General features: G+C 40.3%; 52 protein-coding genes and 1 tRNA gene. 27 read left to right on the plus strand and 26 right to left on the minus strand.

Annotated elements, in window-relative coordinates:
* Positions 1-227: 227 nt before the first annotated feature.
* The 7 genes from IQ31_RS16650 to trhO all read left to right on the plus strand — a co-directional run bounded on the left by IQ31_RS16650 (position 228) and on the right by trhO (position 6,304).
* The gene (locus tag IQ31_RS16650; RefSeq protein WP_046673148.1) at positions 228-971 is read left to right on the plus strand and encodes a DeoR/GlpR family DNA-binding transcription regulator; all 744 of its coding nucleotides are present in this window, start codon (positions 228-230) and stop codon (positions 969-971) included.
* Between the two features lie 23 nt (positions 972-994).
* Positions 995-2,455: a lipopolysaccharide biosynthesis protein gene (locus tag IQ31_RS16655; RefSeq protein ID WP_075990238.1), complete on the plus strand. Its 1,461-nt coding sequence runs from the start codon at positions 995-997 to the stop codon at positions 2,453-2,455.
* Positions 2,456-3,328 (plus strand): glycosyltransferase family 2 protein, encoded by an 873-nt coding sequence (locus tag IQ31_RS16660; protein ID WP_145328744.1) that lies wholly within the window; start codon positions 2,456-2,458, stop codon positions 3,326-3,328.
* A 3-nt stretch (positions 3,329-3,331) separates the two neighbouring features.
* The gene (locus IQ31_RS16665) at positions 3,332-4,246 is read left to right on the plus strand and encodes a glycosyltransferase (protein ID WP_145328746.1); all 915 of its coding nucleotides are present in this window, start codon (positions 3,332-3,334) and stop codon (positions 4,244-4,246) included.
* 5 nt (positions 4,247-4,251) lie between these two features.
* Positions 4,252-5,007, plus strand: coding sequence for a glycosyltransferase family 2 protein (locus tag IQ31_RS16670; RefSeq protein WP_075990241.1), 756 nt, complete (start codon positions 4,252-4,254; stop codon positions 5,005-5,007).
* On the plus strand, positions 5,007-5,222 hold the full coding sequence (locus IQ31_RS16675; RefSeq protein ID WP_046673143.1) for a DUF3820 family protein: 216 nt from the start codon (positions 5,007-5,009) through the stop codon (positions 5,220-5,222). The genes IQ31_RS16670 and IQ31_RS16675 overlap by 1 nt, the downstream gene beginning before the upstream one ends.
* 95 nt (positions 5,223-5,317) lie before the next feature.
* Positions 5,318-6,304 (plus strand): oxygen-dependent tRNA uridine(34) hydroxylase TrhO, encoded by a 987-nt coding sequence (gene trhO / locus IQ31_RS16680; protein WP_145328748.1) that lies wholly within the window; start codon positions 5,318-5,320, stop codon positions 6,302-6,304.
* Between the two features lie 117 nt (positions 6,305-6,421).
* On the opposite strand, the gene IQ31_RS16685 is transcribed toward trhO, so the two are convergent.
* The 5 genes from IQ31_RS16685 to trmB all read right to left on the minus strand — a co-directional run bounded on the left by IQ31_RS16685 (position 6,422) and on the right by trmB (position 14,340).
* Positions 6,422-7,117, minus strand: coding sequence for a DUF937 domain-containing protein (locus tag IQ31_RS16685; RefSeq protein ID WP_145328750.1), 696 nt, complete (start codon positions 7,115-7,117; stop codon positions 6,422-6,424).
* Between the two features lie 129 nt (positions 7,118-7,246).
* Entirely contained in the window at positions 7,247-8,509 is a 1,263-nt protein-coding gene (locus IQ31_RS16690; RefSeq protein WP_145328752.1) for a DUF5689 domain-containing protein, read from the minus strand.
* A gap of 3 nt (positions 8,510-8,512) precedes the next feature.
* Positions 8,513-9,982 (minus strand): SusD/RagB family nutrient-binding outer membrane lipoprotein, encoded by a 1,470-nt coding sequence (locus IQ31_RS16695; RefSeq protein ID WP_145328753.1) that lies wholly within the window; start codon positions 9,980-9,982, stop codon positions 8,513-8,515.
* Positions 9,983-9,994: 12 nt separating this feature from the next.
* Positions 9,995-13,246 carry a SusC/RagA family TonB-linked outer membrane protein gene (locus tag IQ31_RS16700; RefSeq protein WP_145328755.1) on the minus strand — a complete coding sequence of 1,084 codons (3,252 nt, stop codon included), beginning with the start codon at positions 13,244-13,246 and terminating at the stop codon, positions 9,995-9,997.
* Between the two features lie 437 nt (positions 13,247-13,683).
* Positions 13,684-14,340: a tRNA (guanosine(46)-N7)-methyltransferase TrmB gene (gene trmB, locus IQ31_RS16705; protein WP_145328756.1), complete on the minus strand. Its 657-nt coding sequence runs from the start codon at positions 14,338-14,340 to the stop codon at positions 13,684-13,686.
* 201 nt (positions 14,341-14,541) lie between these two features.
* On the opposite strand from trmB, the gene fcl reads away from it, so the two are divergent.
* Positions 14,542-15,483: a GDP-L-fucose synthase gene (gene fcl / locus IQ31_RS16710; RefSeq protein WP_088163269.1), complete on the plus strand. Its 942-nt coding sequence runs from the start codon at positions 14,542-14,544 to the stop codon at positions 15,481-15,483.
* Positions 15,484-15,499: 16 nt separating this feature from the next.
* Here the strand turns inward: fcl and IQ31_RS16715 are convergent, their stop codons facing one another.
* The 3 genes from IQ31_RS16715 to IQ31_RS16725 form a co-directional block, all read right to left on the minus strand.
* On the minus strand, positions 15,500-16,000 hold the full coding sequence (locus tag IQ31_RS16715; protein WP_075990247.1) for a hypothetical protein: 501 nt from the start codon (positions 15,998-16,000) through the stop codon (positions 15,500-15,502).
* Positions 15,990-16,409 (minus strand): hypothetical protein, encoded by a 420-nt coding sequence (locus tag IQ31_RS16720; RefSeq protein WP_088163270.1) that lies wholly within the window; start codon positions 16,407-16,409, stop codon positions 15,990-15,992. Before IQ31_RS16720 ends, IQ31_RS16715 begins: the two co-directional genes overlap by 11 nt.
* A 179-nt stretch (positions 16,410-16,588) precedes the next feature.
* Positions 16,589-16,858, minus strand: a complete 270-nt coding sequence (locus tag IQ31_RS16725; protein ID WP_075990249.1) for a YtxH domain-containing protein — start codon at positions 16,856-16,858, stop codon at positions 16,589-16,591.
* A gap of 235 nt (positions 16,859-17,093) precedes the next feature.
* Here IQ31_RS16725 and IQ31_RS16730 point away from each other — a divergent pair, with 235 nt between their 5' ends.
* A complete protein-coding gene (locus IQ31_RS16730; protein WP_145328758.1) occupies positions 17,094-18,638 on the plus strand; it encodes a YifB family Mg chelatase-like AAA ATPase in 1,545 nt (514 codons plus the stop codon).
* Here IQ31_RS16730 and IQ31_RS16735 read toward each other — a convergent pair.
* Genes IQ31_RS16735 through rsfS form a run of 4 tightly spaced genes read right to left on the minus strand, consistent with a single transcriptional unit; the run spans position 18,635 to position 22,472 of the window.
* Positions 18,635-19,258, minus strand: coding sequence for a rhomboid family intramembrane serine protease (locus IQ31_RS16735; RefSeq protein ID WP_145328760.1), 624 nt, complete (start codon positions 19,256-19,258; stop codon positions 18,635-18,637). The genes IQ31_RS16730 and IQ31_RS16735 overlap by 4 nt on opposite strands.
* A gap of 8 nt (positions 19,259-19,266) precedes the next feature.
* The gene (locus IQ31_RS16740) at positions 19,267-19,914 is read right to left on the minus strand and encodes a LutC/YkgG family protein (RefSeq protein WP_145328762.1); all 648 of its coding nucleotides are present in this window, start codon (positions 19,912-19,914) and stop codon (positions 19,267-19,269) included.
* Positions 19,915-19,969: 55 nt separating this feature from the next.
* Positions 19,970-22,051 (minus strand): ATP-dependent zinc metalloprotease FtsH, encoded by a 2,082-nt coding sequence (gene ftsH, locus IQ31_RS16745; protein WP_145328764.1) that lies wholly within the window; start codon positions 22,049-22,051, stop codon positions 19,970-19,972.
* A 46-nt stretch (positions 22,052-22,097) separates the two neighbouring features.
* Positions 22,098-22,472 (minus strand): ribosome silencing factor, encoded by a 375-nt coding sequence (gene rsfS, locus IQ31_RS16750; RefSeq protein WP_046673130.1) that lies wholly within the window; start codon positions 22,470-22,472, stop codon positions 22,098-22,100.
* A gap of 47 nt (positions 22,473-22,519) precedes the next feature.
* Here rsfS and IQ31_RS16755 point away from each other — a divergent pair, with 47 nt between their 5' ends.
* From IQ31_RS16755 to pfkA, 4 genes are all read left to right on the plus strand, one after another.
* Positions 22,520-23,290 (plus strand): biotin--[acetyl-CoA-carboxylase] ligase, encoded by a 771-nt coding sequence (locus IQ31_RS16755; protein ID WP_145328766.1) that lies wholly within the window; start codon positions 22,520-22,522, stop codon positions 23,288-23,290.
* Positions 23,291-23,446: 156 nt separating this feature from the next.
* Complete coding sequence (locus tag IQ31_RS16760; RefSeq protein ID WP_075990253.1) at positions 23,447-23,896, plus strand: protein-disulfide reductase DsbD domain-containing protein; 450 nt, start codon at positions 23,447-23,449, stop codon at positions 23,894-23,896.
* 86 nt (positions 23,897-23,982) lie between these two features.
* On the plus strand, positions 23,983-25,689 hold the full coding sequence (locus tag IQ31_RS16765) for a protein-disulfide reductase DsbD family protein (RefSeq protein ID WP_145328768.1): 1,707 nt from the start codon (positions 23,983-23,985) through the stop codon (positions 25,687-25,689).
* A 196-nt stretch (positions 25,690-25,885) separates the two neighbouring features.
* Positions 25,886-26,860 (plus strand): 6-phosphofructokinase, encoded by a 975-nt coding sequence (gene pfkA, locus IQ31_RS16770; RefSeq protein WP_075990255.1) that lies wholly within the window; start codon positions 25,886-25,888, stop codon positions 26,858-26,860.
* Between the two features lie 167 nt (positions 26,861-27,027).
* Here pfkA and IQ31_RS16775 read toward each other — a convergent pair whose 3' ends face one another.
* From IQ31_RS16775 to IQ31_RS16795, 5 genes are all read right to left on the minus strand, one after another.
* On the minus strand, positions 27,028-27,474 hold the full coding sequence (locus IQ31_RS16775; RefSeq protein WP_145328770.1) for a hypothetical protein: 447 nt from the start codon (positions 27,472-27,474) through the stop codon (positions 27,028-27,030).
* Positions 27,475-27,782: 308 nt separating this feature from the next.
* On the minus strand, positions 27,783-28,922 hold the full coding sequence (locus tag IQ31_RS16780) for a TlpA disulfide reductase family protein (protein ID WP_145328772.1): 1,140 nt from the start codon (positions 28,920-28,922) through the stop codon (positions 27,783-27,785).
* Positions 28,923-28,996: 74 nt separating this feature from the next.
* Complete coding sequence (locus IQ31_RS16785; RefSeq protein ID WP_088163278.1) at positions 28,997-29,758, minus strand: TPM domain-containing protein; 762 nt, start codon at positions 29,756-29,758, stop codon at positions 28,997-28,999.
* Positions 29,759-29,960: 202 nt separating this feature from the next.
* Complete coding sequence (locus IQ31_RS16790; protein ID WP_075990259.1) at positions 29,961-30,389, minus strand: TPM domain-containing protein; 429 nt, start codon at positions 30,387-30,389, stop codon at positions 29,961-29,963.
* A gap of 155 nt (positions 30,390-30,544) precedes the next feature.
* On the minus strand, positions 30,545-31,123 hold the full coding sequence (locus tag IQ31_RS16795; RefSeq protein WP_046673163.1) for a LemA family protein: 579 nt from the start codon (positions 31,121-31,123) through the stop codon (positions 30,545-30,547).
* A 165-nt stretch (positions 31,124-31,288) separates the two neighbouring features.
* Between IQ31_RS16795 and IQ31_RS16800 the strand changes: the two genes are divergently transcribed.
* Both IQ31_RS16800 and IQ31_RS16805 read left to right on the plus strand, forming a co-directional pair.
* A complete protein-coding gene (locus IQ31_RS16800; RefSeq protein WP_088163279.1) occupies positions 31,289-32,833 on the plus strand; it encodes an NAD(P)/FAD-dependent oxidoreductase in 1,545 nt (514 codons plus the stop codon).
* 59 nt (positions 32,834-32,892) lie between these two features.
* Positions 32,893-32,965: transfer RNA gene (locus tag IQ31_RS16805), tRNA-Gly, on the plus strand.
* A 446-nt stretch (positions 32,966-33,411) separates the two neighbouring features.
* Here the strand turns inward: IQ31_RS16805 and sufD are convergent.
* The 3 genes from sufD to sufB all read right to left on the minus strand — a co-directional run bounded on the left by sufD (position 33,412) and on the right by sufB (position 37,051).
* The gene (sufD, locus tag IQ31_RS16810; protein ID WP_088163280.1) at positions 33,412-34,719 is read right to left on the minus strand and encodes a Fe-S cluster assembly protein SufD; all 1,308 of its coding nucleotides are present in this window, start codon (positions 34,717-34,719) and stop codon (positions 33,412-33,414) included.
* Positions 34,720-34,778: 59 nt separating this feature from the next.
* Positions 34,779-35,537 (minus strand): Fe-S cluster assembly ATPase SufC, encoded by a 759-nt coding sequence (gene sufC, locus IQ31_RS16815; RefSeq protein WP_046673119.1) that lies wholly within the window; start codon positions 35,535-35,537, stop codon positions 34,779-34,781.
* A 62-nt stretch (positions 35,538-35,599) separates the two neighbouring features.
* Entirely contained in the window at positions 35,600-37,051 is a 1,452-nt protein-coding gene (gene sufB / locus IQ31_RS16820) for a Fe-S cluster assembly protein SufB (RefSeq protein WP_145328774.1), read from the minus strand.
* 332 nt (positions 37,052-37,383) lie between these two features.
* Between sufB and IQ31_RS16825 the strand changes: the two genes are divergently transcribed.
* A complete protein-coding gene (locus IQ31_RS16825) occupies positions 37,384-37,854 on the plus strand; it encodes an Lrp/AsnC family transcriptional regulator (protein ID WP_046673117.1) in 471 nt (156 codons plus the stop codon).
* A gap of 111 nt (positions 37,855-37,965) precedes the next feature.
* Here IQ31_RS16825 and ung read toward each other — a convergent pair whose 3' ends face one another.
* Positions 37,966-38,640 (minus strand): uracil-DNA glycosylase, encoded by a 675-nt coding sequence (gene ung / locus IQ31_RS16830; protein WP_088163281.1) that lies wholly within the window; start codon positions 38,638-38,640, stop codon positions 37,966-37,968.
* A gap of 222 nt (positions 38,641-38,862) precedes the next feature.
* Here ung and IQ31_RS16835 point away from each other — a divergent pair, with 222 nt between their 5' ends.
* Positions 38,863-39,402, plus strand: a complete 540-nt coding sequence (locus IQ31_RS16835) for a tetratricopeptide repeat protein (protein WP_075990263.1) — start codon at positions 38,863-38,865, stop codon at positions 39,400-39,402.
* Between the two features lie 63 nt (positions 39,403-39,465).
* Here IQ31_RS16835 and IQ31_RS16840 read toward each other — a convergent pair whose 3' ends face one another.
* Entirely contained in the window at positions 39,466-39,930 is a 465-nt protein-coding gene (locus IQ31_RS16840) for a hypothetical protein (protein WP_088163282.1), read from the minus strand.
* A gap of 67 nt (positions 39,931-39,997) precedes the next feature.
* Positions 39,998-40,480: a DUF4293 domain-containing protein gene (locus IQ31_RS16845; RefSeq protein WP_075990265.1), complete on the minus strand. Its 483-nt coding sequence runs from the start codon at positions 40,478-40,480 to the stop codon at positions 39,998-40,000.
* A 193-nt stretch (positions 40,481-40,673) separates the two neighbouring features.
* Here IQ31_RS16845 and IQ31_RS16850 point away from each other — a divergent pair, with 193 nt between their 5' ends.
* Positions 40,674-41,195 carry a PglD-related sugar-binding protein gene (locus tag IQ31_RS16850; RefSeq protein WP_075990266.1) on the plus strand — a complete coding sequence of 174 codons (522 nt, stop codon included), beginning with the start codon at positions 40,674-40,676 and terminating at the stop codon, positions 41,193-41,195.
* On the opposite strand, the gene IQ31_RS16855 is transcribed toward IQ31_RS16850, so the two are convergent.
* From IQ31_RS16855 to IQ31_RS16865, 3 genes are all read right to left on the minus strand, one after another.
* Positions 41,196-42,959: an ABC transporter ATP-binding protein gene (locus tag IQ31_RS16855; protein WP_145328776.1), complete on the minus strand. Its 1,764-nt coding sequence runs from the start codon at positions 42,957-42,959 to the stop codon at positions 41,196-41,198.
* Between the two features lie 24 nt (positions 42,960-42,983).
* A complete protein-coding gene (gene truA / locus IQ31_RS16860; RefSeq protein WP_088163283.1) occupies positions 42,984-43,739 on the minus strand; it encodes a tRNA pseudouridine(38-40) synthase TruA in 756 nt (251 codons plus the stop codon).
* A 330-nt stretch (positions 43,740-44,069) separates the two neighbouring features.
* A complete protein-coding gene (locus IQ31_RS16865) occupies positions 44,070-45,371 on the minus strand; it encodes a UDP-N-acetylmuramoyl-tripeptide--D-alanyl-D-alanine ligase (RefSeq protein WP_088163284.1) in 1,302 nt (433 codons plus the stop codon).
* Positions 45,372-45,685: 314 nt separating this feature from the next.
* Here IQ31_RS16865 and IQ31_RS16870 point away from each other — a divergent pair, with 314 nt between their 5' ends.
* From IQ31_RS16870 to IQ31_RS16910, 9 genes are all read left to right on the plus strand, one after another.
* Positions 45,686-46,651, plus strand: coding sequence for a pectinesterase family protein (locus IQ31_RS16870; protein ID WP_075990270.1), 966 nt, complete (start codon positions 45,686-45,688; stop codon positions 46,649-46,651).
* A gap of 101 nt (positions 46,652-46,752) precedes the next feature.
* Positions 46,753-48,423: a glycoside hydrolase family 28 protein gene (locus IQ31_RS16875; protein ID WP_145328778.1), complete on the plus strand. Its 1,671-nt coding sequence runs from the start codon at positions 46,753-46,755 to the stop codon at positions 48,421-48,423.
* Between the two features lie 7 nt (positions 48,424-48,430).
* Positions 48,431-50,347 carry a glycoside hydrolase family 88 protein gene (locus IQ31_RS16880; RefSeq protein ID WP_145328780.1) on the plus strand — a complete coding sequence of 639 codons (1,917 nt, stop codon included), beginning with the start codon at positions 48,431-48,433 and terminating at the stop codon, positions 50,345-50,347.
* A 5-nt stretch (positions 50,348-50,352) separates the two neighbouring features.
* Positions 50,353-51,390, plus strand: coding sequence for a pectate lyase (pelA, locus tag IQ31_RS16885; protein ID WP_088163817.1), 1,038 nt, complete (start codon positions 50,353-50,355; stop codon positions 51,388-51,390).
* Positions 51,391-51,402: 12 nt separating this feature from the next.
* Positions 51,403-52,920, plus strand: coding sequence for a tagaturonate reductase (locus IQ31_RS16890; RefSeq protein WP_088163287.1), 1,518 nt, complete (start codon positions 51,403-51,405; stop codon positions 52,918-52,920).
* 12 nt (positions 52,921-52,932) lie between these two features.
* Positions 52,933-54,579 carry a UxaA family hydrolase gene (locus IQ31_RS16895; RefSeq protein ID WP_145328781.1) on the plus strand — a complete coding sequence of 549 codons (1,647 nt, stop codon included), beginning with the start codon at positions 52,933-52,935 and terminating at the stop codon, positions 54,577-54,579.
* A gap of 14 nt (positions 54,580-54,593) precedes the next feature.
* Positions 54,594-55,994: a glucuronate isomerase gene (gene uxaC / locus IQ31_RS16900; RefSeq protein ID WP_088163289.1), complete on the plus strand. Its 1,401-nt coding sequence runs from the start codon at positions 54,594-54,596 to the stop codon at positions 55,992-55,994.
* Positions 55,995-55,999: 5 nt separating this feature from the next.
* Entirely contained in the window at positions 56,000-57,025 is a 1,026-nt protein-coding gene (locus IQ31_RS16905; protein ID WP_244294515.1) for a sugar kinase, read from the plus strand.
* A complete protein-coding gene (locus IQ31_RS16910; RefSeq protein ID WP_145328785.1) occupies positions 57,022-57,666 on the plus strand; it encodes a bifunctional 4-hydroxy-2-oxoglutarate aldolase/2-dehydro-3-deoxy-phosphogluconate aldolase in 645 nt (214 codons plus the stop codon). Before IQ31_RS16905 ends, IQ31_RS16910 begins: the two co-directional genes overlap by 4 nt.
* Positions 57,667-57,671 lie beyond the last annotated feature (5 nt).

The raw sequence follows: 57,671 nt of genomic DNA on the forward strand, positions 1-57,671 counted from the left end.
ACAGCTGCCCGATACGAAAGACGAAATTAAGCTAGATAACAGCGTAAAGGCTGAACCTGAAAACAACAGCACAGAAACACAGGAACCCGCTGCCAGTAAACCCACGGGCTTCAAACCGAGATTCAAAGCTGGCATAACAAAAATTGACAAAAAGGAAGAATAATTTTCACTACATTTAGACTGATTTTTTTAATTATTTTTAAATTCCGATTAAAAACCAAAGACCAATGTTAAAGGAAGAAAGACAAGCATTCATTATACATCAGATTAACCTACATAACAAAGTTTTATCGTCAGATCTAAGTGTTCAACTGAATGTGTCTGAAGATACAATTAGACGTGACTTAAACGAACTCGCGGAGAATGGAAAAGTTCTAAAAGTCTATGGTGGGGCATTATCAAAATCTTTTCAATTCCCATTTCAGGATGGAAACGTATATGCCAAGGAGGCAAAAAAAGAAATTGCCAAGAAAGCAAGCACTTTAATCTCCAATGGAATGACTGTTTTAGTCGGAGGCGGGACAACCTTAATTGAATTAGCGAGAACAATACCCGATCATCTTCAGTGTACGTTTTTTACTATAAGTCCATTAGTTGCACTAGAATTGGCCGAAAAGCCAAACCTTGAAGTCATTTTAGTTGGCGGAAAACTTTCACGCAATACAAACATCGTTTCCGGAGCCCAAGTCGCTAATGAATTGGCAGATCTTAAGGTCGATCTTTGTTTGTTGGGAACAAATTCTCTTTCAGTAGAAGATGGGGTGACCGATTCAGACTGGGAGGTGGTACAAATCAAACGTGCGATGATTAAATGCTCAAAAAAAGTGGCTATTTTAAGTATTGCTGAGAAACTAAATTCAGTTCAAAAAATGAAAGTTGTGCCGTTACGTGATATTTCTTATTTGATTACCGATGTCAATCCAACTGATGTTTCCCTAAAAGAATTTGCGAATACAATTGCAATACTTTAATATTGCCGCTCATTTAATTTAGCATGTCATCGCAAACGAAAAATGACTCTTTAAAATCAAAAACAACAAAAGGACTGCTATGGGGTGGTATGGCCAGTATCATCCAGCAGTTTTTGGGCTTCGGCTTCGGCATCCTACTAAACCGTAAGCTAACAGCAGAAGATTATGGTTTAGTAGCTATGATCACCATCTTTTCTGTTCTCGCCTCCGCTTTTCAAGAAAGTGGATTTGTGTATGGAATTGTCAATAAAAAAGAAGTTGAACATAAAGATTATAACGCGGTATTCTGGACAAGTGTAGGAATTGGAACATTTATTTATATTGTTTTATTTTTTGCGGCTCCTCTTATCGCCTTATACTATAATCAACCAGTACTTGTAGAACTTAGCAGATTTACTTTTTTATCCTTTTGGCTAGGTAGCTTTGGTATTGCGCACAATGCTTACCTCTTCCGGAATTTAAAAATCAAAGAAAGAGTCATCACAGGCACCTTTGCGCTTATTGCATCAAATATAGTCGGGGTTTATTTAGCCTATAAGGACTACGCCTATTGGGCATACGCGATCCAAATTGTCTCCTATAGTGGTTTCAATATGCTTGGATTCTGGTATTTTTCCAAATTCAGACCTACTTTCCAGTTCGATTTCCGACCTATTCGCGACATTTTAGGATTTAGCAGTAAAATACTAGTCACCAATATTTTCATCAACATCAACAAGAATATATACGCAGCGATCTTAGGCCGGCATTATACCGCTGAAGAACTGGGATATACCGTGAATCCTAATCGTTGGAGCATCATGGCACAGAATATATTGACCAATATGGTCAATAATGTGACACAGCCCATTTTAAAGGAAATAGAAGATGATAAGGATAGACAAATTCGGGTTTTTCGAAAACTAATTTCCTTTACGGCCTTTTTAGCCTTTCCGATGTTATTTGGTTTAACAACTGTAGCACAAGATTTCATTACTATTGCGATCACCGATAAATGGGCACAAAGTGCCATATTTCTTCAAATATTTTGTATTGGCGCTGCATTTGATTCTGTAAGCAATGTTTTTTCCAACCTCATCATTAGCAAGGGAAAACCCGAAGTTTATATGCGGAATATCATCGTGTTTGGTCTGCTCCAAATCGCTATTCTATTCTTCGGCAAATCATTAGGTCTTGAACTACTCATTGGATTAACCTCAGCATTAAATGCCCTCTGGATATTCGTTTGGTATGCTTCCGCTAAACCTTATATGAATTATTCATTTCGTTATCTTCTGGCAGATATTTTTGCTTATGCATTATTGGCAGCTGCCAGTTGTATTGCAGCTCACTATGCCACCGCAGCTATCGCCAACCTCTATCTACGGTTTGCAAGTACAATTGGAGTGGCTGTATGTGCATATATCATTGTCAATAGAATCTTTAAACCCAGCATTTTGTTGGAATTATTCCACTATTTCCTAACAGTTATCCGAAAAAAATAGATGGCCAAGATTCTCACCATAATCGTCTCTTATAATTTTGAGCCTTGGATCCACAAGTGCTTACCCAGTCTATTGGATTCGAGCTACCCCACAGATATTTTAGTTGTCGACAACAATTCGGGAGACAATACCACACAGATCATAAAAGAAACGTATCCGACAATAAGACTAATAGAAAGTTCCGAAAATCTGGGTTTTGGAAAGGCCAACAACATCGGACTTGACATTGTTTTGAAGGAAGAATATGATTATGCATTTTTAGTCAACCAGGATGCCTGGCTGGATCGGGACTGCATCGCCAACTTAGTGAAAGTAAACGCAGACAATATCGGAATTATCTCGCCTATTCACTACGATGGAACCGAAACAACACTGGACCATGGTTTTGCTTTATATACAAAAAATGCTACTAGCGAAAATTCGCATCGCATTTGCTCTTTCGTCAACGCAGCATTTTGGTTTATCCCCAACCCAGTGATCAGAAAAGTCGGTGGTTTCGCGCCGATCTTTTTCCATTATGGAGAAGATAAGGATTATGCCAATCGCATCAAGTACTACGGGTTAAATATCATTCTCGCAGACAAGGCCAAGGCCTATCACGATAGACAACAGCGTAAAACAGACCGAAAAACCTTTCTGAAAAGCGAATTTGTATATCATTTGACAGAGTATTGCAATATCAATTATACCTTTGTAAGATCTTTTTCGATGGCCGTATTGGCGAGTCTGAAAAAAATGGGAGCTTCAATTTTTAAAGGTCATATTTTTGAAGCAAAAAGCTACTTAAACATTGCTTTTAGATTGCTGGGCAAATCGGGAGCAGTTTATCGTACTCGTCTAAGCAACAAAAAAGCATACAACAAAATCTATTGATAAATGAACAATATTGCTCCAGTCATACTTTTTGTGTACAATCGTCCTGATCATACAATAAGAACACTCTCAGCTTTAGAACAGAACAAGCTTGCAGACCAGACTACGCTTTACATTTATTCGGATGCTGCAAAAAACGAAAAATCTGTTCAAGCTGTTATTGAAGTCCGAAAGATTATCAACCAGTCCCGGAACTTTAAAGAAGTTATTATTGTCGAACGAGCAGAAAATTGGGGTTTGGCGGCCAATGTGATCGACGGAGTTACAAAAGTGGTTAATGCACATGGAAAGATTATTGTTTTGGAGGACGATCTGGAAACTGCTGTATTTGCCCTAGATTATTTCAATCAAGCACTGGAGCGCTATAAAGATCAAGATCAGGTGATGGAGATCAGCGGTTATGGTTATCCACTAAAAGATTTAAATAAACTGCCTGAGACCTTCTTTTTTCGGGTCGCCAATAGTTGGGGCTGGGCAACCTGGGACCGCGCCTGGCAACATTTCAATCCGAATATTGATGAACTTGTATCGGATTTTACGGCCGAGCAGATACATCAATTCAGTATAGAGGGAAAAGAAAACTTCTGGAAACAAGTGCAGGAATTTAAGGCCGGAAAGATCAACTCTTGGGCGATACGCTGGTATGCTTCTGTATTCAAAAAAAATGGGTTAGTTTTGTATCCAAGGAATTCGATGACACAGAATATTGGCAACGATGGTTCGGGTACACATACAGCTGCGGAAGCAACTTATCAGGTTACACTAGCAGAAAGCCCTGTACGGTATTTTCCGACGGAAATTTCAGAAAACAAGCAAGCTTATGAGGCCATCAAGTATTTCTATGCACATCGGAAAGGATCTTTATTCAACCGTGGCATCCGATTCCTGAAGAAGAAAATGAATAAATTCAATATATAAACAACATGTCTGCTCATCCCAAATTTTCGATTATAACTGTCGTTTACAACAATGTGCGTGACATAGAACACACCCTGAAATCTGTTGTCAATCAGAGCTATGATCATATAGAGTATATTGTCATTGATGGACAATCAACTGATGGAACATTAGAGATCATCCAAAAATACAGGGATAAAATCACCGTTCTACTCTCCGAAAAGGATAAGGGGATCTATGATGCAATGAATAAGGGATTAGCCTTAGCAACAGGTGATTATGTTCTTTTTCTAAATTCAGGAGATGAGATCTATGATCTCAACAGCATTGAGAATCTTGCCAAACTGAGCGATGACGCGGATATTCTTTACGGCGAAACTATCCTCGTAGATGACAATCGAAATATTATTGGTGAACGGAGGCACAAAGTTCCGGTTCATTTCGACTGGAAAAGCTTTCGATATGGTATGAATATATGCCATCAGGCCATCTATATCAAGCGGGAAATTGCCGAGCCATACGATCTCAATTATAAATTATGTGCTGATATTGACTGGGTTATTCGTTGTGCCAAAAAGGCAAAAAAAACAGTCAATGCACAGCAATATGTAGCCCGGTATCTTGTGGGTGGGATGTCAAAACAAAGACATAAGGAATCCTTGAAAGAGCGCTTCGCTATTTTCAAACACTACTATGGGACCATTCCCAATTTATTCAATCATGGCATCATCGCACTAAAAGCTATTTGGTACCGTCTTAATTATGGAAAACCCCAAGACTAATGTTAAATCCTGAAATCTTAACCGAGCTTGTTACAGTAAAGATGCCCTTTGGTAAATATCAGGGCTACACGTTATGTAACCTTCCTGAACCCTATCTAGTCTGGTATAACCAAAAAGGCTTTCCAAAGGGAAAGCTAGGCCAGCAATTAGCGACACTCTATGAAATAAAGCTTAATGGCTTGGAATACCTGCTCGAACCTTTAAAGAAAAGGTGACGACGGTCATTTTATTCCACTTATTATTTTTTGTAGCTTTGCACTAAATTTATTTTTAGCATTAAACGCCGTTTGCAGCGGTATCAATGAATATCATGACACAATATCAAACTTTGCTGTACTATTGTTACAGCCCTATCGAGGATGCCGAAAAATTTGCATCAGATCACTTAGAATTTTGTAAATCTCTGGACTTGGTTGGCCGTATCATTGTCGCTGATGAGGGTCTTAATGGAACTGTTTCAGGTACTGTAGAGGCCTGTAAAAGCTATATGGATGCCATCTATGCCGACGGTCGTTTCAACAAAACAGAGTTCAAAATTGACGCTGTAGATGAACCGTCATTCATTAAAATGCATTGTCGCTATAAAGCCGAAATCGTTCACTCTGGCTTGAGAGATCCAAAAGAAATTGACCCTAACCGTCAAACCGGTGTGCACCTTGAACCGAAAGATTTCTTAGCTATGAAGGACCAAGAGGATGTGGTTGTATTGGATGTACGTTCAAATTACGAGCACAATGTTGGTCATTTTAAAAATGCTGTTACCTTAGATATTGACAATTTCCGCGAGTTCCCTGAGAAAATCAAAGAGCTTGAACAATATAAAGGAAAAAAAATATTGACATACTGCACAGGGGGTATCAAATGTGAGAAGGCATCTGCTCTTTTGTTAAAAGAAGGCTTCGAGGACGTTTATCAATTACATGGCGGAATTATCAAATACGGGAAGGAAGCTGGTGGCGAAGATTTCGAAGGCCAATGCTACGTCTTTGACAATCGTGTTACAGTTGATGTAAACTCTGTCAACCCTTCCGTGGTATCGACCTGTTTTAATTGCGGTAAGCAAACCACTAAAATGATCAACTGTGCCAACCCGACTTGTAATGAACATTTCACACAATGTGATGAGTGCGGCTGGGAGATGGACGGATGCTGCTCGACAGCATGTAAAGAAAACCCCAATAAACGTGAATATGACGGAACAGGATATTATGTCAAGGTACCTCAACCCGTCAATATTGACAAAATCAGCAAAAGAAAACATAAAAATTTCCCGCCGAAAGTATCGGTCGAAGATTAATACGAATTGGACAAAAGTGATGAGGTCGGAAGCTACATACTTCCGACCTCATCACTTTTAAGATCTGCGTCATCTTAACTTAATCCCGTACTAGCTTTTATCAGGACAAATAATAGCTTACTTTCCAAACATACCGGCTATCGAATCAAGAATATTTCCCTTCGCCTGTCCATCGTTATTTTTATCAAAAAAACTACCTGCCAGCCCGCCCAACATGTCCGTAATATTACTCCCTGCTGCTGGCTGCTCTGTTGTTTGGGGCTGTTCTTCTTGGCCACCGCCTAAAAAAGAACCCAAAATACCGCCCAACATACCACCACCTGCATTTTGTGATGTTCCGCCACCTAGTACAGAACCAATTAAATCACCAATCCCTCCGCCACTCGAAGCCTGCTTTTGTTGCCCTAAATACCCCATTACGATTGGAGCAAGTGTGGCCAGTACGCCTGTCACTTGAGAAGAGCTCAAGCCTGCTTTATCCGCAATATTCTGTGTCACGACTTCAGTATTTTGGCCAAACATATGGTTGACAATTTTATTGCCATCTTCAGATCCATTCTGCTCCGTTCCTCCCTGTCCGAATAGATCACCAATTTTATCGAGTATTCCGCTATTGCTATGCTGATCAATAGCATTGTCAATATTTTCTGCCTGGCCTTTGTTTTTCGCATTGTAGTTCAATGCAGCAATCATCAAAGGAACTGCCGCCGCTACTATCCATTTTGCTTTAGATTCACTGACACCAGTAATTTTTGAGATAGTCTCTATCGCTTTAGAGCCTACTCCGCCTGTAACTAAATCTGTTAAGTTCATAAGTCTTCGTTTATAGTTATATCATGAAGATAACGATTTTTTTTGACGAGTTGAGATAATACCTGATTATAAGAAAGCCTCATTGGATTGTGTAATCCGATGAGGCTTTCTTATAATCAACTTTTTAAATTAATAACTTTTATAAATAGCGATATCATCCAATCCCAACCTTCCGTTATTAATCACATTGTTACTTGTTCCTAATCCAAGCTTGGTAACTCTAAAGCGTACTGCCCCCTGAATATTCATTAAGAATACAGCCTGTTTTGAATTCATGCTCTCTGTCGTTGTATGGGCATCTGAAATAGACTCACCTGTTTGTGTCCAAGTTTTCCCATTGTCCGTCGAATATTCCAACTTAAATGTGCTCGAGCGATCTGTCCAGTAGGAGCCATACCAAATAGTAACTTTTGACGCGCCATTTGGCACATCGAAATTCATTTGTACATAACCGTCCACATTTAAATTCTGCTGCATTCGGATAGCATTTTTTCCAGAAACAATACGGTCCCGTCCAGCTGTATTCCCTAAAATAGCTTGATACAGATACCATTGTCCTGTCGGAAAAGAGACCGCGTTTTTATCCTTCATGTCGTAGCTACCTTTCACGCTTGCATCGACAGCATCAAAAGTTTCGGGCCAACCTACATACAATTTACCACTTGCATAAGCCATATCAGCATAACTCTGCATCCTAACTTGTAGCTTTTCGCCCTCCTTAAATGCAATCCCTCTGAAAGAAGCACTTGGAGCAATAGATTGTCCAGCAAATGTCGCATTATCTTGTGTATGTAATGTAATCTCATTTTTATCACCATCCATCAAGATTTTATCTCCTTTCAATGCTGTCCCGGCAGCGGGTTCAGGTTCAACATCAGCTGTAATATCGATATAGGTTGATTCAAACTCATCAAACTTCGACTTTAGACTTGAAACCGCAACAGGCAATGGAGCAATGTTATTACCAGATGAGTAGACTTTAAGCTGCTGATTATTGTCGACTGAAAGAACTAATAAGCCATCTTTTTTAATCAGCTTTGAACCACTAATATTGATCTGAACCGAATCTCCAAATTTAAATTCAGACGCATTCGGAACCTCTACCAGTATGCCGCGGCGTTGATTTCGCCAAATATTCTGTACAGCAAGTGTATTTTCCGGAAGATTCTTATTTTCCACGCGCGAAACGACCACTGCTTTGATATATTGCGCCCCTTGCAGCGAAGACTCATTAAGCTGTAAATCGGAATTTTTATACAGACTGCGTAGCGTATACAATGATATTTCAGGATTTAGTGTCCCTATAGATTCATTGACGTTGTCTTTGATACAACCGGACAGTAATACTGACATTGCCAGCACACTGCATAGTATTGATTTTAACTTTTTCATTGATTAGTTGATTGAAGGTTGCCACCACATTTTTTCATTTATCCCATCTCCCCCCATACGACTCACAGCATCCTGATAATTTACTTTGTTTAAAGATTGTACAATTGTTGGATAATTTAAACGTACCGGCATTTTCCCTTGATTCAACAAGCCCGGACCTTTGTATAAATCCAACAATTGGGTCCTGCGGTACTCGTACCACTGTTGGAAATCCGTAAACAACATTGCGTAATATTTTTGCAAATGTATCTTTTTCAATTTCGCATGATCACTGTCTGTAGCCAGCAATTGAACCTTGTCACTAGCTAGGTAAGTTGTTGGCGCTGTTAATCCCCAATATTCCATGGCTGCATTCACTCCTTTTAAATAGGCTCCAGACGCATCGACCTGAGCATATCCTCTCAGACCACATTCAGCAATAATAAATTGCAACTCTGCATAATTCATAATATTTCCCATATGTGAGTCTGCTTTTAAGCTTGTTAAAAGAGTTGATTGTTGTTCCGGAACATTACCTCGTTTGTATCCGGACTGCATACCACCATACACTCCTAATGTAGCCTCAGTCGCCCAAATTTTTAATCGTGGGTCTGAAAGGTCCAACAGATTATTAATAAAAAATTCTGAATAGCCTTTACTTCCATTAAAATCTATGTCACGGCTATTAAAATAAGGGTTCATGTAAGGCTGTACATTGGTGTAATATAAAGCTGCTGTCTCTGCATTGCTTTGCATCACCGGATATTCGGCGGTATTCGTTTCTAATATTTCTTTGATCTTTGCAACGGTATTGGTCTCCGATTTATGTGCTATACGCAGCAATAATCGCAGATATAAGGAGTTGCCGAATTTCTGCCATTTTGCAGGATCAGAATTAAATATAGGATCCATCGCCAAATTGGTCGATTCAACAGCAACCTTACCTTTTAAAAGCGTATTGGCCTCTTCTAATTTTCTGAAGATATCCGCATAAATATCGGCCTGTTTATCAAATACAGGAGTTAAATTACTATCACTATACCCTTTATTGCTGTCCGTATAAGGTACATCACCATACATATCGGTTATTAACGAACTCACCCAAGCATCCAATATAAGCGAAATACCCTGGTATGTCTGATAACCCTTCTGCTGCCCTTCCCCCGCCTTCTGATAAATATCGCGTATATTCGTCAACTGCACGTACCAACCGGACCAGGTAGATTCAGCTTCTGACGGCCTGATTTCATACCGTTGAATCTCCAAAGCATCATTTACCGTTACCGTCACTTGCATAAGCTCATTATTGATGCGCATATTACGAGACAAATTTGTGTTTAGCACATTAAGTAACGCTGGTGCTATGAGACTTTGTGGTGCAGCCGCAGAAATTGCATTTGGATTTGTATTTATCGCAACAAAGTCTTTAGTGCAGCCCTGTAACATCCCGCAGGCTGCCAACAAAATAAAACCTTTTCTTATATTCTTTTTCATAATGCTCTGGAATTAAAATGAGAATGATAAATTGACACCCATTGTGCGGGTTGAAGGGAACTGGGCAATCTCTGCGCCTTTCTCAATACCGCTTGAATTTAGCGATCCAAACTCTGGGTCAAATGAAGGCCATTTGGTCATGACAAACAGATCTCTTCCGTACACCCCAATTGACACGCGCTCAATTTTCAAACGTTCAACAAAAGACTTAGGTAATGTATAGTCAAACCTGACCTCACGAAGCTTTATAAAATCGGTGGAAAACGTATTTGATTCTATATTATCCCGGTTAAAATGTTTCGCATAATAATCTCCAGCAGACGCAACAACTGTATTCTTGCTGTAGCTTCCATCACTATTCTTCACAACACCATCACCGATAATACCGTTATATCGTCCCGGAATTGTCTTTTTTAATTTTCCCTCTTCCATCAATACGGCATGTGTTAAAGAATAGCCTACCCCCCCAAACTGGCCATCAAACAAGAAATTAAATCTAAATCCTTTGTATTTAAATTCATTCCCCCAACCGAATTTGGTCGTTGCATTTGGATTACCTATATACATGTTCTTTTGTGACAATACAGGAAGTCCATTTTCATAAATAATTTGACCATCCTGATTCCGCTCATATCCGAGTCCGTAGATATCACCAAATCGTTTACCGGGTATGGCCACAATTGTTCCTCTACTCCCAAACAAAGTGGAAAGCACTAACTCGCCTTGCAGATCCGCAGGTATGGAAATAACTTTCGAATCATAGCTCGTAAAATTTCCATACATATTCCAATTTAAACCATCTTTCTTCTTGATGATATCGCCAGAAAGCGCAATCTCTATCCCCTTATTACGTACCTCTCCAGCATTCGTAATTTGATTTCTGAAACCACTTGAAGGATCCAGCGGAGACTCAATAATCTGATCAAATGTCGAGTTGGAGTACAAAGTAAGATCTAATTTGAGTCGATCTCTGAACATTCTAAAATCTGTCCCTATCTCATAGGACCGTGTACTTTCAAACGTCAGGTTTTCATCTGGAACCGTAGTTGGATTCCCAAGGCCCCCCGTGGTTCCTTCCACACTGCGGTAGCCATAAGAGTTTAGATAAGGACGTATCCCCCCACTCCCGACTTGAGCAATCGATGCTCTTATTTTCCAAAAATTTATCGCTTTTGGCAGGTTCAGCATTTGGGACATAACAAAACTCGTATTAAGCGAAGGGTAAATAAATGCGTTAACTTCATTCCGTTTTGGCGAGGCCAATGTACTCGCCCAGTCAATACGATTTGTTGCATCGACAAAAATCATATCCTTATAACTATAGTTTACCAAGGCATATAAACTATTGGCTGCATATTCGCTGCGAAGGGGGAGGTAAATAACTTTTTCCCTGGCATTTGCAAAATTATATTGGTTCGGATAAATTAGACTGTTAGCGTAAGCATCATCTTTAACATACTTATTGTGCATTAACGAACCACCAACCGATGCGCCAAATTTGTGAAGACTGCTCCGTTGATTGTTATATTGCAATAAAAAGTCGGAGATAATTTCTTGGCTATTAATTGACTGCTCGCGGTAATAGCCATAAGCATATTTATAGGTATCAAATGGCCTTGATTGTTTGCGCTTATCATAGCTCCAATCGATTCCCGTCCGCACCATCAAATTCAATTCCTTGTTGAATTTATAATCTGCCTGTAAATTTCCAATAATATTGTTTTTATCCTGCGCATTGATCATATCATAAGATATGGTTCTTGGATTATCCAACAGGTTTGAAAACGGAGTCATCTGTTCAATTCCCTCCTTTCCCGGAATCCAATTCTGCTCAAGCCAAGCTGCATTCACATTCGGCACAATACCCCGCACAAAGTACATGTAACTTTGATTGTTATAACCGCTATTTGGTAAATTATCTGATCCTCTATTATTAAAATTAATTTTTGTTGAAAGGCTCAGCTTATCTGTCACCTTGTTATTAAACTGCATAGCGATGGTGTTCCTGTTATAACCCATGTTCGGAATAATCCATTTGTTCGTGACGTTGGTATATGAAAACCTCGAACTAGTCTTTTCTGTTGCTCCTGAAATACTGATTGAATTGGTAGACGTGAGTTCCGTTTGGAAAAGATCTTTTCTGTTGTTTTCATAGGGTCTCCACAATGTCCGCTCTGGAGGTGTCAAACGATAGAAATTAGGATCGTACTGGTAATAATACTGACCATCAAATTTTGGTCCCCAAGCAGAAGACGTACTTAAAGTACTTGCACCATCCTCTGACTGCCCATAAGAATAATAAAGATCCTGATCAACCGCGCCTTGCCCATATTCATATTGATAGTCAGGCCATCTATTAATCGTCCCGATTGCCGTATTTGAATTAACAGATATGCCAATCTTATTTTTAGCACCTTTTCCCATTTTCGTAGTAATAATCACTGCGCCATGTGCGCCACGGGAACCGTAGAGCGCTGAGGCGCCGGGCCCTTTCAATACAGAAACGGATTCGATATCATCTGGATTTATATCCGCCAATGATGTTCCAAAATCTACAGGAGAATCACTATCCAAGTAATTGGAGTTACCATTACCGGTCATTCGTGCACTTGCCCCCATGACAACACCATCAACAACAATCAATGCGGAATTATCACCTGTAAAAGATGTTTCCCCTCTTAAAATAATCTGATTGGATCCCAATGGTCCTGCACCTGACTTTACCAAATTCAAACCAGCAACTTTTCCTGTTAGGGCATCTGTCCAGTTGTTTGAAATTGCATTCGTCAATTCCTCGCCTTTTACCGTGCTAATGGAATAACCTAACGCCTTTTCTTCCCGCTGTATACCCAGTGCTGTTACAACGACTTCATTAAGCGCCTCGGATCTCGCACTTAAAGAAATTTTAGCATCCAATTGGCTGGATGAAAACGTCCTCGTCTCCGCTTCGTAGCCTATCAACTGAAAACGGATCGCTGCTCCTGATTCAACTTCAATATCGAAATTACCATTCCGGTCAGTCGCTCCTTTAACTACACCTGCTGCAAGGATTGATACGGATGCCAAGGGTTCTTTCGTCTGATTATCGACAACTTGACCTTTTACTTTAATCTTGGTCTGCTTAATTGCATGCACAGCGTGATCAGATCCCAGTGGAGCTGCTATCGCCGTAAAATCTGTAGTGCACGCAATTGCTAATGCCGCAAATAGCACTTTCGAGGAGGAGTGCCTCAGATTAATTTGGATAGGGTTAATACTAAACATAGTTATTGGTGTAAATTGTTAATTTTCAATTTGGCACAAAAATATATTCTTAACAAAAAGTATACTTTAACTTAATGTTTTCTTTTTGTTAACAATTGTTTCGAATATCATTTCTTTTTAATGATATTATCATTGTTTAAAATATTTAAAAAATGTATTGAAGTCCGCATCGGCAGGAATATCACACATTAGGCTCGATCTAAAGCGATCGCTCTTTGGTTATTTTTTATTTTCAAATCGAAAATAATTAATAATATTTAAAAAACGAAATAAATCGAAATTATTTAAATATCGATTAAACAAAAAAGAGCCTCTCCAAAAAAGACTCTTAAATCAATTGAAATCCAATAAAATACAGCAAAAATAATGCAATTACTAAAAACAAAAAAAAGTCTAAACTTTCGTTTAGACTTTCTATTATGAAATAAACCTATTCGTTATCGTTTTTCGAAACTCCACTTCACATAGTTAATGTTCTTGTCAGGTGCCAAATACTTCCGCTCGTAGTATGTTTTAATGGATAAAACGTTATCCACCAAGTCTGAATGGTAAAGATCCGTCGTTTCTTTATATTTTTTCAAATGCTGTATCTCAATTTGCTCCAGTGTGTAAGCATAGAAACCATCGTTATCTGTTTTCAAATTCATCATCCCCTCGGGTTTCATAATGATTTTATAACGATCTAAAAACTTTGGCCCTGTCAATCGTTTCTTTTCACGACTATCTTGCGGTTGCGGATCCGGAAAGGTAATCCAGATTTCATCAATTTCATTTTCAGCAAAATGTTCAAGGATAGTCTCAATTTGTATCCGAAGAAAAGCAACATTCCGAATTCCATCTTCCAAAGCTGTCTTGGCTCCACGCCAAATACGATTACCTTTAAAATCGATACCGATGAAATTTTTCTCCGGAAACAATCTCGCTAGATTAACAGTATACTCACCTTTACCACAAGCAAGCTCCAAAACAACTGGATTATTGTTACCAAATTGCTTTTCAGCCCATTTTCCTTTATATTCTTTGCCTGCGTCGAGTTGGATTACATTTTCAAAAGTAGCAACTTCAGCAAATTTACGTAGTTTGTCCTTTCCCATTTTTTAATAAATATCCCGCAAAAATAACCTTATATTCCCGCTAAAAAAAATAAATCTGAAGGACAGCACCAATACCGCCAATTACGGAACAGTCCGAAGTCCGATAGCACACACATGAATGAATAAATCACCCTCTTAAGGGCGAATTATATTGCATATAAAAAGCAATTTATCTAAGTTTGCAGGAATCAATAACTTATCGTGGAGAAAGACGCTAAAATTTACATAGCAGGCCATCGCGGCATGGTCGGATCGGCAATTCATCGCAAATTATCGGAGCTTGGCTACAACAATATTGTCACACGCACATCTTCCGAATTAGATTTGCGCAACCAGCAAGCGGTCGCTGATTTTTTCGATCAGGAAAAACCTGACTATGTTTTCCTAGCCGCAGCCAAAGTTGGAGGGATCATGGCGAACAATACCTATCGCGCAGATTTTATCTACGAGAATATGGCTATACAGAACAACGTCATCAAATCTTCCTACGATAATAAGGTTAAAAAATTAATGTTCTTAGGTTCAAGCTGCATTTATCCAAAAATGGCACCACAGCCTTTGAACGAAGATATGCTACTTACGGGCACACTGGAACCTACAAATGAGCCCTACGCTATTGCTAAAATCGCCGGAATAAAAATGGCAGAAGCTTTTCGGGATCAGTATGGATGCAATTATATCTCCGTTATGCCAACGAATCTTTATGGAATTAACGACAATTACCATCCGCAAAACTCACATGTTTTACCGGCCTTGATCAGAAGATTTCATGAAGCTAAGATCAATCAGCTCCCTGAAGTTATTATCTGGGGAACAGGAACCCCTTTACGGGAATTTCTCTTTTCCGATGACCTGGCAGATGCCTGCGTCTTTTTAATGAATAATTATGATGAGAAACAATTTGTCAACATTGGCATTGGCGAAGATCTAAGCATTAAGGACCTTGCCGAATTGATTAAAGACGTTATTGGCTACAAGGGCACTATTTCCTTCGACAGTTCCAAACCAGATGGAACACCACGAAAACTCATGGATGTCTCGAAACTGCACGCACTGGGTTGGAAACATCAAGTTAACCTCCGGGAAGGCATTCAACTAGCTTATGCGGATTTTTTGGAAAAAGAAGCAAACGCTTCCGAATAAATCCAATGCGATCGCATTAGTAGGTTTCGCTATAGGAAGGAATTCCGTACTCGTTAACCTCATCCTTGATAACCGCATTTTCAGCTTGGGCAGCTTTATTTTTCTTCTTTTTGGGACGAATAAACTGTGTTAACTTGCTAAGGAGGCCACTGATTTTATCTTGATTGATCTGGCCGACAGCACGCTCTGACAACAGCAACATCAACGCTTTCTTAAAAACACCGGTATTTTTTAGGAACAACCTATTCATAACAAAAGGCACGCCGATACGTAAGGTCTTCGTTAGCCAATCGGAATCTGGATTGCTACTTTTAGAGAACAGCTGCTGGACAATATTTACCCCTGGGATGTTGTCTTTTAATGTATTGAAAAAGCGAATTGGAGCCTCTATTTTATTGTTGAGCAAGGTAAATTGAGTCTTAAGATAGACTTCTTGCTCATTTTTAAGGGCTTTCAAACGGGAAATCTCAGCCTTAAGCTCTTGTAGGTTACGTATTTTAGTATGTTTATTGTTCATTTGTAGCCCTTTCTCTATCAAGTTTTTCCTTATGTAGATCTTCTTCCTCCTCCTCAATCTCATCGTTCCATTTAGCCAAAAAACGGCGGATAGAAAGATCCATAAATTTGGACTCTAACATCGGCTCAAAAACCCGTATTAAGATAATAATCACCAAGAAAATACCCGCTGTCGCCAAAAAGCCCAAGGAATAACTCCCCAGTAATTCTCCGAGCCAAAAACCCAGTGCCAGGCATAAAAAAAACAGGACAAATAACGTGAATATCAGCTTTGTCGCATCAACTACAAGGCTAGCGATCAATCGAGAAGAACGCTCAATTGTCTTTAATTTGACAAGCTTAAACTGGGAGTCAATGTACTCTTTGGTTTTTTGAAAAGTACCGCTAAGTGAAAATTTTTCTTCTTCCATGCATCTTAAAATTATTCAGGCTATTTCAATGTCTAGTTCTAAAACGAATCCTGTTTCGGCTCAACGCCGGCAACTTCAATCCTCTATCCTAAAAGAAAGGTGTTATCGTAAAAATCTATCCTAGAAATAGCCTGATGATATGTATTCTACACCAATTATTCATACGAATAATTTGCGAACTATGCATGTTCGATGATATCATCATCTAGCACTTCTTCGGTCTGATTTAATTTTCCTTTTAATGTAGAAACAATTTTCTCTTTAAAATCATTCAATTGATCGAATTGTTCTTCCGCTCTCTCACGAATAGCATCACTCAAATCGCTTAATGAATCATTGATTTTATCTCTCGTATCCGACCCTTTGTCCGGAGCAAATAAAACTCCCAAAGCTGCACCTGCAGCAAGACCCGCTAACAACGCCAAAGCTACTTTACTTGTGTCATTCATTTCTTTTTCGTTTTAAAGTTCTAATTCTATTACGATGAATCTAGTCCTCGTTAATAATACAATTAACAGAGCAAATCGTTTGCCAAACGCGGCATTTAATCCATTATTTACAAGAAACTATATCTTCCAATATAATCATTTTTTGATAAACTTCGATTGACTTTCAATAATTCACCAAACAATTATTAACCCGTTCAGTTTTTTAGTATCTTTAAATCAACCCATTATAAAAATTATGCTAAATAAAACCTATTGCAGTGCTGTCTATGGAATCAATGCCTGCACAATTACCGTTGAGGTAATCGTATCTACAGGCCTACATTATTATATCGTAGGATTGCCTGACAATGCTGTGAAAGAAAGCTTAAGACGTGTCGAAAGTGCCATTACTTCCTGTCAACTTCACATGCCACGTCAAAAGATTGTTGTCAACTTGGCACCTGCAGACCTTCGCAAAGAAGGTTCCAGTTACGACCTATCAATCGCAATCGGCATATTGGCCTCCTCCGGGCAAATAACAAATGAGCTTCTGGCAGATTATCTCATTTTAGGAGAACTATCATTAGACGGAAGCATTAAGCCCATCCGCGGTATTTTACCCATTACCTTACAGGCCCTGAAAGAAGGCTTTAAAGGGCTTATTTTACCACAAGAGAACGCCAAGGAGGCCGCTATTGTCAGGGGAGTCGATGTTATCGGAGTAGAGAATCTCAACCAAGTTGTCGATTTCCTAAATCATAAGCTGAAAATTGAACCAACAAAAGTTGATATTCAAACTTTCTTTCATACCGATACAGCAAATTACGATGTCGATTTCTCGGATGTTCAAGGACAGGAGAATATTAAAAGGGCACTGGAAATTGCCGCAGCAGGTGGTCATAATCTTATTTTAATAGGTCCCCCCGGCGCAGGAAAAACTATGTTGGCCAAAAGATTACCGACGATACTTCCACCCCTCAACATGACTGAATCATTAGAAACCACCAAAATACACTCTGTATCTGGAAACCTGAAGACCAAGGAGTCTCTCTTGACTACACGGCCGTTTCGTTCTCCGCATCATACCATATCCGACGTAGCCATGGTAGGTGGAGGCTCCAATCCGCTGCCTGGTGAGATTTCACTAGCACATCATGGCGTATTGTTTTTGGATGAATTACCGGAATTCAAACGGAGTGTACTCGAGGTCATGCGGCAGCCGCTCGAATCGCGACAGATTACCATATCAAGGGCAAAACTTACGGTGGATTATCCGGCGAGTTTCATGCTGGTAGCGGCCATGAACCCCTGTCCCTGTGGCTATTTCAATCATCCCGAAAAGGAATGCATATGTGGCAGCAACACCGTACAACGGTATTTAAGTAAAATATCGGGACCTCTTTTAGACCGCATCGATCTGCATATTGAGGTGACGCCTGTACTATTTGATCAACTGAGCACAACACGTAAAGCCGAGGACAGCCGTACTGTGCGAAGTCGGGTCATTCAGACACGAGAAATTCAGAAAGAACGGTTTGACTCTTTTCCAGACGTTCATTGTAATGCGCAAATGAGTACACAATTGACCCGAGAAATATGTCAGGTTGATGAGACCGGAAGGAAGTTACTTAAAACAGCTATTGAACGCCTCAGCTTATCAGCGAGAGCATACGATAGAATACTCAAAGTTGCTCGCACAATCGCTGATATGGAACAGAGTAAAATGATCGAAAACCATCATCTAGCCGAAGCAATCCAGTACAGAAATTTAGACCGGGAAACCTGGGGCGGAAAATTTTAGAACTGAGCCAGACAATGCTTAATAACCCAAGGAAAACAGATAATCGTCAAGATCACACCCGACAATGCACCAAAGAAATGAGCATCGTGATTTATACCATCTTGTGCTTTTTTTGACGCCCACACACAGTAACCTAAAAACAAAAACGCAAACAGGTAAGCCGGCATCGGTATAATCATCATCACACCAATGGTACTCTTCGGATCGAAAAGAATGTAGCTGAACAAGACCGCACAAATTGCACCTGAAGCACCTAAACTATAGTAACCCGGATTATTTTTCTGCTGAATGATCGTTGGAATATCACTCAGGATTAAACTACCGATATAGATCACCGCAAATAAAATATGTCCGTATGGACTTGCTTCTGCAAGTATACGCTCTAAACCAAAAGCAAAATAGTAGAAGGTAAGCATATTAAACAGCAAATGCCCCCAATCTTTATGGACAAAACCACTGGTAAGAATCGTATATACTTTTCGATTACGTGCGATACTATACGGGTGTAACATCAGTTTGCCGTAAAGTTGCTCATGTGAAAATGTATAGATACTGGTAGCGAGTGTAAAAATGAAAATAATACTCGCAACAGGCATTTCTGTTAGATAAAATAATAGCATAGTAGTTCTTAGAATCGATCCTCTAAAAGTAAAACGTAAAGCTCTTTTGGTCCATGTGCTCCCAAAACCAATCTTTTCTCTATATCAGCCGTTCTTGAGGGGCCGGTAATTGTCGAAATCATTGTCGGGATTTCCTGACCGTAACGCTTCTGCATATAGGCTAAAGCATCCTTTAGATCCCAAACCAATTGCGAAGCTTTAGCAATAACAATGTGAATTGGGGGATATATACTCAATCTGCGTCCTGAAGCATTTGCATTACTCACCATCACACTGCCATTGCGTGCAACTAATGCTTCACATGATGTAATACTTGCATTTGCTAATTCAAAATCTTCCGCTGTTTTTAAAAAAGGAAAACCATATGGACTAAGTAGATTTTGAACGCCTTGTTCCCAAGCATATATATTTTTAATATTATTCTCCTCAGTCAATGAAATCAAATTTTCAATCAGACCGATCTCGCCATCACAATACAGAAACTTGCCTCCCGCAGCAGTCAATTCGCGAACAAAAACAATATCCACCAACTCATCCTCTTCTTTATAAAGTGCTGTTTCCTTAAAATTTGGATGTGGATTATCGTTTTTCTGTAGTAATGCCTGACGTACCCGTTTTAACATTACCTCCTTCGCTGTTGCGTTCTTCACGTTCATGGCGCATATATATATAAATGCAGCGCTAGATGACTCTAGCGCTGCAGCATTCAAATTAATTCAAATTATTTGACGGTGTTTCTGAGCTCTGCCCTTCGCTAGATCGCGCTTCGTCCGGGTGAACATCCAACGGTAGATCTGTCTGCGGAACTCCGCCACCATCAGCACCATTCACAAACTCCTCGTAAGTAGTCTTAGTTTCAAATGGGCGTTTACCTAATATCTCTTCCAAGTCCGACTGAAAAAGTATTTCTTTTTCCAATAGCTTTTCTGCTATTTTAATCAAACCTTCACGTTTGTCCAGCAATAACTGTTTCGTACGTGCATAGACATCATTAATTAAGTTGCGAACCTCTGCATCAATCAACTCTGCCGTTTTGTCAGAATATGGTTTTTGGAAAGATGCCTCAGAACTGTCTCGGAAAGAAACATTCCCAACTTTATCATTCATACCATAGATTGCAATCATCGCATAAGAAAGTTGCGTGATACGCTCTAAGTCATTTTGAGCACCTGTTGAAATTCTTCCAAAAGTAATATCCTCAGCGACACGCCCCCCCATAGTCATACATAAACTGTCTATCAGTTGCTCTGTCGTATATAAGAACTGCTCACGGGGAAGATATTGTGCATAACCCAAAGCAGCAACACCACGAGGCACAATAGATACTTTCACCAAAGGATCGGCGTGTTCTAAAAACCAGCCTGCAATAGCGTGCCCCGCCTCATGATAAGCAACAATACGTTTTTCTTCCGGAGAGATGATTTTATTCTTCTTCTCGAGACCGCCGATCACACGATCAACGGCATCTTGAAAATCTTGCATATCAATCTCTGGTTTATTTTTACGGGCAGCGATAAGAGCTGCTTCGTTACAAACGTTGGCAATCTCAGCTCCTGCAAAGCCTGGTGTCTGCGCCGATAATTTCTTTGCATCGACCTCAGCTGATAACTTCAACGGCTTTAGATGTACTTTAAAAATTTGCTCACGGCCAATTAAATCCGGTTTATCAATAGAAATTTGACGATCAAAACGTCCCGGACGCAACAACGCTGTATCCAGCACATCAATACGGTTAGTAGCCGCTAAAATAATAACGCCCGAATCAGTACCAAAACCATCCATCTCCACCAATAATTGATTCAATGTATTTTCACGTTCGTCATTACCTCCCATCATCGAGTTTTTACCACGAGCACGACCAATAGCGTCAATCTCATCGATAAAAATAATACATGGAGCTTTCTCTTTCGCTTGCTTAAACAAGTCACGAACACGCGATGCACCTACCCCCACAAACATTTCGACAAAGTCAGATCCGGAAAGTGAGAAAAATGGCACTTGGGCCTCTCCGGCTACAGCTTTAGCCAATAAAGTCTTACCTGTTCCCGGAGGCCCTACAAGCAAAGCTCCCTTCGGAATTTTACCCCCTAGATTGGTATACTTACGTGGATTTTTTAAGAAATCCACAATCTCCATAACTTCCTGTTTTGCCTCCTCAAGACCGGCAACATCATTAAATGTGATATTGATCTGCGATTCTTTATCAAACAGCTGAGCCTTTGATTTACCAATATTAAAGATTGCACCGCCGCCGCCGCCAGCACCGCCGCCCATACGACGCATCAAGAAAATCCAGATTGCGGCCAAGACCAACAATGGCAACATAAACGTGATAAACCAACTTGCCCATGGATTAGAACGATCGTCATAAGTTAATTGGACCTTCGGTGTACCAGGCGCCAAATCTGCTTGCGAAGCAGCTAGCTTTTTCTCCAAAACATCGGGAGAGGCATCCTTAAAAATATATTGTGGTCCCTTATCTTCTTGACCGGATAAACTTGGAAGTGGATCAGCAGTTTTTGTAGCATCCTTAAAACTTGGATTATCTTTCCAGCCCTTTTTCAGATACACCTCAACCTCGACAAGATCATTCTTCTTGTAGGCGACAAGGCGCTCAACAGAGCCCGTATTTAACATGCGTGTCTCAAAATCGCTATAGCTAACTTCCTTAGCCGGGTTCTCTCCTATAACATATTGTAAGGCAAAAAAACCTAACAACACGGCAATCATAAGCCACACAAAATTGAATTTTGGTGGTTTTGGGGTCACCTTACTACTCGGGATTTTTTTCATTATATCGTAATTATATTTTCTTTATAAATTATTTTATTGATGGCAATTAGGCGCTTTGGAAATGCTGTACTTCTGCATCTCCCCATAAATCCTCGATACCATAATGCGCTCTTTTTTCGGTCTTAAAGATATGTACAACCACATCCACAAAATCCAAAATCAACCATTCTCCATTTGATTGTCCTTCTTTATATTGGGGTTCTTGACCAAATGCCTTATAGACTTCTTCTTCGACACTCTTTGCTATCGCATTCACCTGAATGTTAGAATCTGCATGACAAATCACAAAATAATCGGAAACAGAACTGTGAAGATCTCTTAAATCCAAGCGAACAATCTCGTTTGCTTTCTTTTCTTGCATACCGTAAACGATAATTTCTGATAGACGTTGGGACAATTCTGAACTTTTATTTTTACTCATTAAAAAATGTGATAGTTTTGACTTAATATTTATTTAATACTTTCAGTTTGCAAAATAACAATATTTCGGGACTTATCATCGGTCAAAATACAATATATCTTGACAAAGTCGCCTCTACAAACGATTATCTCAGGGAATTATTGTCAAATTTCAAGCCACTAGCAGAAGGAACTGCCATTTTAGCAGAAGAACAATTTCAGGGTAAGGGGCAGCGCGGAAGCTCCTGGGTCAGTGAACCCGGGAAAAACTTAACAACATCGATCCTCTTAAAGCCTCATTTCCTACCAATAGCACAACAATTTGCACTTTCAGCTACTATTGCCGTTGCAACCGTCAATTGGCTGAAAAGCAAAACCGAGCAGCCTGTTACCGTAAAATGGCCCAATGATATTTACGTCAATTCAAAGAAAATCACAGGCATTTTAATAGAAAATAAATTAAAAGGCAGTAAAATCGACAGCGCTATTATCGGCATCGGTGTAAATATTAATCAAATTAATTTTGACACAGCAACAACAATAACCTCGCTCGCCTGCCTAACCGATCGACAGGATTACAACATCAAAGCCCTGGCTCAGGAGTTGTTCCAAGTGATCCAACAGGAGTACCTGACCCTTTATAAGGAAGGGACCCAATATCAGTTAAGCCGCTATAACGCCCTATTGTTTTGGAAAGGTGAAGAAAGACCATTTCTTATCGATGGTATCAAGAAAACCGGTATCATTCAACGGGTATCTGACGATGGGAAACTATGCGTTCTCCTGGAAGACACCCTTCACGAATTTGATATCAAAGAAATTACACATCTTATTACCTAATCTTTACAAAAAAAGGATAGCCCATTTTAGAATTGTCAAACCTTTGTTCTAAATTTGTCAATAGCGTGATTAAACCTTTATTCACACAAAGCATCAAAGAACAATAACACACTGCAATCATTGCAGCAGAAAAGGAAAAGAACAAATTAAATTCGGATGAAAAAGTTAATACTGTTAATGACTGCAGTAATTTTTGCAGTTACGGGAGCATTCGCTCAGATTCACAAACCTGTAAAATGGACTGTGGCCAGCAAAAAGTTAAATAATAAAGAAGCTGTAGTTTATGTAAAAGCGACAATTCAAAATGGATGGCACATTTATTCACAAAATGTGAAAGATGGCGGGCCAATTCCAACTTCTTTCACCTTCGCCAAAGCTGCTGATTATGCACTGGTCGGTAAAACTGCAGAGCCGAAACCAAAAGTAAAACATGAGGATGTATTTAAGATGGATGTTGGTTATTTTACAAACGAGGTAATTTTCCAACAAAAAGTAACTTTAAACAAAGGAACTGCCACCGTTAAAGGTACTGTCGAATGGCAAGCATGTGATGCATCACAATGTCTTCCTCCAGACGAATATGCTTTTGCTGTGACAATCAAATAGTAAAAATGATTCTACACGGATAAATTAATAAGGCGATTCTCATCGCCTTTTTTTATTTTTGACCATAACATCAGAAATTCATACGCATGTTAAAAAACACATTCATTCTACTTTTAATTGCTTTTTTCAGCCTTTCTTTAACTACAGCAACTTTTGCCTCAGCACAAGATAGTTTAACAAGTACAGAAGGGCTTCAATTTGAATCATCACCGGATACAGCTACTGCTGTTGAAGCGGTACCCGAGGATCTAAATTTTACAGCTTCACCTGACACGATGGTTAGTCAAGATAGCAGTAAAATAGTTCCAACTAAGGCAAACGCTTCCTCAGGGAATCAAGAATCAGGGAAAAAATCACTTTGGAGTATCTTTATTGCTGGATTAGTTGGCGGCTTCGCAGCGCTGCTCATGCCTTGTATATTCCCAATGCTCCCACTTACCGTAAGCTATTTTACAAAACAGGCCGGAAGCCGCGCAAGCGGTATCAGCAAGGCACTTCTATATGGTCTCTTCATCATTGTGATCTATGTCGCTTTAGGAATGATTATTACCATTTCGTTTGGTTCGGATGCTTTGAATGCTTTATCGACAAATGGGGTATTTAATTTCCTATTCTTCCTCTTATTGGTTGTTTTTGCCGCGTCCTTTTTTGGTGCTTTTGAAATCACGTTACCAAGTTCTTTCGTCAATAAAATGGATGCCAAATCCGACAAAGGCGGTCTTGTAGGGCTTTTCTTTATGGCATTCAGCCTTTCACTGGTATCTTTTTCCTGTACTGGCCCCATTATTGGCACCTTATTGGTCGAAGCGGCCTCAAAAGGAGAACGCTTAGGTCCAGCAGTCGGGATGCTCGGTTTTTCTATAGCACTTGCAATTCCTTTTGGCTTATTTGCGATGTTCCCTTCGATGTTAAAATCCCTACCAAAATCTGGCGGTTGGCTAAATTCGGTGAAGGTTGTACTTGGCTTCTTAGAGCTCGCACTAGCGCTGAAATTCTTATCAAATGTAGATTTGGCTTACCATTGGAATTGGCTGGATCGAGAAGTGTTCTTATCGCTATGGATTGCCATTTTTAGTATGATGGGCTTATATCTTATTGGAAAGATCAAGTTTTCACATGACAGCGAATTAAAATTCCTCTCTGTACCGAGAACTATTCTCGCTATCGTTGTATTTTCCTTCGTTATCTATATGGTACCGGGACTGTGGGGAGCTCCCCTAAAATCGATTTCAGCCTTCTTGCCACCTTCGGCAACACAGGACTTTGACCTGTCGGCAGGAATAGCAGCCGCTCCTTCACACAATGATGGTAAGGTTAAAAAATACGCGGAGATTTTTCACGAACGTGGTACACCAAAAGGATTTGATCCTTATTATGATTATGAAGAGGCTCTCGCAGCTTCAAAAGAACAGAATAAACCGGTATTAATTGATTTTACAGGCTGGAACTGTGTCAATTGTCGAAAAATGGAGGCAAATGTCTGGACTGATCCCGCGGTTGCCAAACTACTGAAGGAAGAATTTATTATGGCCGAATTGTTTGTCGATGATAAAACAGAATTACCGGCAAACGAACAATTCGTTTCAAAATATAGTGGCAAAAAAATCAAAACCATAGGTAATAAAAACAGTGATTTCCAAGCATCAGCTTTCGACAGTAATTCGCAACCACTCTATGTCATCGTCGATGCATCAGGAACAGTTTTAGTTCCAAAAACGGGCGCAAACTATAATGTCGCGGAATATACTGCATTTTTACAGAGCGGAATTGATGCCTTTAAGGCAAAAAAATAGGCTGTATACGCTGGAGATATCCGTCTGGAATGATACATGAGAAAAAGCAATTATTAAATTTGCATTATCTTTAGCTCACGCTTAGATGAATTGCACTTAAAAAAGCTATTGCTTGTTCTTAATAGCGTTATCGGCAACTTCTAATAACGGAAATATAATTGTATATACGCTTAAAAATAGCTAAGTTTGAGTACGTATGAGTAACATTAAAAAAATTGCTGTTTTGACATCTGGAGGAGATGCTCCAGGAATGAATGCTGGTATCCGTGCTGTTGTTAGAGCGGGTATCTACAATAATCTTGAAGTATTTGGCGTACGCAGAGGTTATGATGGTCTAGTTAATGGTGAGATTATCCCCATGGATGCTAAATCTGTAGCCAATATCATACAACGTGGTGGTACTATCCTAAAAACAGCCCGTAGCGAGGCCTTCAAAACTATTGAAGGACGTAAACAGGCTTATGAAAATTTACGCAGCCACGGTATTGATGCCATGGTTGTCATCGGTGGCGACGGTACATTTACCGGTGCGTCCAAGTTTATAGAAGAATTCGATTTTCCGATCATCGGTCTTCCGGGCACAATTGATAACGATTTGGCCGGCACAGACTTTACGATTGGTTATGATACAGCCATTAATACAGTTATCCAAGCCGTAGACAAAATTCGCGACACCGCCGAGTCTCATGATAGACTTTTTGTGATCGAAGTGATGGGCCGCGACTCTGGACTTATCGCCGTTCGCTCTGGTATCAGTACCGGTGCCGAAGCAGTTCTGGTTCCTGAGTTCGAGGTAGACTATGATGCGATCATGAAAAGACTTGACAAATCCCGTAAAAATAAATCATCCCGCATTATTATTGTTGCTGAAGGTGACAAAGAAGGCGGCATGGTTGTTTCGGAAAAAATCAAGGAAAATTTTCCGCATTACGATGTTAGATTATCAATTTTAGGACATATCCAACGCGGCGGAAGCCCAACATGCATGGATCGCGTGTTAGCCAGCAGACTTGGAGTGGCATCCGTAGAGGCTTTACTACAAGGTCGCAGGGGTGAAATGGCCGGTCTAATTTGCAGTGAAGTAAGATTCACTCCTTTTAAGAGTGCCATCAAGCATAACGTAAAAATGAATGAAGACCTACTTCGTATCATTGAAATCCTTTCTTTGTAAGTGATATAAGTTATTCTTAACTAACAATAGAAAAAGAGTATACATGTGATGTATACTCTTTTTTTATGCCTTTCGTTGCTAGATTGTCCAAACCCTTTAGGCAAAGGCCTGACACCTAAACTATCATGTTACCTAAAGCCAAAATAGTACCATATCCGGCACAGTTGTTATTTAAGCAAATTATTGAGGTACTCTTCAGATACCGGAGGTAACTGAATGGCTTGGCCTGCTTTCGCCATCGAGTCAGCAAAATGATTCGTGTTGCTGATCGCCTGTTCGTAGGCCTTCACAACCTGTTCCGATAAGTGCAATACCTTAGGATCTTTGAGATCAACACGGTATTGATTATTTTCCAGTGTAACATGCTGATAAAAACGATATGCAGCAGCTTTTAGTTGGCCCAGCTCCTGTTGCGATAACTGATCGATTCTGGCATTAGGCGGCAGCGTGACATCGATAAAAGTCGTGTCTTTAGCCAATTGATCAATAGCATGATCCAAAGGAATGGCATGCAATGCCTCTAGGTTGACAACGGGAATCCCCTTACCCTGATCGCCACTGCAGGAAGCAAGCACCGTCCCCAAGAATATGCCAAAAATTACTGTTTTCTTCATCTATATAATTTTTATTGCCACAATTGCTTTAGAAATCCCATTGCTCAACTTGTTTAAAACTCAGGATTCATCATCCCCTAGTTGGATTGTACACGAGGATATAGTAGTTCCAAGTGATCATTCGCTATAGCAGCAGGCGAAGTTAGTGAATTCCCTCCACGTTATCACAGCCGCTAGCGCAGTAACGATGAAAGCGCAGTTTGATCAGGACAGCTATTATTAAATAGAAACCCCTAATTGTAGACCCAGCTCACCTGAGTATAACAATTAGGGGTTATTCAAATGCCTAATGGCAGTTATATACCGATTTATTTTAGCAATTCAGCTAACTTAGCCTCCAAAGCCTCACCTCTTAAATTTGATGCTACAATTTTACCTGAAGGATCGATTAAGAAGTTTTGCGGAATACCACGTACTTCGTACAACTTGACCGGAGCCGATTTCCAACCCTGTAGGTCCGAAACGTGTGGCCATTGTTGTAAATTATCATCATGAATAGCTTTCACCCAAGCATCTTTTTTACCCGGATTGTCTAAAGAAACACCAAACACGGTAAATCCTTTGTCTTTGAATTTATTGAAAGCCGCAACGACATTCGGATTTTCGTGGCGACAAGGACCACACCAGCTTGCCCAAAAATCCAATAAAACATATTTACCTCTTAAAGAAGATAGGGAAATATTCTTTCCTGTTGTGTCTGGCAATGTGAAATCAGGCGCTACCGAACCAACAGCAACTGCTTTCAATTTCTGGATACGCTCAGCCAATTCCTTACCTTTTTCAGAATTTTTCAATTCAGGAGACAATTTCTCAAAAGAAGTCACATATTCATTGACGTTCTCACCGCTGACATTCTCAGACAACAAATCCAACGTGTACCAGCTTTTTGGGTTTTTGTTAATAAATTCAGCATCTGCTTTTTCCATTTTTTCGGAAATCTCACCAGCCTGTTTTTGCAAACCTTCGATGAATTTAGGATCCTGTTTTTGAGTCTCCGAAGCCGCATAATATTGTTGGTTCAACGCCTCGAACGCATCTGTATGAGGTTTCACAAAAGCCTTGTACTGCGTCAGATCATCATTGAGCGCTGTACCCGAGACGGTTGCATCTTTGAATCCTTTGGTTGCATCGACTTTGATAACTCCTTTAGAAAGATATAGCTGTGCTGTTTCAGGCTGCTTTTGACTATTTCTAAGTTCAGCAAAAGATAAGCCTTCCGGTGAATAGATCATCATACCCTTCGTTGGCGAAGCCACCTGTCCGTTGAACTTAAACTCACCTTTTACAACCGTTGCTGAATCTGTCTGGCGAGTTCCATTGGCAGCATATTGCATAAACACTTTCGCTTTGTCTGACGTCGTGTTTACCTTTCCTGTAACCGTATAGCTTTCTTGTGCCATTAACAAGGCTGGTAAAAAGCTTAAACCCATTAATATTCCCTTTTTCATAATTATATACTTCCCATAAATGTAAAACATTTCCGTTTCACTGTCGTTCTATTTAACATTATTTAGCAAAGATGTTACCAACGTCCTGAAGCACCGCCACCGCCAAAATCACCGCCACCGAAACCGCCAAAACCGCCACCTGAACCGCCGCCGAAGCCACCGCCACCACCTCGGCCGCCACCGCCGCCAAGACCATTCAGCAATGTCCACCAAAAGATATCAGAAGCGCCACGTCCATTCATCACACGACCGCCACCACCGCCACCGCGGCCGCCGCGATTGGAGAAAATAACAATCAAGAATATCACAATAATAATGACAAACATCACCGAACCTGACCCCTTTCCTTTCGGTTGTTTTGGATCAGCTTTGTATTCGCCTTTTGTGTAGGAAATTAAGGAACTGGTCGCATCGTCGACTCCTTTGTAGTAATCCCCCTGACGAAAAGCCGGTTTGATATCATTTTCAATAATACGATATGCAATGGCATCGGGGACAGCCCCCTCTATACCATAACCTGTTTGAATAGTTACCGCACGATCTCCCAGGGCTACCAACAACAGAATACCATTATTATACTTTTTATTCCCAATACCCCATTTTTTCGCTAAACGGACTGCATAATCAGAAATGTCATAGCCGCCGGTTGAATTCATCATAACCACAGCAATTTGCGTAGATGCGGAATCCTCAAATGCCAATAGCTTCTGCTCCAATAATTGCTTCTGACTTGCTGTCAATGTGTTTGTATAATCATTGACAAGTCTGTTTGATGTTTCTGGGAAATCTTGACCCAATACTGTGGCTATCGACAGCAGACAAAGCAACATAGCCATAGCAGGGATTCGAATCCGAGAAAATAATCTCGATACAAATTTCATCCTATTATTCTCTTTTATTCATTTTTATTTGCCTTAAGCAATCTTGATGCTCCTAATGGCGTTCCGTGAATCCCGAAGTCGGGTTTATCACAATTTTTATCAATCTATTTGCGAGACAGGCGATAGCAGCTCGGGGTTCTTGCTGGTCACTTAACAATTAACGGTCTCCAAAAACAATATCATTTGGAAGCTCATTGATGTCATCGTGTTCACGCGGAAAGAATTTTGCCAATTGTTTACCCGCATGCTCGATCCCTTTGACCAAGCCCTCAACAATGCGATCCACCCGAAACTCCGCCACCATAAGATCTTTGGTACTGTTCCAAAAATCACTTTCTACACGTTGGTGGATTCCCTTATCGCCAATAATGGAAAATTTATGATCCTCAAGCGCGATATAGATAAGAACACCGTTTTTCAACGTGGTCTTATGCATGCCCAATTTGGAAAAATAATGTGTTGCACGATCATGTACCTCGTCGGGGCAATGATTTTCTACCACTACACGAATCTCACCAGAAGTCTCGTTTTCAGCCACATTAATGGCGTGAACGATCTTCTCTTGTTCTTCAGAATTTAATGCCATAGTCTGTATACGCTTACACTTCAAAACCAGATTACCAGACGGTTATTCCAGATTCAAAGTACCTAAAACTAGTTAAAACACGATAAAAAAATGGATGATGTGCTTCTACGAAAGCCGCATCATCCATCGTCCTGTTCATTACTAACAATTTATTATTAGAATGATACCGTTGGCGCTTTATCCGAACCTGGGGCTGCAGTAAATGTACCTTTCGCCTTAAATCCGAACATACCCGCCATTAAATTATTCGGGAAGCTACGTACGGTGGTATTGTATTGCTGTACCGCTTCATTGTAAGATCTACGTTCTGTTGAAATACGATTTTCAGTACCTTCCAACTGTGCTTGTAATTCCAAAAAGTTCTGATTTGCCTTCAAATCAGGATAAGCTTCAACCGACGCTAAAAGACGACTCAACGAACCGCTGAATTCATCCTGAACTTTTTGAAACTTGGCAATATTCTCCTCAGACAAATCATCGGCATTAATCGTTACCGAAGTTGCTTTAGCTCTTGCCTCTACAACGGCTGTCAATGTACTTTCTTCGTGCTTTGCCGCTCCTTTTACCGTATTAACCAAATTTGGAACTAGATCCGCACGACGTTGATACGCATTTTCAACTTGTGCCCATTTTCCTTTAACATTCTCATCTTGTGAGACCATCGTATTGTAGCCACAGGAGTTTAATGATACTAATGCAAATAAACCACATAGGGCGACCAAAAATCTTTTAATTTTCATTGTTCAAAGAATTAAATACTATTCAAATTATACGGTTACACTATCAAAGCATATACCAAGCTCTTACTAAGATAAGAATATTTTTATTTCCAAATCTCCAAATAGCCAATAATCATTAACTTTGTCTCGGTTTTGGGATAAAAACCCAGCCCTCATACTATGCAAAAAGAAATCGAAATTGCGATACTTCCAGAAAGGATCGAGGACGAACAGTACATTATACAGCAGGGCATAAAAGCTTTACGCGTTCAACCCCAGCAAATCAAAGGTTATAAAATCCGGAAACGTTCAATTGATGCCCGAAGCAAGCAGGTGGTCTACCGGGCAAGGGTTATCTACTATATCGATGAACTGCCTGTTCCTGAAATCTACGAAAATAATTTCAAGTCTGTCAAAGACGGAAAACCCGTTATTATTATTGGTGCAGGCCCTGCCGGCATATTTGCGGCTATCCGCTGCATTGAGCGTGGGCTCAAACCAATTGTAATCGAACGCGGTAAGAAAGTACAGGACCGTAGACGCGATCTCGCAAAGCTGAACCGGGAAGGCATCGTAAATCCCGAATCAAACTACTGTTTTGGTGAAGGTGGAGCCGGAACTTACTCTGATGGGAAACTATATACACGTTCCAATAAAAGAGGTGATGTAGACAAAGTGCTCAATCTTTTTGTCTCCCATGGTGCTACGACAGATATTCTAGTCAATGCACGGCCACATATTGGCACAAATAAACTACCGCATATTATTGAAGCAATGCGTGAGAGTGTTATTGAATTTGGCGGCGAATTTCATTTTGATCAACGTGTCGACGACATTTTAGAATCTTTCGGTCATGTGCGAGGTGTCAAGTTAGCCAGTGGCGAAGAAATTAAGGCCGATCACGTCATCGTAGCAACAGGACACTCTGCACGGGACATTTTTGAGCTTTTTCACCGTAATAACTGGCTGATCGAAGCCAAAGCCTTTGCATTGGGTGTGCGCATCGAACATCCGCAGTTAATCATTGATCAGGCGCAATACCATTGTCAGGTTAGAAGCGAGCATTTACCCCCTGCATATTATAGTTTGGTTGAGCAGGTTAATGACCGTGGAGTATTTTCATTCTGCATGTGCCCAGGTGGCGTTATCGCTCCCTGTGCAACAGATTTAGATGAAATCGTTGTCAACGGATGGTCCCCATCCAAACGAAATAATCCGCACGCCAATTCAGGTACCGTTATTCAGATTAACCTTGAGGACGTTGCCAATGCACATAAGGATCCTTTTGCATTACTTAATTTTCAGAAAGAGATCGAGCGAAAGGCTTTTGCCGTAGGTGGCGGTAAACTTGTTGCTCCCGCACAACGTATGGTCGACTTTGTCGAAGGGCGTGTATCGATGGATCTGCCAGAAAACTCCTACAAGCCCGGAACAGCCTCTGCAGATCTCACCGAAGTGCTACCTGCTTTTGTTCACGAAGCATTACGCGGTGCACTGCCAATCTTTGGCAAAAAGATGAAAGGGTATTATACCAATGAAGCCATTTTGGTTGGTGTAGAATCACGTACATCTTCGCCGATTCGGATTCCTAGAAATAAAGAAGATTTACAACACCCTCAGGTCAAAGGACTTTACCCTTGTGGTGAGGGTGCAGGTTATGCCGGAGGCATCATTTCAGCGGCTATAGACGGTATTAATTGTGTTGATGCGATCAATTTAAGTTAACATTTTTTGTTTTTTCTCTTGCAGAATACGAATAAATGCCTTACTTTTGTAGCATCAACGCGAAAGTAGCTCAGTTGGTAGAGCACAACCTTGCCAAGGTTGGGGTCGCGAGTTCGAATCTCGTCTTTCGCTCTAAAAAAGCTTCCAAAATTTGGAAGCTTTTTCTATTCTATAGCATTATACTTTTTTTTTGCCAGCCTTCTAATTGGATCATTGAAAAGATATAATACCCCAACCAATACCACAATAAGTCCTGCTATAACAAAAGCCGTTGCAATAGCATCTGCTGTAAATACTGAACGGTCAGCACATTACCATAAAATAAGCACAATAGGCCACCTTAATACAAAAATAAGTAAGATTTAGACTCACTATCATCTATTTATCGATAGAGGCTTAACAAGAAAAAAGCGAACACGCTATAAAACCCAAGGTTTATAAGCGTAAATTGTATATAAAGACAAGTACATGGTCGTACAAAACCACAGAAAGATACCACAGATCCAATTGTTTCTATAAAAATGGCGTTCACCGTATCGGTAAACGCCATTTTAAAAGCTATATGATCCTAAATGGATTTAATTTGTTCTTAGGCTTTCTTCTACAAGCTCTTCAACATATTTGCGAACAACCTCATTAGAGAAACGTGTAGTTACGTCAAATGCAAATGCATGTACCAACAGGATACGGGCAGACTCTTCACCAATTCCTCTTGCTCTCAAATAAAATAAGGCCTCATTATCAAACTGACCGATGGTACATCCGTGTGAACATTTTACGTCATCCGCAAAGATCTCCAATTGCGGTTTGGTATAAACCGCCGAATTGTCTGACATCAGCATATTATTGTTCTGCTGAAAAGCATTTGTTTTTTGAGCATCCTCACGTACAAAGATTTTTCCATTGAAAACTGCAACGGATTTGTCCTGTGTAATATTTTTATACCATTCGTAAGACTCACAATGTGGCTTAAGGTGGTCTACGATGGTATGATTATCGACTAATTGATCACCTGCAGTTAAGTTGATTCCATATAAATGGCTCTCCACATGCGCTGCATCCAAGCGAACATTGATATTGTTACGGATAAACGAGGCGCCAGGAAAATTACAGTTGTAATTATTATAAAGGCTATCTTTTTCTTGGTATACCTCTGTATGATTAAAGTAACGACTTACAGATTCTGCGAGCTGCAAATAATAATGTTGTACTTTAGCGTTCTCTTTGACGATAATCTCAGAGACCTTATTGTGCACATTATTTGCGGTACCTGCTGCAGTGATAAAACTTTCGATCAATTCAAGTTCTGCATTTGGCTCGACAACGATCAAATTACGTGTTTGTGCAAAGAAATCCTCTTTTCCTGTAGCGACATGAATAATCTGTATTGGTTTATCAAGTACAACTCCCTTTTTCAAATGGATAAAAACACCATTTGTAAAAGCAGCCGTATTCAATGCGACCATAATATTGTCTGACTTGTCCGCATATTTAGCAAAATGGCTCTCAAATGCAGGCTCTGAAGTGGCTTCATCCATTGGAATAACCGACAGTCCCTTCACATTTTCTAATTCACTTACCGCCAACACATACTGACCGTTCACCAAGATAATGCGGTAAGCATCCAACTGAGGAATCTCCCCTGCACTAAAGTCTAAGCCTTCGATATCCACATCGACATCAAGCGCATAAGGCTTATTGATAATACTGTGGATGTTTGTATATTTCCATTCTTCATTCTTAACGGTGGGAAAGCCTGCTGCTTCGAAACGTTCGAATGCAAGTTGGCGGGCCTCCACGAAAAACGAAGGTTCGTCTGAAACGCCTTGCTCTTTGAAAGCTCCCAACACTTGTTGAAGTAATGATTCTGAAACTAATGTACTCATGTTATTTTTTAATCAAATCGCCAAAATTCTCTTCCAATCCTATTTACTCAGGTAAAAGATTAGGCGTTTTGTGTATCATATTCTTTTAACCAATCGTATCCTTTTTCTTCGAGCTCCAAAGCCAATTCTTTAGGTCCCGATTTCACGATACGGCCATTGTACAATACGTGAACAAAATCTGGAACGATATAATCCAACAAACGTTGGTAGTGTGTAATAACAATAAAAGCATTGTCTTTAGAGCGCAATTGATTCACGCCATTTGCAACGATACGAAGGGCATCGATATCCAAACCAGAATCTGTCTCATCCAAAATAGATAATTTCGGATTCAACATCGCTAATTGAAAAATTTCGTTACGCTTTTTCTCACCACCGGAAAATCCTTCATTTAAAGAGCGGTTAGCCAAATTAGCCGAAAATTCAACCAATTTTTGCTTATCTTTTACCATTTGTAAAAATTCCTTCGCTTCCATTGGAGGAAGGCCTTTATACTCACGAATATCATTTACAGCTGTTTTCAAGAAATTGATATTCGATACGCCCGGAATTTCAACAGGATATTGAAAAGCCAAAAACAGCCCTTCACGTGCACGGTCCTCAGGTGAAAGATCCAATAAATCTACACCGTCCAATAGTGCAGAACCTTCACTTACTTCATATGATTCGCGTCCGGCCAATACATTACCTAATGTACTTTTACCAGCACCATTTGGTCCCATAATCGCATGAACTTCTCCAGCTTTTACTTCTAGGTTTAACCCTTTTAATATTTGTTTGTCTTCTACAGACGCATGTAAATTTTTAATGCTTAACATTTTATTCGTATTGAGTATGGTGTAATGTAGCGTCATAAACTACATTCCCAATGATTTTTTATCTATCCTACTGAACCTTCTAATGAAATTGCCAATAATTTTTGAGCCTCTACAGCAAACTCCATCGGCAATTGATTTAATACTTCCTTTGCATACCCGTTGACAATTAAACCAACAGCTTTCTCAGAATCGATACCACGTTGATTCAAATAGAATACTTGGTCCTCACCGATTTTGGAAGTAGTCGCCTCATGCTCTAATTTGGCTGTCTTATTTCTATTTTCGATATAAGGGAATGTATGTGCCCCACATTTATCACCGATCAATAAGGAATCACATTGGGTAAAGTTACGTGAGTTGTCTGCATTTGGGCCGATTTTCACTAAACCTCTATAACTGTTGTGGCTCTTACCGGCAGAAATACCTTTAGAAATAATTTTAGATTTCGTGTTTTTACCCAAATGAACCATCTTCGTTCCTGTATCAGCTACCTGATAATTACGTGTCATGGCCACAGAGTAAAACTCGCCAATAGAGTTATCACCCTTTAAAATCACACCAGGGTATTTCCATGTAATTGCAGAACCAGTTTCTACCTGTGTCCAGGAGATTTTACTGTTATCACCTTTACAGATTCCACGCTTGGTTACAAAGTTATAAATACCACCTTTTCCATCTTTATCACCAGGGTACCAGTTTTGCACGGTAGAATATTTAATATCAGCATCGCGTTCGGCAATCAATTCTACTACCGCAGCATGCAGCTGGTTTTCATCACGCATAGGTGCAGTACATCCCTCCAAATAAGAAACATAAGCTCCCTCATCTGCAATGATCAACGTGCGTTCAAATTGTCCGGTATTCTGTGCATTGATACGGAAGTAGGTAGATAATTCCATTGGACATCTAACATCTTTTGGAACATAAACAAAGGATCCATCCGAAAATACTGCAGAATTCAACGCTGCATAAATGTTATCCGTCTGTGGAACCACTGTACCCAAATATTTTTTCACCAGGTCAGGATGCTCTTGCACGGCCTCACCAAATGAACAGAAAATAACACCTTGTTCTTTTAATTTCTCACGAAACGTTGTTTTGACAGATACCGAGTCAAAGACAGCATCTACCGCCACAACTCCTGCCAATACTTTTTGCTCATCCAAAGGAATCCCCAGTTTTTCAAAGGTAGCAATCAACTCAGGGTCAACCTCATCCATCGAATTAAGCTGTGGTTTTGCTTTTGGGGCTGCATAATAGGAAATCTCTTGAAAATCAATTTCAGGAGCTTTGAAATTCTGCCAAGTAGGCATTCTTAACGTCAAGAAATGACGGAAAGCTTTTAATCTCCATTCCAATAGCCATTCAGGTTCATTCTTTTTTGCCGAAATAAAACGAACCGTATCCTCAGTAAGGCCTTTGGCTGCAATTTCCATTTCGATATCTGTCGTGAACCCGTATTTATATTCTTCGAGCTCCAGCTCTTTTAACAAATCGTCGTCTTTAGTACTCATATTGCGCTCTCACGGTTTAACTAATTTGGGAGGGCTTCACCTCCGCACCTATCGAACTGCAAAGTTACAATTTCAAAGCCAATAAAACAGCATTTAATAGCACCTTACGAAGGCATTTTTAATAAAAAAATGACATTTATCACTCCATTTCATTAAAATGAGCACATTTCAATCGATTATGACAGTCAAATGATTTTACATCGATTAAAATTATAGCTAAACAACCCTAATATAGTTAAAATCTATTAATCATCAATAATTTTGTATATTTTTAAATTTCCAAATATAATTTTGTATATTTACAAATACTATTGATTATTAAGACTTAAGATATGCCCTTTGCACCGGATAAAACAGATTTAAAAATTCTTAAATTATTACAAGAGAATGGTCGTATAACTAATTTGCAACTCGCATCTAGCATCGGACTATCTCCCGCACCAACTTTAGAGCGTGTGCGAAAACTGGAAAACTCTGGCTTCATCAAAAGTTACCATGCTTTTGTAGACGAGGAGAAACTGGGACTTGGAATCAAATCGTTTATCCAGATCTCACTCGATTTCCATACACATAACGCTATCCCTGAGTTTGTTGCTGCTGTCAAAATGATACCCGAGGTAACCGAATGCCACCACGTTACAGGCAATTGTGATTTCATCCTCAAGGTTTACGTAAAAGATATTAAAGCTTATGAAGGTGTCATCATGGAAAAAATCTCCAAAATACCTTTTGTAAAGACATTCCAAACCATGATGATTATGTCAACCAGCAAAAAAGAGCCAATTATTCCTTTAGAATATTAAGCGAAGGAATAAGCCCAATCAAAAACATCATTACCGGAATCTCCGCTTTTGTACGTATTTGCTCCATGCGACGATAACCGGCAATGATGTTTATTTAACTCAAGACAAAACTTAAACCAGGCGCCAATCAATTGGGGTTTTATCATGTTCCATCAAATACTGGTTTGCGCGTGAAAAATGCTTACTACCAAAAAAACCACGATAGACAGACAACGGTGATGGATGAACCGCCGTTAGCACAAGATGCTTCTTCGCATCGATGAGCACACTTTTCTTTTGGGCATAACTTCCCCACAACAGAAATACGACATGTTCACAACGCTCCGAAATGGCATAAATAATACTATCTGTAAAAATCTCCCAACCTTTCTTTTGATGGGAACCTGCCAGATGCGCCTGCACTGTCAATGTCGCATTTAACAACAGTACACCCTGTTTGGCCCAATAGGTCAAATCGCCAGCACGCGGCTCAACAAAACCGGGTATATCGTCTTGCAATTCCTTAAAGATATTTTTTAAGGATGGCGGCAAAGCAATCCCTTCTGGCACAGAGAAAGACAAGCCATGTGCCTGCCCATCATTATGGTAAGGATCCTGCCCTAAGATAACTACTTTTACCTGGTCCAATGGCGTCAGCTTAAAAGCATTCATCACCAGATCTGCCGGTGGAAACACTTTCGTTTTCTGACGCTCTTCTTGCACAAAAGTAGACAGTTGTTTCATATAGGTTTGACCAAACAAAGGCTTTAGCACAGGAGCCCAAGAATCATCGTATTGCTTTTCCATACCCCAAACATAGATAAAGTTGCATATAAAGGCAAATTTATCCTCATAAGCTCTTTTCAAGGAACTACAGCAAAAAAAACGATCACATCTTGTTTATCCATATCCTCTTCAGGGGGAAAAACACATTTTTACAAAATAACCACCTGAACGAGTTGCTTAAACGATGAAATTAACGGATATTTGCAGAATTAAATTGAATACAAATATTTTAAACAAAGATTTATGTCAAATCTCGTTAGAATCATTATTTGCAGTGCATTGCTGATCGGAACAGTTGCCTTATTCTGGACTGGAAATTGGGGATGGGGAATCTTAGGTATCCTGATCACGATCTTAGGCTTTGTTACTGTATTTTTCCACGAATATATGCTGATTGCGCAATGGTATATGCGTAAACAAAATATGGCCGCAGCTGAAAAATGGCTACGTAAAATCACCAACTACGAAAAGCAATTGATCCCACAACAGCACGGTTACTACAATATGCTGATCGGACTGATCGAATCACAACGCGCACCTATGCAATCCGAAAAATATTTTAAGAAGGCATTGGCGTTGGGCTTACATATGGATCATAATATCGCTTTAGCAAAATTAAGCCTGGCAGGTGTAGCAATGGCAAAACGCAACAAGCGTGAAGCCGAAAAACTACTTCAAGAAGCGAAAAAAGCAGATAAAAACAAATTATTGGCCGATCAGATCAAAATGATGAAAGACCAAATGGGTATGATGGACAAACAGCAGATCAGATACAATCGATAATATTGAATAATCAAAAAAGCTTCAAAGTATAACTTTGAAGCTTTTTTGCTCAAGAGCCAAAATCTATTTCTTTAATGGAATAGGAACTTCCAAAAACTCCCCCTCTTCCGTGCTACTCTCAAACACCAGTTTAATCATAACCGGCTTATCCGTTTTCTTCCAATCCTTAACAATGACCTGTATATCCACAGGCTTATCTTCTTCTAGCAAATAGTGCAGATAATTCTGCTTATCTTCAAATTTAACCAAAACATTTCCCATCTGAATCGTTGAAAAGAAATGGGGTTGTTTCTTCTGATCCAACACTTGCGTGGAAAAGGTGTTCATTTTATATTCTCGTGGATCGGTACTATAAGATATCGCAAACAAATTGATCACCAGTTCATTCTTACCCTCATCGAAGTGAAATTCCCGCACATCGAATTGAATATCGTCAACAACCAGCAATGAATCTGCCGACTGAGCCTTTACAAGCCCACCTCCAAGAAAGAGGATCAAGACAACAACATATCTAAAAAAAACATTCATATCATATTATATTTAAAAAAGCCACGATCTTCGTGGCTTTAACTCGTATTATTTTATTGTCTTAAAATTATGCTCGCAATCGATCGGCAGATCGGATCAACTTTTCATCTTTACGTACTCCACCCATCGCTAACGCACAGAAAATAATCGAAATTGGCAACAAAAAGAAACCTACCCCGATATTCCCGGCACCTAAAAACTGGCTCACGGTGGCAAGATGAGTACTTGCAGACGAGTATAACCAGATTGCAAATAAGATAATTGCCACAATCTCCACCCATATAAGCAAAAGTTGAACTTTACGCTTTTTAAATTTAAATATCGTAAATAGCGGAAGTCCTCCCAATAACACGGTCACCACGGTCTGGAGAATATAACCAAATCCCCCCTCATGTACAGACTGGCCAGCAGCAACACTATACACACCAGTCACCTTCACATTCTTTCCTAAACCCACTAAATCGCTATAATTAACATAGGGAAATAGAAACAAGCCAAATATGACTAATCCTGCTATCAGCAAATAAACAGTTTGGATACGTTGAATCATAGTTTAATTTTTGTATATCAACAAACTTAGATAAATTGATTTTCATATGCAATATAATTGCGACCGAAAAAACAACCAACCCTACAGCTCTATAAACACCAAAACAATCAAACCTGACATTTTGTTGTATTTTTTTACATCATATCAAAGGGCTTCTTTTTAGAAAGCTTTATCTTTGCGAAAAAAAAATACCATGTTATACATATATGGAGCAACCGCTCATGCTAAAACTGCGGTAGATGTAGCAGAAGATTTAGCGATTGAAATTGGTGGTCTTATCGACAAATCGCTACTAATTGAAGATGTATTTGATTATGAGGTTCAACTTCATCATGAATCAAAAGGCACGGAAGAAAATTTCTTTGTCGCAGTGAAGAATCCTGGTCTTCGCCAAAGGATTGTGTCAGAAAACGCAAACTGGAACTTCCAGACCCTCATCCATCCTAAAGCCTACGTATCAAAAAGAGCCGAAATTGGTGAAGGCACCATTATTCTCCCAGGCGCTTCGATCGCTCCAGATGTACAAATAGGCAACCACTGCGTTATTGCCGGTTCCGCCGTTATCGAAAGCAACACCATTATTGAAGATTTTGTCAACATCGGCCCAAATGTCTCAATCGGAGCAAACGTTCTAGTCGGTCGAGGTTCAGAAATTAAAGCAAATACACGTATCGAAGACGAAGAAACTATCCCCAAAGAGAGTATTATCGCTTAATTAAATCCCTGCGGAATGAAACTGTAAGTCGTATAGTTTTTTATAATAACCATCGAAAGATAGCAATTCCTGATGCGTTCCGATTTCCTTGATTTCGCCTTTATCCAACACAATAATCTTGTCCGCCTTCTGAATGGTGGACAAGCGGTGGGCAATAACAATCGATGTTCTTCCTTTCATGAGGTTATCAATTGCATGTTGGATCATTTCTTCCGTTTCGGTATCAACAGAAGAAGTCGCTTCATCCAAAATAAGAATGCGAGGATCGTGTACCAAAGCCCGTATAAAAGAAATCAATTGTGCCTGCCCCGCAGATAAAGTTGCTCCCCGCTCTTTCACATCATAATCATAGCCCCCAGGAAGTCGCATAATAAAATCATGCGCACCGACTTCCTTTGCCGCTTCGATCACCTGCTCTCTAGATATTGCAGGATCACCTAATGTAATGTTATTGATGACACTATCCGAAAAGAGAAATACATCTTGCAATACCGTCGAAATAGTATTTCTCAGATAATCAAGGTCATAATCCCGGATATTACGGCCATCCAATAGAATTTCACCCTTATTGATTTCATAAAACCGGCTTAGAATATTGATGGTAGAAGATTTTCCGGCACCGGTAGCCCCAACTAAAGCTAAGGTCTCGCCCGGATTAACATTGAAGTTAACATCTTTCAGAACCCAATTTTCCTCATTATAAGCAAACCAAACATCGCGAAACGCAATCTCTCCTTTGATATGTGCGGGTTTCAAAGTCTCCAAATTAGGCGTCTTTTCATCGGTATCCAAGACTTCAAAAATTCGTTCAGCACTGACCATACCCATTTGAAGTGTATTGAACTTGTCAATAAGTTCCCGAATGGGCCTAAAGATCATATTGATATACATGATGAAGGCCACAACTACACCCGGAGAGATCACATCACCCATAATTTGTTTGGAACCAAACCATACCAATAATCCCAAAGCAATAGCCATGATAATTTCCAAAACAGGGAAAAAGATGGAGAAGTACCAATTGGTTCGAATATGTGCATTGCGATGTTGCGCATTAATTTCTTTAAACTTATCCATTTCCTGCTTTTCACGTGCAAAATATTGGATAATCCCGACTCCCGTAATGTGTTCCTGCAAAAAGGTATTTAAATTGGAAACCCATTTCCTCACATCAATAAAAGCAGATTTCATCGCCTCTTTAAACACATAAGTTGCTGCCACCATCAAAGGCATGGGAATTAAAACAATCAATGTTAGCTTCCAATCGGAGTAAAACATCACAACCAGAATAACGACCAGCTGCAATAAATCACCGATAATCTGGATCAAGCCCTCAGAGAAAATATTGGAAAGAGTCTCCAGATCAGAAATGGTACGTGTAATCAGTTTTCCCAATGCCGTACGATCAAAATACTTGAGCCGGAGTTGAACAATGTGGTTAAATACCTGAATCCGGATATCGCGAATGACCGACTGCCCCAAGGTATTTGTCATTAAGGTATGGTAATAACGAATCAAGGTCTGCAGGATAACCAATGCCAACATCGCTATCAGCATGAGGGACAACCCATTGGTATCGAAGTTTAAAATATAGTTATCTAATGTATGCTGAATTAGCATAGGCAAAGCGGGCGCCACAGCGGCCAACAATATCGTTAGAACGACCGATATCCAAAATGACACATGGTAGGGCCGCATATAGCGACTCATGCGTTTCACTAAATTGATATCGTAGGTTTTACCAGTTATTTTATCTTGACTCACGTTAAATTCTATATCTATTAAATTCTATATATAAGGATATGCTACTTCTGTTAAATATAAACCATGTGCAGGAACAGAAACACCCGCTTTTCCGCGGCTCTTACTTTGAATAACATCTTGCATAAATGAAACCGGCTTGCCTTTTATCCCTATTTCCAACGATGTCCCTACAATGGCACGCACCATATTGCGCAAAAAACGATCTGCAGTTATGTGAAAAACCAGATGCTGCTCAGTATGCCATACCCACTCAGCTCTACGAATATCGCAAATATTTGTAAACACCTGCGTATGAGACTTACTAAAGCATTCGAAATCTTGTTTACCCAATAAAAATTGTGCAGCTTCATTCATCTTTTCAACATCCGGACGATCGCGCATAAAACATGAATAGGGATAGATAAAAGGATCTTTATGAAAATGAAGATGGTATTCATATGATCTTTGCGTTGCATCGAAGCGAGCATGTGCTTCGGGCTCCACTTCGATCAAGCGCTTTACGGCCACATCAAAGGGCAATAAGGCATTGAGCGAATGAATGAAACGATCAGCTTTTTGTAGAATACCCACGGGGGCTGCATCGAAATGTGCATACAATTGCTTGGCATGAACACCCGTATCTGTACGGCCAGCTCCAGTTGTTTCAATCGGCTCCCGCAACAGGGTTTCAAGCGCTTTATTCAGCACTTCCTGCACGGAAATTGCATTATTCTGAATTTGCCAACCATGATAAGCCTGTCCAAAATAGGCTATTTCTAAAAAAAAACGTCTTTTATCCATTATATGGAACAAAGGTACGTTTTCCAAATGAGCATCATTTCTCTATAGAACGAATTTCCTCATTTTACTCATTATTTAATCCTTACATGACAAAACTGTTTGTTTTGCACTTCCTTTTCACTCAAATCTGCCTGATGGGTAATTTGGTATTCAGCGGCACCAAAGCCACAGTAAACACCTACTATCTTCGCCCTGCGACCACGGTAAGTCCACCGTGAGTCCACGTTGAGTCCACCTTTTTAAGTACATTCAATGCGGGAGCACCATGGTCGCAATATGGTCGCACCCCGAACTTATCCCCTCGTTGTGCATAACACAAAGCTAAAAAGGCTAGAGTAAATCGACCAGATTTTCAAAAGCCATGCCGCGTGAAGCTTTCAATAAAACTGTGGCATCAGTTATCGGCTTTTTGCTGATTGCTTGTTTTGCTTCGGCAGTAGTTTCATAAAACTCTCCACCTTCATACCGATGTGCGAAAAATTCTTTGCCGACAAAAATCTTGCGATCTGCAGGAATAGCTCTTACGTTTTCAACAATTTTTTTATGCTCTTCAAAGGATTCGGCTCCCAATTCAAACATATCACCCAATACAATAGCCTTCTTATCCGCTTCAATAATCCGGATATTATCCAGTGCAGCAGCCATGCTTGTTGCATTGGCATTATAATAATCGCAGATCAGCGTATTGTGGGCCGTTTTCATAATCTGCGAGCGATTATTTGTGGGTGTATAGCCTTCAATGCCCCGATTGATCGCCGCAGAAGAAATGCCAAAATGCAGACCCACTGCAATTGCCGCAAGAAAGTTTTCGGTATTATAAGAGCCTGTTAACTGCGTATCAACTACATAAGATTCGGCCGCCCCTTTCTTTTGCCACTCAATCTGCAAAAGGGGATTTGCTTTAAGAAGCTTTCCAATCACGTCATTATCTTCCGAAAAACCATAAGTAACAATGTTAGCGATCTGGCGAGCGGAAGCCATCTCTTTGAGGTGTGGGTTATCGGCCTGCAAAAATAATACACCTTGATGGTCCTGCAGCCAATCGTATAGCTCACCTTTGGTTTTCTTCACTCCTTCAAAAGATCCAAAACCTTCTAGATGTGCTTTACCAACGTTAGAAATCAAACCATGTGTCGGTTCGGCAATCCCACACAAAAAAGCAATTTCTTCCAGATGGTTTGCCCCCATTTCGATGATTGCCAGCTCAATGGAATCATCTATTGCCAATAATGTTAAGGGAACACCAATATGATTATTCAAATTTCCTTTCGTCGCGTATGCTTTATATTTCTGTGAAACAACGGCATACAGCAATTCCTTCGTAGTCGTTTTTCCATTTGTACCTGTCACACCAATAATTGGTATGTGCAACTGATGTCTGTGGTAATTTGCGAGTTGCTGTAGTGCTTTTAAAACATCATCAACAAGAATATACGCATCTCCTTTTCGGTAGGTCTCTTCATCAATAACAACATATTTAGCGCCCATTTCAAGCGCTTTCTCGGCGAAAGCATTTCCATTGAAATTAGCACCTTTTAAGGCGAAAAAAATACTATCCTTTTCTATTTTACGTGTATCAGTTGTAATATTCGGATACTGTTTATAAATCTGATAGAGTGATTGGATGTCCATGTTGAGAAATTTGTTGAACAAACTTAGAGAAATTGCTTTTTATATGCAATACAATTGAACTCCATATAGACAATTTAGCCCCTTAATCGTTCTGAACATCCTTTTGTGGCTATACAAGCTCAATCAAAGATATCCAAAACACGCAATATTTCAAGATACAAGTGCACGCTTCATGCCATGGTAGCATGCTAGAATTGTCTTTTCAATCGGTTCACGCAAACGTGACCGATAACGTTTGCGCATTTATTTTGGTGGATTTCCTTTAAGGAAGGCTTTAATATTGGTAATTTCATTGACCAATTAAACAATTTGGAATGCGAACGATCATACTTTCCCTTTTTTTAATTCCTTTTTTTCTTTTTGCTACGGAAGTAAAGAGCTATGATTTTGTCGTGGCCAAAGATGGTACGGGAAATTTCACGACAATTCAAGATGCCATTCATGCTGTCCCAGATTTTCGAAAAAAGGAAACGAAAATATATATCAAAAACGGGACATATCGCGAAAAAATCATCCTCCCGGGGAGCAAGCAGTTTGTTACATTAGTCGGTGAAGATAAATTTAAAACGATTATCAGTTATGACGATTATGCGCAAAAGAAAAATCGTTTTGGTGAGGAAATGGGTACTTCTGGCTCAGCAAGTTTTTATTGCTATGGGGACGATTTTACGGCCATAAACCTTTCTTTCGAAAATGGATCCGGCCCGGTGGGCCAGGCAGTGGCGGCATGGATCTCCGGAGACCGTAATTTGTTTCTCAATTGTCGCTTCTTAGGATTTCAAGACACCTTATACACTTTCGGGAAGGGAACAAGACAGCTTTATTACCAATGCTATATCGAAGGTACTGTAGATTTTATCTTTGGCGGGTCCACGGCCTGGTTTGAAAATTGTGAACTGCACTGCAAAAACAAGGGCTATATTACCGCAGCATCTACGCCCGAACAGGTAGATTTTGGCTATATCTTTAACAACTGCAACATCACGGGAAATAAAGACACAAAGACGTTCTACCTTGGACGCCCTTGGCGACCTTATGCCAAAGTAATTTTCATGCATTGTAATCTTCCCCAATTTATTGACGATAAAGGTTGGCACAACTGGGGCAAAGAGTCAAATGAGAAAACAGCTTATTTCGCAGAATATAAAAACAAAGGCGCAGGCTCAGTGTCACAAAATCGTGTCAAATGGAGTCGCCTATTAACAGATCGAGAGGCCGATAGCCTTAATTTTCAACGTGTATTCAAGGATTGGGTACCAACGCTTACATTTGATCGATAAGTCATGACCGGTAACGATTGCATAAGTTTTTCATCCAAGTTAGGGACAAAGAATGTACAATTGCTTTTACAAATAACCATTTTTAAACCAAAATGTAAAAAATGAATTCGTTTAAAAAGCACTATTCACGTACATTGAAATCCGCTCTTGCATTGCTTCTCGTGCTACCACAGCTGTGTATAGCCAAAGAGCCTGCCCGTCCTATCGTACAACAGGTCGAATTTAAGAAAGACACGTTAAATATCGGCAATTATGGCGCGAAAGGTGACGGTCAATTTCTTAATACGGCTTCAATCAATCAAACTATCCGTAGATGTAGCGAAACTGGTGGCGGTGTTGTACTAATCCCCGCTGGAATTTGGTTGACAGGACCTATTGAAATGCAGAGCAATGTAAACCTGCACCTCAAACGAGATGCCGTACTGCTTTTCACCAAGGACTTCGATCAATATAAGCTTGTTGAATCTAATTGGGAAGGTGAGCCGGCCTGGCGCAATCAAAATCCGATATCGGGCAAGAACCTATATAATATCGCAATTACGGGCGATGGCATTATTGATGGCAATGGAGATGCCTGGAGGATGGTTAAAAAGAACAAACTAACCGCATCGCAATGGAAAAATCTCGTTGCATCGGGTGGCACTGTCGACACCACCAATGAGATCTGGTACCCCTCCGCAAGTTCGCTGAAAGGTTCGCAAGAAAAGAAAGCTGGGGTTATTCGTCCCGGCACAACAATCGATGATTTCAAAGATGTCAAGGATTTTTTAAGACCCAATCTTTTGGTATTCACAGACTGTAAAAAAGTATTGTTAGAAGGAGTAACGATACAAAACTCACCGGCATGGAATATACACCCTTTACTATGTGAAGACCTAACCTTACGCAAGCTCTCGGTTCGTAACCCCTGGTATGGCCAAAATGGCGATGGTGTAGATGTGGAGTCTTGCAAAAATGTCCTCATAGAAGACTGTACATTTGATGTTGGCGATGACGGCATATGCATTAAGTCTGGACGTGATAAAGCTGGGCGTAACCGTGGCAGGCCAACCGAAAATGTAATTATCCGCAATAACGTTGTGTATCATGCACATGGCGGATTTGTAATCGGAAGCGAGATGAGTGGTGGTGCCCGTAATATTTGGGTGGAAGATTGCTCGTTTATTGGGACTGATATCGGACTTCGCTTCAAAACGACAAGAGGTCGTGGAGGAGTTGTAGAAAACATCTTCATCAACAATATCAATATGGTTGATATCCCAGGCGAAGCGATTCTATTTGACATGTATTATGCGGCTGTAGATCCGGTTCCATTGGCAGGAGAAAAGAGGTCTGCTGTAAAAACAGTCACGCTTCCGGTTACAGAAGAAACACCGCAATTCAAAAACTTTTATATCAAAAATATCGCAGCGAAAGGAGCATCAAAAGGAATTTTCTTACGCGGTCTCCCCGAAATGCATATTCAGCAGATCTGGATAGAAAATGCAACCTTGGAGGCCAATAAAGGCATAGAAATCATTGAAGCTTCTCAGGTCAATCTGAAAAATATCACTTTAAAAACGATAGAAAATAATCCGTTGATCGCCATAAGTAATAGCACTGCGATAAATCTAGATCATATCCAAGCATTAGAAGCTCCTGAACTATATATCGAGGTCGCGGGTGAGAAAAGCAGTAATATCCATCTTTCGAAATCCAACACAAGAACTGCCAAGACTGTCAGTCAGTTTACAGCCGGAAGTACGGACAAATCCTTAACAATCAAAAATTAGGCCCCTGATGAGAAAGTTATTTTTAATTCTTTTAAACCTTACAGCACTTGTTCCATTTTCAGGGTTTGGCCAACAAAAGCCTTTTTCCGAACAAATGGCCAACACTGTACTTGAACAGCTCTATCCGGATTCATTATTCAACAGGACCGACAAATTTCCAAAATGGTCATACGATATGGGGGTTATTTTTGAAGGCCTGACAGATGTATGGCGCAATACTGCAGATGCCGATTATTTTAACTATATGCAATCGCGCATGGATGCCTACCTCAGCATTCCGGATTCAATTAAGAACTATCATGCGCAGGATTTTAATATTGACAATATTAAAAATGGTACCACCCTATTAACACTTTACAAAGTAACCGGTAAAGAAAAATATCTGAAGGCCTGCCACCAATTATATGCACAGCTTCAAAAGCATCCGCGCACACATGAAGGTGGATTTTGGCATAAGAAAATTTATCCTTACCAAATGTGGCTAGATGGCTTATATATGGGCCAGCCTTTCTATGCGGAATATGCTAGCCTGATGAATATTCCTGCCGCCTTTGACGATATCGCCAACCAGTTTAGCTACATGGAAAAAAATGCCCGTGACGCGAAAACAGGCCTGCTGTATCATGGCTGGGATGAATCAAAAAAGGAACGCTGGTCGGACCCCAAAACAGGCCTATCGCCACACTTTTGGGCTAGGGGTATGGGTTGGTATGTCATGGCGCTTGTTGATGTATTGGACTATTTCCCAGCGGAGCATCCTCGTAGACAAGAACTCATTGCAATCTTAAACAGAACGTTATCGGCAGTCGTCAAGTACCAAGATGGCAAAACCGGCGTTTGGTATGACATTGTGGACCTGGGTACAAGAAAAGGAAATTACCTGGAATCTTCGGCCTCCAGTATGTTTGTATTTGCATTGGCAAAATCATTACGCAAAGGTTATATCCCGGCTTCATTTCAGCAAAATCTGGATCGGGGCTACCAAGGGCTTGTAAAAGAATTCATCACCCCTGCTGGAGAAAACCGTGTCAATCTCACAAAGACTGTCCAAGTTTCCGGTCTAGGCGGAAAACAATATCGCGATGGTAGTTTCGAATATTACATGAGTGAACCCGTTATTACCAATGATCCCAAGGGAGTCGGTGCTTTTATCCTAGCGGCGTCCGAAGTTGAATTTGGAAAGGAACAAAAAGGAAAAAAAAGACGCACGGTTACATTGGACAATTATTTCAATAACGAATATAAAAAGACTGCATCGGGGGAAATTAAACCCTACCACTATCTTTGGGATGGTGACGACAACAACGGATTTTCCCTATTGGGTAGGGTATTTGAAAAAAATGGCGGTCAATTAAACACATTACGGACAGCACCTACAGTACAGAATCTCTCAAAATCCAACGTCTACATCATCGTAGACCCCGACACGGAGAAAGAAACTGAGCATCCGCATTTTATGAATGAAACCGACGCCCAACAAATTACGCAATGGGTTAAACAGGGCGGAGTACTCGTTCTTTTATTAAATGATAGCGGTAACTGCGAAATCAGCAAATTCAATACCCTCGCACGAAAATTTGGCATCACATTCCATGAGGATAGTCGCAACCGGGTGAAAGGAAATGACTTTCAGACGGGCGCAATTGCTATTCCAAAAGGTAATGCCGTATTTCCGAATACGGCCCAAATATATATCAAGGAAATCTCAACATTACAGGTAAACGCTCCCGCCCAAGCATTGATTCAAGATCATGGGGATACCATCATTGCTACGGCAAAATATGGAAAAGGTACTGTATTTGCCATTGGAGATCCTTGGTTATATAATGAATATACCGATGGAAGAAAGCTCCCTAAGGAATATGAAAACTTTACTGCAGCGAATGATTTAGTGCAATGGTTATTCAAACAGATCAACAACTAGAGACCATGAGAAAGACAATTATGCTGAGTTTCATCGCGGTATCAGTGTTTCATCATTACTGTATTGGACAGACCGTGCCCACCAAAGATTCATTGGCCGAAAAGATGCTTCAGTACCAGCTATCAAATGGAGCATGGCCCAAGCAGTTGTTCGACAAAAGTGTGGTCGATTACAGACTTCCATTAACAAAAGAGCTCTTGCAAAAGGTCAAGAAAACAGCTATTGATCATGCCACACTCGACAACAGTGCAACAACCCGGGAAATAACTGGATTGGTCAAGGCTTTTAAGCTTACTCAGAATAAGGCTTATTTGACTGCCGCAGAAAAAGGTATTGCCTATATTTTATCGGCTCAATATGAGAATGGCGGATTTCCACAGTACTACCCAAATAAATCACTCTATAGAGCTGAGATAACCTACAACGATAATGCAATGATCAATGCATTACTGGTGCTTTACAAAGTCGCCAATAAGCAAGACGGATTTGAGGCTATCAATCCCATATTTGTGTCAAAAGCACAAAAAGCGGTAGAAAAGGGCATAGCCTGTATCCTGAAAACACAGGTCATGCAAGACGGAAAAAGGAGTATCTGGGCTGCGCAATACGATCAGAACACGTTAAAGCCCGCTCAGGCAAGAAAGTTTGAACCTGCCGCATTAAGCACAAGTGAATCTGTTGCCATCGTCCGCTTTCTCATGCTGCAGCCTGCAACGGCTGAAATTAAGCAAGCCATCGAAGATGCAGTACACTGGTTTGAGCAACATGATATCGAAGGTTACCGCTTCGACCGTGTACAAGATAAGCTGACTGGAAAATATCAACGGCGGCTTGTCGCCGATGGGACTTCCACGATTTGGGCGCGATTTTATAATCTCGAAGACAACCGTCCTTTGTTTGGAGATCGGGACGACACAATCAAATACAACTTTGAGGAGGTTTCAGAGGAGCGTAGAAATGGCTATGCCTGGTTCGGCAACTGGCCGGAAAAGCTGATCCAAAAGGAGTATCCAAAGTGGAAAAAACAACACAAAATTCAATAATAAAACGAGCAGATGTTACTGACACAACATACTATACAAACGATGAGCACTGACCTGGTGAATAAACCGACGGCAGCGTCCTTCGCATATCCAGAAAAGATTCTTCAATTTGGCACCGGTGTATTACTCAGAGGCCTCCCGGATTATTTTGTCCATAAAGCAAATCAACAAAACCTGTTTTGCGGCAGAATACTGGTTGTAAAGTCAACAAGCTCGGGCGGTGCTGATGCCTTCGAACAACAGGACAACCTATACACATTATCCATTAAAGGTATAGAAGACGGTGAAGAGATTTCACAATATGAAATCAATAATTCGATTTCCCGTGTATTGGCGGCCAACCAACATTGGTCAGAAATATTAAAAAGCGCCGAAAATCCGGATCTTGAAATTGTCTTCTCCAACACCACCGAAGTCGGCATTGTTATGAGTGAAGACCGCATCAGTGACGCACCACCGGCTTCTTTCCCGGGTAAACTTTTGGCTATTCTCTATCGGAGATTTGTTTACTTCAATGCGGATAAAAACAAGGGCTTAACCGTCGTCCCTAGCGAATTGATTACCGACAATGGAACTAAACTGAAATCAATCATCACAGCCTTGGCTAAGCTGAATGAGCTTCCAGAAGAGTTTATGGACTGGCTTGATACCGCCAATGATTTTTGTAACACGCTAGTCGATCGTATCGTTCCCGGAGCATTGCCGCTAGCGGAATACACGAAAACCTGCGCTTTACTGGGCTACGAAGATCAATTGATGATTATGGCCGAACCCTTTCGCTTATGGGCGATAGAAGCGACTTCTGAACGTATACAACAACGCCTGTCCTTTGCATTGGCAGATCCGAATGTCATGTTGGTTCCATCAATTGAAAAGTACAAGGAAATCAAACTAAGGCTGCTCAATGGAACGCATACTTTAAGTTGTGCCCTTGCCCTTCTTGCGGGCTTCGAAACTGTAAAGGAGGCCATGCAAAATGCTGCATTCAATCAATTTATACGTCTTTTAATGCAGGATGAAATTGGTCCCGCCATTTTAAGCGACACTATTTCAGTCGCGGACATCAACGATTTTTCATCCAAAGTCATCGATCGCTTTGCCAATCCGCATCTGGAACATAAATGGGAATCCATTGCTTTAAATTATAGCTCAAAAATGGCAATGCGCAATATTCCCTTGCTAAAAAAATGGTATACAACACACCACGAAGCTCCACAACTCTTCGCACTTGGATTTGCGGCTTATCTCTATCTACTAAAATCCACGCTGAACGGTGCTCAGTATGAGCAATTGATTAATGGACGAACAGTTGTGCTTCAGGATGAGTCTGCACCAATATTACATACCGCTTGGTGCAATCCAGATACACTCGTCCATACCGTGCTTTCAGCTACGGATTTATGGGGAACCAATTTAACGGAGTTCCCTCATTTTGAAGAAACAGTCAACCAAAAATTGCAACAGATCATTGAAAAAGGGGCATTAAAGGCACTCGAAATTTCATCAGTTCTTGACAATAAAAAAGTATAAATAGCGCTACAGATGAAAAACAACGTATTAAAGATACATCCCAAAGACAATGTTTTAGTCGCCTTACAAGATCTCAAAAAAGGTGATGCAATTTCTTTTGAGGGTATACAATATATTCTACAGGAAGATATTCCGGCCAAGCATAAATTTTTTATGCAGGATATGCACTTTGGTGACGAAATCTATATGTATGGGGTTCTCGTGGGAAAAGCACAATTTGATATCCCACAGGGAAGCATCATGAATACCGACAACACCAAACATGCAGCTGAACCTTACCATTTTCGGCCTTCACATTATCACTGGGAAAAGCCTGACGTTTCAAAGTTTGAAGGAAGAACTTTCAATGGTTACCTCCGTCCGGACGGTCGTGTTGGCACCGCGAATTACTGGTTATTTATCCCAACCGTTTTTTGCGAAAACCGAAATCTTGATGTTATCAAAGAGGCATTATACAATGAGCTTGGTTATTCAGTCACTGGAAAATACAAGAACTTCACCCATCAGCTGTTAAAAGCTTATGAAAAGGGTGAAACACTAGACCTGTCCTCACTCGGGCAACTAAACACAATTACGGAGCAATCGGATCGTGTATTCAGAAACGTAGATGGGATCAAATTTTTAAACCATCAGGGGGGCTGTGGTGGAATCCGACAAGATGCTGCCATCTTGAGTAAGTTACTTGCCGCTTATGCCGACCATCCAAATGTCGCCGGTATTACGGTATTGAGTCTGGGCTGCCAAAATTTGCAGCTGAACGATCTCGTCAACGACATTAAGCTGCGTAATCCAGGATTTGACAAACCATTGTACTTATTTGAACAGCAACAATCAAAAAGTGAGGAGCAACTGCTGAAAGAGGCGATACTACAGACTTTTGTGGGGCTGACAGAAATTAATAAACTTGGAAGACAGCCGGTACCATTGAGCAAATTAACCTTGGGTGTAAAATGCGGTGGTAGTGATGGATTCAGTGGTATTTCGGCCAATCCGGCTGTTGGTTATACGGCCGATCTTCTGGTTGCCCTTGGTGGAAAAGTACTGTTGGCTGAATTTCCAGAATTATGTGGTGCCGAGCAAAACTTAATAGACCGCACCATCGATCCGAAGGCTGCCAATAAATTCATTGACCTGATGACCGCCTATAGCAATGCTGCCGAGGCTGTTGGTTCGGGTTTTTATATGAATCCATCTCCAGGCAATATTCGTGATGGACTTATCACTGATGCGATAAAAAGCAATGGTGCCGCGAAAAAGGGAGGAACCTCCCCTGTTGTTGATGTTTTGGACTACACCGAGGAAGCAACAAAGCCCGGTCTTAATTTGGTCTGTACCCCCGGAAATGATGTGGAAGCGACCACAGGGAAAGCTGCTGCAGGCGCAACACTTATCTTATTCACAACGGGTTTAGGTACGCCTACAGGCAACCCTATTTGCCCAGTTATCAAAGTAGCAACGAATAATGTCCTAGCAACCAGAATGGCCGACATTATCGATATCAATACCGGCCCTATTATAGACGGTGAGAAATCGATTCAAACCATGGCCGAAGACATTTTAGAATATTGTATCAAAGCAGCTAGTGGTGAAATAACACCTAAGGCTGTCCAATTAAACCAAGACGATTTCATACCTTGGAAAAGAGGTGTGAGTTTATAAAAATAGAATATTGTATGAAAGCTTTTTTAGACGACAACTTTTTATTAAACACAAAAACAGCAGAACAGCTGTATCACAGCTATTCAAAGCATTTGCCGATCATTGATTATCATAATCACTTGATTCCCGAACAAATCGCTAATAATGTAAAATTCGACAATATTAGTCAGGTCTGGTTACATGGCGATCATTACAAATGGCGGGCCATGCGGGCCAATGGTGTCAATGAGCGTTATATTACAGGTGATGCTTCCGATGAGGAAAAATTTATCAAGTGGGCAGAAACTGTTCCTTATACATTGCGCAACCCATTACACCATTGGACACACCTTGAACTGCAACGCTATTTTGGCATCACAGATTTGTTGTCACCAAAGACGGCTGCCAGGATATATGCCGATACAGGCGCTTTGTTACAACAAGACAGCCATTCCGTTCGCGGCTTACTGAAAATGATGAAGGTTGAAGTGGTTTGTACCACTGACGATCCTATCGATAGCCTCGAGTTTCACCAACAATTTGCAAAAGAAAAGGAGTCGTTCAAGATGCTTCCGGCTTTTCGTCCGGATAAAGCAATGAACTCGGATGATATCATTGCACTGAATCAATATATCGATAAATTGGAAGCGGTCAGCGACATGCAGATCAGTAGCTTCGGTGATTACTTAAATGCGCTAAAAACAAGACATGATTTCTTTGCTGTCAACGGATGTAAAGTATCAGATCACGGCTTGGAACAAATTTATGCAGAAGATTATACTGAACAGGAAATCGTGACGATCTTTGATAAGATTCGTACAAAAAAGGAAATCTCTCCGACCGAAAATCTGAAATTCAAATCTGCGATGTTGATTTATTTTGCAGAATGGGACCATGAAAAGGGCTGGGTTCAGCAGTACCACCTAGGAGCTTTACGCAACAATAATGCCCGTATGCATCGTTTGATCGGACCTGATACTGGTTGGGATTCGATCGGAGATTTTAGTCAGGCACGTGCATTGTCAAAATTTTTGAATAAATTAGACAATCAAGATAAGCTAACCAAGACCATCTTGTATAATCTCAATCCTGCCGACAATGAACTTATTGCAACCATGATCGGGAATTTCAACGATGGATCAATTAAGGGAAAAATCCAGTTTGGCTCGGCTTGGTGGTTTCTGGACCAAAAAGACGGCATGACAAAACAAATCAACACACTGTCAAATATGGGTTTATTGAGCCGTCTCGTTGGTATGTTGACAGATTCTAGAAGCTTCCTTTCATTTCCAAGGCATGAATATTTCAGAAGATTGTTGTGCGACATCTTCGGACAGGACATTGAAAAGGGAGAGATACCACATGATATCGAATGGGTAGGGAAAATCATAACAGATATCAGCTATAATAACGCAAAAGAATATTTTGAATTTTAATGAACATGCAGGGTAAAGTTTTAAGCTTTGGAGAATTGTTGTTGCGGATCTGTCCCGACATCGAACAAGATTGGATTGAACAACACCAGTTGCCTTTTTACGTCGGTGGGGCCGAGCTGAATGTAGCCACAGCCTTGGCGTTGTGGAATGTACCATCATCCTACTTATCTGCAATTCCTCAAAATGCCATCTGTGAAGGTATTGATAGCTACCTGAAACGCAGAAATATAGACACATCAGTGATGCAATGGACTGGCGAACGATTAGGTATTTACTATCTCCCAAAAGGAAAAGATCTAAAAAATGCGGGGGTCATTTATGATCGCGCAAACTCATCGTTTGCAAACCTCAAAGTGGGCAGTATTAATTGGGAAGAGATTTTTGCCGATGTCAAATGGTTTCATTTTTCAGCCATCTGTCCTGCAATTAGTCAAGATATTGCTGACCTATGCCTGGAAGCTGTTAAAAAAGCACAAGAGAAGGCAATCTTTGTATCATTGGACCTTAATTACCGCGCTAAACTGTGGAAATATGGAAAGACACCAAAAGAGATTATGCCCGAAATTGCCAAGTATTGTAATTTAATCATGGGGAATATCTGGGCTGCACACCAAATGCTCGGCACACAGCTAGATGATAAGTTCCTAACTTCTTCTTCCGGGTATCAGGAAGAAGATTTACTGGCACAGGCAGATCGTACAAGTAAAGAGATCATTTCCGTGAATCCGATTTGTCAATATGTGGCCAACACCTTTCGTTTTGACTATCAAAGCAAAGGGATCAAGTATTATACCACACTATTTGACAAAGACAGCCTGATTAAATCAACGGAATATACAGCCGAAGAAATTTTGGATAAGGTAGGTAGTGGAGATTGCTTTATGGCAGGGCTGATTTATGGCTTATACTCCAACCTTTCTCCGCAGGAAACCTTAGCGTTTGCAACACTTGCCGCATTCGATAAACTATTCATCGCGAGCGATGCTACAACAAGTACAGTGGAAGACATAAAAAATAGAATGATAGCATGAATTTGAAAGAGATTGTATTAGAGAAAATTATAGCGCAAGGGACACTTCCTTTGTTTTTCCACCACGATAAAGCCGAAAGTATCGCGATTCTGCGAACCCTATATCAGGCAGGTATACGTGTTTTTGAATTTACAAATCGAGGCCCCGAAGCATTGGATGTTTTTGAAAGTTTAGTTGCTGCAAGAAACCTCGACATGCCTGACCTTTATTTAGGTATTGGCACCATCAAGTCAGTTGACGAAGCCCAACAATTTCTACAGATTGGAGCAGATTTTATTGTTTCTCCTATTGTAAATCCGCTAGTCGGTTCCCTTGTACATGAACAGCATAAGCTATGGATTCCGGGCTGTATGACCCCCACAGAAATCTATACCGCACAACAGCAAGAGGCCGCACTTATCAAATTGTTTCCTGCAAATATACTAGGCCCTGCCTTTATGTCGTCGATACGCGAGCTCTTTAAAGGGCAGAAATTTATGCCGACGGGGGGCGTAGAAATCGAAATGGAGAATTTAAAAGCATGGTTCAAATCGGGGGTTTGCGCAGTAGGCATGGGCAGCAAGTTAATTGATCCCAAAGACACAAGCAATTTATTTGAAAACACTAAAAAAGCACTTGAATTTGTCTCAAAAGCACGGTAAAGGTC

The sequence above is a fragment of the Sphingobacterium siyangense genome, assembly GCF_007830445.1.
In the GTDB taxonomy this organism is placed as follows: Bacteria; Bacteroidota; Bacteroidia; order Sphingobacteriales; family Sphingobacteriaceae; genus Sphingobacterium; species Sphingobacterium siyangense.

Coding starts and splice junctions, on each gene's coding strand:
- IQ31_RS16740 (WP_145328762.1), bottom strand. CDS start 19,914: ATGAACGTGAAGAACGCAACAGCGAAGGAGGTAATGTTAAAACGGGTA.
- IQ31_RS16685 (WP_145328750.1), bottom strand. CDS start 7,117: ATGAACTTAACAGATTTAGTTACAGGCGGAGTAGGCTCTAAAGCGATA.
- IQ31_RS16725 (WP_075990249.1), bottom strand. CDS start 16,858: ATGAATGACACAAGTAAAGTAGCTTTGGCGTTGTTAGCGGGTCTTGCT.
- IQ31_RS16720 (WP_088163270.1), bottom strand. CDS start 16,409: ATGGAAGAAGAAAAATTTTCACTTAGCGGTACTTTTCAAAAAACCAAA.
- IQ31_RS16850 (WP_075990266.1), top strand. CDS start 40,674: ATGTTATACATATATGGAGCAACCGCTCATGCTAAAACTGCGGTAGAT.
- IQ31_RS16780 (WP_145328772.1), bottom strand. CDS start 28,922: ATGAAAAAGGGAATATTAATGGGTTTAAGCTTTTTACCAGCCTTGTTA.
- rsfS (WP_046673130.1), bottom strand. CDS start 22,472: ATGAGTAAAAATAAAAGTTCAGAATTGTCCCAACGTCTATCAGAAATT.
- pfkA (WP_075990255.1), top strand. CDS start 25,886: ATGAGTAACATTAAAAAAATTGCTGTTTTGACATCTGGAGGAGATGCT.
- IQ31_RS16735 (WP_145328760.1), bottom strand. CDS start 19,258: ATGCTATTATTTTATCTAACAGAAATGCCTGTTGCGAGTATTATTTTC.
- sufB (WP_145328774.1), bottom strand. CDS start 37,051: ATGAGTACTAAAGACGACGATTTGTTAAAAGAGCTGGAGCTCGAAGAA.
- IQ31_RS16675 (WP_046673143.1), top strand. CDS start 5,007: ATGTTAAATCCTGAAATCTTAACCGAGCTTGTTACAGTAAAGATGCCC.
- IQ31_RS16650 (WP_046673148.1), top strand. CDS start 228: ATGTTAAAGGAAGAAAGACAAGCATTCATTATACATCAGATTAACCTA.
- IQ31_RS16785 (WP_088163278.1), bottom strand. CDS start 29,758: ATGGCTATGTTGCTTTGTCTGCTGTCGATAGCCACAGTATTGGGTCAA.
- IQ31_RS16670 (WP_075990241.1), top strand. CDS start 4,252: ATGTCTGCTCATCCCAAATTTTCGATTATAACTGTCGTTTACAACAAT.
- IQ31_RS16890 (WP_088163287.1), top strand. CDS start 51,403: ATGTTACTGACACAACATACTATACAAACGATGAGCACTGACCTGGTG.
- IQ31_RS16825 (WP_046673117.1), top strand. CDS start 37,384: ATGCCCTTTGCACCGGATAAAACAGATTTAAAAATTCTTAAATTATTA.
- IQ31_RS16775 (WP_145328770.1), bottom strand. CDS start 27,474: ATGAAGAAAACAGTAATTTTTGGCATATTCTTGGGGACGGTGCTTGCT.
- trmB (WP_145328756.1), bottom strand. CDS start 14,340: ATGGGAAAGGACAAACTACGTAAATTTGCTGAAGTTGCTACTTTTGAA.
- IQ31_RS16910 (WP_145328785.1), top strand. CDS start 57,022: ATGAATTTGAAAGAGATTGTATTAGAGAAAATTATAGCGCAAGGGACA.
- IQ31_RS16800 (WP_088163279.1), top strand. CDS start 31,289: ATGCAAAAAGAAATCGAAATTGCGATACTTCCAGAAAGGATCGAGGAC.
- IQ31_RS16715 (WP_075990247.1), bottom strand. CDS start 16,000: ATGAACAATAAACATACTAAAATACGTAACCTACAAGAGCTTAAGGCT.
- IQ31_RS16880 (WP_145328780.1), top strand. CDS start 48,431: ATGAGAAAGTTATTTTTAATTCTTTTAAACCTTACAGCACTTGTTCCA.
- IQ31_RS16700 (WP_145328755.1), bottom strand. CDS start 13,246: ATGTTTAGTATTAACCCTATCCAAATTAATCTGAGGCACTCCTCCTCG.
- IQ31_RS16760 (WP_075990253.1), top strand. CDS start 23,447: ATGAAAAAGTTAATACTGTTAATGACTGCAGTAATTTTTGCAGTTACG.
- IQ31_RS16870 (WP_075990270.1), top strand. CDS start 45,686: ATGCGAACGATCATACTTTCCCTTTTTTTAATTCCTTTTTTTCTTTTT.
- IQ31_RS16865 (WP_088163284.1), bottom strand. CDS start 45,371: ATGGACATCCAATCACTCTATCAGATTTATAAACAGTATCCGAATATT.
- pelA (WP_088163817.1), top strand. CDS start 50,353: ATGAGAAAGACAATTATGCTGAGTTTCATCGCGGTATCAGTGTTTCAT.
- IQ31_RS16730 (WP_145328758.1), top strand. CDS start 17,094: ATGCTAAATAAAACCTATTGCAGTGCTGTCTATGGAATCAATGCCTGC.
- IQ31_RS16765 (WP_145328768.1), top strand. CDS start 23,983: ATGTTAAAAAACACATTCATTCTACTTTTAATTGCTTTTTTCAGCCTT.
- IQ31_RS16895 (WP_145328781.1), top strand. CDS start 52,933: ATGAAAAACAACGTATTAAAGATACATCCCAAAGACAATGTTTTAGTC.
- IQ31_RS16660 (WP_145328744.1), top strand. CDS start 2,456: ATGGCCAAGATTCTCACCATAATCGTCTCTTATAATTTTGAGCCTTGG.
- IQ31_RS16655 (WP_075990238.1), top strand. CDS start 995: ATGTCATCGCAAACGAAAAATGACTCTTTAAAATCAAAAACAACAAAA.
- IQ31_RS16840 (WP_088163282.1), bottom strand. CDS start 39,930: ATGAATGTTTTTTTTAGATATGTTGTTGTCTTGATCCTCTTTCTTGGA.
- IQ31_RS16790 (WP_075990259.1), bottom strand. CDS start 30,389: ATGGCATTAAATTCTGAAGAACAAGAGAAGATCGTTCACGCCATTAAT.
- IQ31_RS16835 (WP_075990263.1), top strand. CDS start 38,863: ATGTCAAATCTCGTTAGAATCATTATTTGCAGTGCATTGCTGATCGGA.
- sufC (WP_046673119.1), bottom strand. CDS start 35,537: ATGTTAAGCATTAAAAATTTACATGCGTCTGTAGAAGACAAACAAATA.
- IQ31_RS16690 (WP_145328752.1), bottom strand. CDS start 8,509: ATGAAAAAGTTAAAATCAATACTATGCAGTGTGCTGGCAATGTCAGTA.
- IQ31_RS16845 (WP_075990265.1), bottom strand. CDS start 40,480: ATGATTCAACGTATCCAAACTGTTTATTTGCTGATAGCAGGATTAGTC.
- IQ31_RS16905 (WP_244294515.1), top strand. CDS start 56,000: ATGCAGGGTAAAGTTTTAAGCTTTGGAGAATTGTTGTTGCGGATCTGT.
- sufD (WP_088163280.1), bottom strand. CDS start 34,719: ATGAGTACATTAGTTTCAGAATCATTACTTCAACAAGTGTTGGGAGCT.
- trhO (WP_145328748.1), top strand. CDS start 5,318: ATGACACAATATCAAACTTTGCTGTACTATTGTTACAGCCCTATCGAG.
- IQ31_RS16695 (WP_145328753.1), bottom strand. CDS start 9,982: ATGAAAAAGAATATAAGAAAAGGTTTTATTTTGTTGGCAGCCTGCGGG.
- ftsH (WP_145328764.1), bottom strand. CDS start 22,051: ATGAAAAAAATCCCGAGTAGTAAGGTGACCCCAAAACCACCAAAATTC.
- ung (WP_088163281.1), bottom strand. CDS start 38,640: ATGGAAAAGCAATACGATGATTCTTGGGCTCCTGTGCTAAAGCCTTTG.
- truA (WP_088163283.1), bottom strand. CDS start 43,739: ATGGATAAAAGACGTTTTTTTTTAGAAATAGCCTATTTTGGACAGGCT.
- uxaC (WP_088163289.1), top strand. CDS start 54,594: ATGAAAGCTTTTTTAGACGACAACTTTTTATTAAACACAAAAACAGCA.
- IQ31_RS16875 (WP_145328778.1), top strand. CDS start 46,753: ATGAATTCGTTTAAAAAGCACTATTCACGTACATTGAAATCCGCTCTT.
- IQ31_RS16665 (WP_145328746.1), top strand. CDS start 3,332: ATGAACAATATTGCTCCAGTCATACTTTTTGTGTACAATCGTCCTGAT.